Source organism: Sphingomonas sp. S-NIH.Pt15_0812 (assembly GCF_003951315.1).
Lineage (GTDB): Bacteria > Pseudomonadota > Alphaproteobacteria > Sphingomonadales > Sphingomonadaceae > Sphingomonas.
The window spans coordinates 113,903-171,573 of sequence record NZ_QLJH01000005.1; the positions used below are offsets into that span (position 1 = coordinate 113,903).

Below are 57,671 nucleotides of genomic sequence, written 5' to 3' on the forward strand. Positions count from 1 at the left end.
CGTATAATTTCTCCGCGCAGGGCCCGATCCTGCCGCTTGGCTCGAACCTTCTGGCGCTGACGCCCATCAGCCCGTTCCGCCCGCGCCGCTGGCGCGGTGCGATCCTGCCGGAAAAGGCACGCATCTCGATCCGCGCCATCCATACCGACAAGCGCCCCATCTCCGCCGTCGCCGACCAGCGCGAGATTCGCGATGTCGCCAGCGTCGATGTCTGCATCGACCGGGCCCGTGAACTGACGCTGCTGTTCGATCCCGAACATGCGCTGGACGACCGGATCACGATGGAGCAATTCATCGCCTGAGTCGTCGCTTAGCGCAGATCGTTGCGCCGCCAGATGACCAAGGTTTCGTCCACCGTGAAGAAGCGGTGCGGCAAACGCGCGATCGGGCGATAGCCCTGGTGGAGGATGCCGAGCAGGCGGGCTTCCATTTCGGCATTGCGATCCGGACGGGCCGGTGCGGTGACGGTGATGACGGTGCCCGGATGCCGGGCCATGGCGGCATCCAGCGCCACCCTCGGCGGCTCCCCCAGCGCCGCCGCTTCCCGGCGGGAGCTGATATGCGCGCTGAACGGGAAGCGGGTGACACGACGGGCGTCGGTCAGCTGATAATAGGCGACCGGCCCCTCGAACACGAACAGGCAGCGGGTTCGCACATCGGCCGGGATGGCGGCGCGCACCTGCGCGGCGATGGCGCGATCCATTGCTCCGCTACGTGGCATGAAGATCTGCGTATGCGCGAGCGGCCAGAGGAGCAACATCGTCCAGCCGCACAGCAAACTCAACTATTTTCTATCGATATATGAAACAACGGCACTGCTACCGCCAGTCTTCACACTGACCTTTCCCTACTTCCGACCCGCAAAATTGCTCCAAACAATAATACTAAACGTGATACCGGACCCCCTGATGGGTGTTCGCCCAAAAGCTAAATTTATGTGGTTTTCGATACCCCGTCAGATATTGGTGACCGGCACGGGGCGAGCGCATCCCCGCTCTAGCATATGAACGCGCTTACGTCGTATAGATATCATAGCCGGCGTATCAAAGCCCTCATCACCCTGAATACCCACCAACTTCGCATCGGCTCGATCAAAGATCATTACCCTGTTATTGTCGCAAATATAATCAATCTGATCGATACTCAATTCTGACATATCAAGTAAAAATGGGCCACGATTTGAATTTCTTACGCGAACGATATCTTGAACATAGGCTCCCGCCAGAGGGTCAACTATGACGACGTCTGCTGGGGAGTTTTGCAATATCTGATAAGCGTTGGCATAAGGCATCAAAAGTTCATGCGAACGCCACATGGCAAATGGGGCAGAAATACATACAGCAAATATTATGCTGGTGGTAAGCAATTTTCGCTTCAAAAAAACGCCAGATGCCTTCAGGTGTACGACACCACCGGCTGCTAGAAGGATAATGCACGGCATCAGGTGATGGAGGTAGCGATAGCCATAGCCAAAACCCTGCCACGGCATAAGCATAAGGCCAATACCAAGCGAAATGACAAAGGCAAAGGAGACCGGAATATTTCTTCGGCTCTTCTGTATGGCAGCCCTTACGCCAATCAAAACAAGAGGTAACGTCAAAATATTCTGCCATGCTAGGAATCGCGCCACACTAGTGATTGGCTCCAGATTATTCAGCCTAGATAAGTGCTCCACGATCACGTCAGACAGGGTTTTTGATAGATTACTACCCGGCGCCGGCCCTCCACCAAACAGGGGAAACAGAATAAACTGAGTCCATACTATGTCCCAAAACACGCAATAGCCAATTGCGGCTCCGGCATACAGTATCGCAAGCCCCTTACGATGCGTCAGTACCATCCATATGATGAACCCCGATAGAAACAATAAGTGAAAATGAAGTTGGTGCAACCCCGCTGCCACCAGTCCACATAGAATCGCAGCAGCATGACCGTTACGTCCCCCATGAAGGAAACATACAATCCAAACCGCATTCAGGGCAAAATGCGCAGTAGTGGCATAAGGCGTCATTGCATTCACAATGAGCTGAGTAGAGGTCGCTGCCAAAACAACAGCAACCAATGCCGCCGCTTGGTCGCTCGGCCACAAAAGCCGCGCTGCTTTCCATGTTGCAGCTATACCTATAAGCAACAGGATCGGCCCGGCCAACCAACGGTCGCCGACCAGGCCGGCAGCGGCTCGAAACACTGAATTCATCGGCAGGTAGTCGGAAACCCAATAACCATGCGCAATGAAGCGACCTGCACTCGAAGGTAGGCCAGCCTTGCCGAAACCGTGAAACTTTGTGGGGATTTGCATACCTAGCAGACCTTGCTGCATGTACCGTGCGGCAAAGTCGGCCATATCCTCGTCACGGGACATCGCGTAGCGATTCATCACGACCCAAGTGCCTATGTAGGCCAGCGCTACCGCTGCGATGGTGAGTGCGATGACCGCCCGCGGTTTTAGCTCCGTAGCCGCTACACCGGCCGCGACCGGCGTTCGAGCAGCAGCGAACATGGCTGCGCCTCCCACGAGCAAGAGGGGCAGGTCCTGGTGAAAAAAATAATAATCTTGGATTCCGGATAACCCACGAGAACTCAGCCACCACGATCCAACCGCCGCCAACGTCAATATCATCAGCGCAGATCGGCGCATGACAGCAGGCATTGTCAGGCCGGCTTGCGAGGTCGAGGATATAGATGGCATAGATTACGGCCTCCTAGACCACGCCCAGTGGCATTTTCATAGTTAAGAAACTGTGAAAATTGCTCTGCGATATCGCCTCGGCCTCGCTGAGTCGTGAGGCGGAAAATGCAACTCTGGTTAAATGGCTGGACCAACCACCCTATAAACTATCGACATCAGTGCGTCAGGCTGAGAAGGTCAACCCGCGCTTGCCCTCAACGACAACCGATGCTTGGCGGACCGCTGTAGCCATCGCTTCGGAATCTCCTGTGCCCCTGTGTCCCTGCCTGATCGATATACTATAACGGCCAGTTTGGTTGCCTGGACAATGGCGAGCCACTCTATCGAGCCGGCCAACGCAGCAGGAAATATCTGAGACGCAAGGGCGCCCGCTCATGCCACCCTCGCCTGTGTGTATGCGGGGGCAATAGCGAAGCCGATTCGCTAGGCTGCATCCGCAAGTCAGAACAGACCGCGAATGTCATAATGGGTTGATAAGGGCTGTCATAATGCGAAGGCGCAAGGCGCTTCGTCTTCGGCAAAAGGCCTATCTTTCCCGCTGGAAAGGTGGCTCCCTGAGTAGGATTCGAACCTACGGCCGCTCGATTAACAGTCGAGAGCTCTACCGCTGAGCTATCAGGGATCGTTGCCGTGCGGGCTCCTATAAAGGGCGAGAAAAAAGGCGCAAGCCTGTTTTTTGGCAAATTCGTTACGGAAGCGATTTTTTCGAAAACGCCACCGATCCGACCATCTCAGCCCTCGACGATATGCGGCACGAAGCGCGCGCTGTTGCCCGTGATCAGGCCGTCCTCGCGGATGCCGATCCCGGCAGGCGTGCCGTCGACCATCCAGCTGCCGATCACGGGAAAACATCCGGCCGCCGGCTCCGGCAACGGGTAGAGCGACTGATAGACGTAGCCCTCGTCGCCATATTCCCCTTCCCGCTCCGCCAGGATCGTGCCGCCCCGGCGGATCGAGACGTTCGCCCCCTCCCGCGACAGCAACGGCTTGGCGACCGCGTCGCCGGCCGGGATGGCGAAACTGGCCGGCAGCAGATTGGGATGACCCGGGAACAGCTCCCACAGGACGGGCAGGATCGCCTTGTTCGACCAGATCATCTTCCAGACCGGCTCCATCCACAATATGCCCTGGCTCAGGCTGTCGAGCAGCATCGGCGCGAACGCCTCCTGCGCCAGCCATTCCCAGGGATAGAGTTTCCAGCAGGCCGCGATCCGCCGGTCGTCCGCGTCGACGAAGCAGCGCCGGTCATGATCCCAGCAGATCGCGTCGATCAGCAGCGGCACCGTCTCGACGCCGCCCGCCCGCGCGGTGTCGCGCAGGTAGGCGGCGGTGACGCTGTCCTCACGCGCATCGTCCTCGACATGCGCGACATGCACGGTCGCGGGCAGATAGGGGGCGATGTCGGCCCATTTGGCCACCAGGGCCTCGTGGAGTCCGTTGCACCGTCCGGCATGGGGGAAGACCGTCTCCTTCCACGTCCATTGCACCACCGCCGCCTCCAGCAGGGCGGTCGGCGTGTCGCAGTTGAACTCGAACAGCTTGGGCGGCGTGCGGCCGTCATAGCCCAGGTCGAACCGCCCGATGTTGAGCGCCGGCGGCTCCGCCTCCCAGGCGGCGCGGATCGCGGCGTGGAAGGGACGTGGGATGGCGAAGCGGTCGAGCAGGACGTCGCTGTCGACCACCGCCTGCCCCGCCGCCAGGAACAGACGATAGAGTTCGGCGCTCGCCGTCTCGATCTCCGCGACCTGATCGGGCGTGAAGACATAGCAGGCGGATTCGTCCCAATAGGGCCGGCCATCGGCGCTGTGCCAGACCAGCCCCTCCGCCTCGACCCGCGCCTGCCAGTCGGGGCGGGGCGTGATGGTCCGCCGGATCATGCGTGGCCGCTCCCGAAGAAACGCCCCGATCCGCCAAAGCCACCCCGCGACACCGCGCCCGTCCGCGTGACCGCGCTGGCGACCGGCGCGCGGACGTAGCGCCCCGCGCCCGGCTGGTAGGAGCCGCCCCGCGCCCGCTCGCCCAGGAACGGCAACGTCGCGTTGCGGGCGAGATAATACCAGCCGAAGCCGCCACCGCCATGGCGGTTGTGCTGGCTGCACCGATCGTCGGACACCCGCCGGCCGGACCGGTCGGTGCAGATGGCGGTGTCGCGATCCGCCGTCCAGCGTTCCGGCTGGCGCTGGCATCCGCTGGCCAGCACGGCGGCCGCCACGCCGATGGTGATCCTCAGGTCGAACGTCATCGCATCTTCTCCCCCATAGGCGGTTGATAGGGCAAGGCGTCGGGACCATCCAGCGGCTGGAGCGCGGCGACGCTTTCGTCCATGGTCGGGCCATGCGCCAAGCCACGACCCTCCTCACGATCGACACGCCCGGACCGGGCCTTCACGAATGGACCGACCGCCTGGTCGACTGGGTAAGCGCCCAGCGATTCGAGGCCGGGCTGCTCACCCTCTTCTGCCGGCACACCTCCGCCTCGCTGCTGATCCAGGAAAATGCGGCGCCGGCCGCCCGGCGCGATGTCGAACGCTATTTCGCCCGCCTCGCGCCGGAGAGCGACGGCTATGAACATGGCGACGAGGGGCCGGACGACATGCCTGCCCATCTGCGCACCGCCCTGACCCAGACCCACCTGTCCATCCCCTTGATCGGCGGGCTGTTGATGCTCGGAACCTGGCAAGGCGTGTACCTGTTCGAACATCGCAGGCGGCCGCATCGCCGTTCGATCGCGGTGCATCTGATCGGCGACTGATCCACGGCAGCATGTCGAATCGTTCATCGATCGCGACGGACCGAGTTCGTTCATCGACCGTTCTGCCATCAACGGCTAAAGACAGGCGGTTCGCCGCACGGGCCGCGAACGGAGATGTGGAAAATGGCACTATCTTTGGGCCGCAAGGCCATGGTGGCGGCACTCGCCGCCACAACCCTGATGGTCGCAGGCTGCGCTACCGAGACGCGCTATCGCCCCGCGACCGGCCAGGGCTTCAATCGCCAGGGCTATAGCGAGCGGATGATCGAGCCGGGCCGTTTCCTGGTGAGCTTCGCGGGCAACAGCGTGACGTCGCGCGATACGGTCGAGCGCTATCTCTTCTATCGCGCCGCCGAACTGACGTTGCAGCAGGGCTTCGACTATTTCGTCATGGCCGATCGTGACACCAACTTGCAGAGCCGCACCTTCTCGACACCGGGCATTGGCGGCCCCTGGGGCTATGGCGGCTTCGGCGGCTATTGGGGTCCGTCGTGGCGCTATTGGGGCCGTGGTTTCGGCTGGCGCAGCTGGGACCCCTGGTTCGGCGGCGGCTTTGGCGGCGGTTTCGGCGGTCCGTGGGGCAACGACTTCGACGTCCGCACCATCGACCGGTACGAGGCGACGGCCGAGATCGTGATGCGCAAGGGACCGATCCCGCGCGACAATATCCGCGCCTTCGACGCGCGCAAGGTGGTCGAGTCGATCGGGCCGACCGTGCAGCTTCCGGAACAGCGCACGCGCTGATCCGTCTCCGTTCGCGGATATCAGGAAAGGGCCGTCGGGAGCGATCCCGGCGGCCCTTTTTTACTGTGTTGCCCTGCCCTACCAATTCCCCTGCGACGGCAGGGGAACGGTGGGGAGGACGACCGGCGGGCCTTACGCCGTCACCGCACCGTGGCAGTGCTTGTATTTCTGGCCCGAGCCGCAAGGACATGGCGCATTGCGGCTGACCCGGCCTTCCCAGTTCGCCGGGTCCTCGCCCAGGTCCGCCGATTCGGGGCGGATGATCTGGAGCGGCGGAAGCTGCGTCGTGACGAAGCCGCGCGTGCCGGCGTCCATGTCGTTGGTGTTGTCCTCACCCGTGAACGGATCGAAATGGGTGGTGAGGAAATCGGGCAGCTCGGGCAGTTCGGGCGCGGGCTGATAGGCGAAGTTCGCGTGGGCGATGGTGCGCGTCACATCTTCGCGGATATGGTCTAGCATCCGCTGGAACAGCGAGAACGCCTCCTGCTTATACTCGTTGATCGGAGTCTTCTGCGCATAGGCGCGCAGGTGGACGACTTGGCGCAGCGCGTCGAGCGTCGCCAGATGCTCCTTCCAGTGATGGTCCAGATGCTGGAGCAGGATCGACTTCTCGACCTGCTGCCAGGTGGCGGGTTCGAGCGACTGGGCCTTCTGCGCGACCATCGCGTCGGCCGCCTCCTGCACGCGGCTTTCGACCATCTCGGGGTCGATCGCCTCTTCCTGCAACCAATCGTCGATCGGCGGGTGGAAGTTCAACACCTCCGCCAGCTTCTCCTTCATGCCGGCCACGTCCCACTGCTCCGGATAGGAATTGGGCGGGCAGGCATCGCCGACGATCAGATTCACCGTCTCCGCGCGCATGTCGGCGACCATGTCGTCGACCGTCTCCGCGTCCATGATGTCGGCGCGCTGCTCGTAGATCACCTTGCGCTGGTCGTTCATCACGTCGTCATATTCGACGACCTGCTTGCGGATGTCGTAGTTGCGCGCCTCGACCTTCTTCTGCGCGGTCTCGATCGCCTTGGTCAGCCACTTGCTGCCGATCGCCTCGCCATCCTCCATGTTGGAGCGCATCATCCGGGCGAACAGCGTGTCGGGCCCGAAGATGCGCAGCAGGTCGTCGTCCAGCGACAGGTAGAAGCGCGACAGGCCCGGATCGCCCTGACGGCCCGAACGGCCGCGCAGCTGGTTGTCGATGCGCCGGCTCTCATGCCGCTCGGTGCCGAGCACGAACAGACCACCCGCCGCCAGCACCTCCGCCTTCTCCGCCGCGATCTCGGCGCGGACGCGCTCCGCCACCGCCTCGTAATCGGGCGTGCCGGCGTCGAGATCGCCATATTCGTCGCTCATGCGGAATTCGAGATTGCCGCCGAGCTGGATGTCGGTGCCGCGGCCCGCCATGTTGGTCGCGATCGTCACCGCCGACTTGCGACCGGCCTGGGCGACGATATGCGCCTCCATCTCGTGATAGCGTGCGTTCAGCACCTTGTGCGGCACGCCCTCCTGGCTGAGGAACTCGCTCAGCATCTCCGACTTCTCGATCGACACGGTGCCGACCAGCACGGGCTGGCCCTTGGCGGCGTGCTCGCCGATCTTCTTGGCGATCGCGCGGAACTTGTCGTGGGTGTCCTTGTAGAATTCGTCCTCCTCGTCCACGCGGCGCACCGGCACGTTGGTCGGGATGGAGACGACGTTGATCTTGTAGATGTCGTAGAATTCGGCCGCCTCGGTCGCCGCCGTGCCGGTCATGCCGCCGATCTTGGGATACATGCGGAAATAATTCTGGAAGGTGATCGAGGCCATGGTCTGGTTCTCGGGCTCGATATTGACGCCCTCCTTGGCCTCGACCGCCTGGTGCAGGCCGTCCGACCAGCGCCGGCCGTCCATCATGCGGCCGGTGAACTCGTCGATGATGATGACCTTGCCATCCTTGACGATATAGTCGGTGTCGCGCTTGAACATCATGTTGGCGCGCAGCGACTGGTTCAGGTGATGCACCACCTGGGTATTCTCGAAATCGTACAGATTCTCGCCCTGGAGCAGCCCGGCCTGCTCCAGCATCCGCTCGGCGCGCTCGGTGCCATCCTCGGTCAGGATGATCGACTTCTGCTTCTCGTCCTTCTCGTAATCGTCCGCGGTCAGCAGCTTCACCACCGCGTCGACCTGGATGTAGAGCTCCGACTTGTCGTCGGTCGGGCCGGAGATGATCAGCGGCGTGCGCGCCTCGTCGATCAGGATCGAGTCGACCTCGTCGATGATCGCGAAATTGAAGGGCCGCTGGACCATCTGCGACCGCTCATACTTCATGTTGTCGCGCAGATAGTCGAAGCCGAACTCGTTGTTCGTGCCATAGGTGATGTCCGCGTCATAGGCGGCGCGGCGCTGCTCGTCGGTCAGGTTGGGGACGATCGTGCCGACCGACAGGCCCAGGAAATTGTAGATGCGGCCCATCTGCGCGGCGTCGCGGCTGGCCAGATAGTCGTTGACGGTGACGACGTGCACGCCCTTGCCCGGCAGCGCGTTCAGATAGGTGGCGAGCGTCGCGACCAGCGTCTTGCCCTCGCCGGTCCGCATCTCGGCGATCTCGCCGCGATGGAGGACGATGCCGCCGATCATCTGCACGTCGAAATGGCGCATCCCCATGACGCGCCACGCCGCCTCGCGCACCGTGGCGAAGGCTTCCGGCAACAGCTGGTCGAGCGTCTCGCCATTCGCCAGCCGCTCGCGGAAGCGGACGGTCTGCTGCGCCAGTTCGGCATCGTCCATCGCCTTCACGGCGGTTTCGAAGCCGGCGATCTTGGCGATCATCGGGTTGAGCGACTTGACGTAGCGGTCGTTGGACGAACCGAAGATGGATTTGGCGAGGCCACCGAACATGAAGGGACTTCCTGGTACGGGAGGCCGCAGGCGGCCGATCGGCGCCGCGGCGGGATAGAGACGAAGACGGTTGTTGGGCGATCGGCCGCGCTATTCGCGCCGACGCGTCGTCCAGATCGGTTGGGCCGCCGGCAGGGCCAACGCCACGTACCGGGGCAGGATCGCCTGGGTGAGGCGGCCGGGCAGCACGAAGGCCGGCCGTGCGGCGACACCCGGCCGCCGGGCGGGCGCGACGGCCGCCACCGCGCTTGCCCCCGCGACCGCCTGCGCCATGTCGGGCGCGCGCACGCTGCCACCGATCCCGGTGAGCGCGGACAACAGGGCCGACAGGAGGAGGAGCAGGTTCATCGGTAAAACGACATAGGGTCGTGACCCTTAACAGTCCATCCCGTCGACGGCACGACGCATCTGGCGCGCGCAACCGTGCGTGATTATCACGCGCGGCATGACTCGCTCTCCGCTCGCCACGCCCTTCCCCGCCCTGCCCGCGATCACCGGGGTGACGCTCCACGTCGCCCGCGCGCGCTACAAGGCCTGGGACCGGTGCGACCTCACCTATGTAACGCTGGCCGAGGGCACGAGCGTCGCGGGCGTGCTGACGCAGAGCCGCTGCCCGTCGCCCGAGGTGGAATGGTGCCGCGCCGCGCTGACGCTGGGCCATGCCCGCGCGCTGGTGGTCAATGCCGGCAATTCCAACGCCTTCACTGGCCATCGCGGCCGCGCGGCGGTGGAGGCGGTCGCGGCGCGCGCGGCGGCGCATCTCGGCTGCAAGCCCTCCGACGTCTTCGTCGCCTCGACCGGCGTGATCGGCGTGCCGCTGCCGATCGACAAGGCGGAGGCCGGGCTGGACGCCGCCTTCGTCGCCGAACCGTGCGACTGGCTGGCGGCGGCGGAGACGATCGGCACGACCGACACCTATGCCAAGGGCGCGAGCGTCACCGCCATCGTCGACGGACGCAGCGTCACGCTCAACGGCATCATCAAGGGGTCGGGCATGATCGCGCCGGACATGGCGACGATGCTCGGCTTCATCTTCACCGACGCGGCGGTCGACGCGCCGTTCCTCCAGCGCGCGCTCAGCGCCGCCAACGCCCCCAGCTTCTCGTGCATCACAGTCGATGGTGACACCTCGACCAGCGACACGGTGCTGGCCTTCGCAACCGGCTCGGCGGGCAACCGGCCGCTGGTCGATGACGACAGCCTGGGGGCCGATGCCTTCCGCGCGGCGCTGGCCGATCTGTGCCGGCAATTGGCGCTGCTGGTGGTGCGCGACGGCGAGGGCGCGACCAAGCTGATCGAGATCCAGGTCGATGGCGCGGACAGCGACCGCTCGGCGCATCGCATCGCGATGAGCATCGCCAACTCGCCGCTGGTGAAGACGGCGATCGCGGGCGAGGACGCCAATTGGGGCCGTGTCGTCATGGCGGTCGGCAAGGCGGGCGAGCCGGCCGAGCGCGACCGGCTGGCGATCCGCTTCGGCGCGACGCAGGTGGCGCGCGACGGTCTCGCGGTCGAGGGCTATGACGAAGCACCGGTCGCCGCGCACCTCAAGGGCGATCATGTCGAGATCGGCGTCGAGCTCGGCCTGGGTGATGGCCGCGCCACGGTGTGGACCTGCGACCTGACGCATGGCTATATCTCCATCAACGCCGATTATCGGAGCTGAGGGCGGTGCTGACGCTCTGGGGCCGGCTGAACTCGCATAATGTGAAGAAGGTCGCCTGGTTCGCCGAGGAACTCGGCCTGCCCTATCAACGCCACGATGTCGGCGGCGCGTTCGGCATGGATGCGGCGTACCGGGCGCTCAACCCCAATGCGCTGATCCCGACGATCACCGACGCCGACGGCTTCACCCTGTGGGAGTCGAACGCGATCCTGCGCTATCTGGCGGCGAAACACGGCGGCGAGCGTTTCTGGCCGTCCGATCCGGCGGCACGGGCGCTGGCCGATCGCTGGATGGACTGGCAGTTCGGCTTCGCCGAGGCGCAACGCGATGCCTTCGTCAACCTGGTCCGCAAGCCGGAGGGCGAACGGGACATGACGGCTGTCGCCGCCGGGGCGGTCAAGGCGGGGGCGATGATGGCGACCCTGGACGAACAGCTGTCGCATACGCCCTGGCTGTCGGGTGATGCCTTCGGATTGGGTGACGTGCCGATGGGCGTCTATGCGCATAGCTGGTTCGCGCTGGCGATCGAGCGGCCGGACCGTCCCCATGTCGCGCGCTGGTACGCGGCCTTGCGCGAGCGGCCGGGCTATGCCGCCAACGTCATGATACCGCTGACCTGATCCGGAGCGGCCATCCCGGTCGGGATGGCCGCCGCCGCAATCCTCAGATCGACTGTTCGATCCAGCTCTTGATCCGGCCCTTGGGTTCCGCGCCGACCTTGGTCGCGGCCGGAACGCCGCCCTTGAACAGGATCATCGTCGGGATGCCGCGCACGCCATATTTACCGGGGGCGTCGGGATTGTCGTCAATGTTCAGCTTGGCGATCGTCACCCGCTCGCCCAGCTCGTCGGAAATCTCCTCCAGCGCCGGGCCGATCATCTTGCAGGGGCCGCACCACTCCGCCCAGAAGTCGACCAGCACGGGCGTGTCGGCGTTGAGCACGTCGTCGGTGAAGCTGGCGTCGGTGATCGTCTTGGTGGGCATGATGCTACTCCTTGTGCGTATCGATCTGGGGAAAATCGTGGATCGTCTCAACCCCCGACGACAGAGCTTTGCTCCGTCGCGGGAAAGCCGGGCTTGTGACCGGCGAGTTGCTCCGGCGTCAGGGTAACCAGCACCGGCCCCGCCGTGTAGAGCAGCGACGCCTCCACCGGCCGGCCGGGAAACACCACCGACAGCGCCGCGACATAGCCGGCCATCTGGCGGATATGATAATCGGGCGGCGCGTCGGGTACGCGACGGCCGGTCTTGAAGTCGACGACCCGGATCGTGTCACCGATCAGCAGCCGGTCGACCTTGCCCGACACGACGAACCCGCCGCCAATGGTCGCGGCGATCGGCGCTTCCGCCAGACTGTCCGGCCCGAACAGCGCGGCGAAGCGCGGATCCTCGATCACCGACAGCGCCGCCTCGGTGAGTTGCCGTCGCTCCGTCGCGTCCGCCACTGCCCCGGCGGTCGCCAGCCAGCGCTCGGCCGCGCCAGCCCGTCGAGCGGGGACCACCATCGGCAGCCGCTCGAACAAGGCGTGGAGCAGCCGGCCCCGCTCCGCCGCCGCGCGCATCGCCGCGGTCGGCGGCGGATCGGCGACCAGATCCTCGCCCATCGCCGAGGGTGCGAGGGGCCGGGAGGGCCGCGATTCCTTCGGGGCCGGCGTCCGGCTCCAACCGGGCAGCGGCGCGGTCGGCTCGGTCACCGGCATAGCCGCCGCGCCGCCGCGCGGGGCGAGCGCCGCCCCCTCCTCATACACTCGCTCGCCCTCGCCCGCCGGTACGCCCAGCGAGTCGAACCCGCGCGCGGCGGCGGCATACCAGCTGGCTTGCGGCGGCACGCCCTTGGCCTTGGGGCCGAGTGCGCCGGCGATCACCAGCCGTTCCTCCGCCCGTGTCGCGGCGACGTAGAAGAGCCGCCAATGCTCCTCCAGTTCGGCCGCCTCCGCCTCCGCCTTCACCATGTCCAGCGGCCCGCCCCGCTCGGTCGCGCGCGGCGGGAAGACCGGCAGCGGCGCGGCCCCCGGCTCGGGCGACCAGCGCAGCGTCGTGCGCGGGCTCTGCGTCGGATCGACCGTCGCATCCGCCAGGATCACCAGCGGCGCCTGCAGGCCCTTGGCGCCGTGCGCGGTCATCACCCGCACCGCATCCATCGGCGCGGACGGATCGCGGACGATCTCGACATCGCCGCGATCGAACCAGTCGAGGAAGCGCTGGAGCGACGGCGTCGTCATATGTTCGAAAGTGAGCGCCGCCGACAGCAATTCCTCGATCGGGTCGCGCGCCTCCGCCCCCAGCCGCGCCAGCAACTTGCGCCGCCCCCCGATCGGGCCGGACAGCAGCTCCTCCAGAAACTGATAGGGCGTGGTGAAGTCGGCGCGGTTGAGGATCAGGCGCAGCGGCGCGATCCGATCCTCGGACAGGGTTTGGGTCAGATGCCGCCACAGGCTGCCATGCGTGCGCGGCGCGGCATGCATCAGCTCGTCCTGGCTCCAGCCGATCAGCGGCGAGACCAGCAGGCTGGCGAGCGACAGGTCGTCGTCGGGCTGGAGCGCGAAGCGCACCGCCGCCAGCAGGTCCTGCACCGCCAGCGGCGCGTTGAGCCGGAGGCGATCGACGCCCGCCACCGGCACCCCCTCCGCGTACAGACGCGCGACCAGCAGCGAGGCGAGGTCGCCGCGTCGCTTGACCAGGATCATCACATCCTCGGGCCTGAGCGGCCGGCCCTTGGCGCCAAGCACCAGTCCCTCGTCCAGCCAGCGTCGCACCGCACGGGCCACATCGCCGGCCAGCTTGCGCACGGCATCGTCGACCCAGCTTTCCTCGTCCTCCTCCGATCCGCCCGCCACCACCGGCGGCCAGAGCGCGACATGGCCCGGCCCGGCCACCTCGCTGGCATGATCCTCCATCAGGCCGATCGCCCCCAGGGCTGGCTCGGGCACCACCGCGACCGCCGCATCGACGAAGCGCAATATGCCCCGGGTCGAGCGGAAACTGTGGGTCAGCGACAGCCGCTCGAACGGCAGTCCGCGCTCATGCTCGGGCCAGTCATCGTCCCCCAGCGCCTCCTGCGCGCGACCGCCGAACCGTCGCTCCGCCCAGGCGAAGTTGACCGGACTGGTCCCCTGGAAGCCGAAGATCGCCTGTTTCCAGTCGCCGACCGTGAACAGCGTGCGCGTGCGCGGCGCATAGATGCCCCGCCCGACGAAGAACTCGTCCGCCACCGCGCTGACGATCCGCCACTGGTTCAGATTGGTGTCCTGCGCCTCGTCGATCAGGACATGTTCGGTGACCTGGTCGAGCTTGTAGCGCACCCATTCACCCACGCCGGGCTGTTCGAGCAGGCTGACGGTGACGCGGATCAGGTCGTCGAAATCGACGCCGCCGACCTGCCGCTTGGCCCGGTCATAGGCGCGGGCATAGTCGCGCCCGACGCTCAGCCCCGCGCCGAGCAGATCCGCATAGGCGGCGCGGGTCGCCAGCGACAGCAGGGCGGCGCACTGGCCATGGAAGCGGCTGGCGGTTTCGGCATAGTCCGGCTCCTGCGGGGCCTGCCCCTTGGCGAAGGAGCGCGGCTCCCCATCGGCGCGCGCCCAGACCGCGTGGAGATCGGCGAGCGTGGCGGCGCGGTCCGCCGGATCGCGTGCGAGCCAGGCGGCGATCGCATCGGCGCGGGCCAGGCCGTTCTTGGTGCCCCAGGCGGCATTACAGGCGGCGAGCCGGCGGAGCGCGGTCTCATCGAAGCCGGCGCACTCGGCCGCCACCGCTTCACCGACATCGCCCTGCGGCAGGTCGAGCTGGCGGCGCAGATAGGGGCCGATACCGACCGGCAGGGCCTCCAGCGCGGCCAGCGACCGGGCGCAGGCGATCAGGAAGCCCTCCGCCCCGCCCTCGCCCAGGCGCAGGCTGAGCGCGCCGATCGTCTCGACCACCGCGCCCCGCCCCTCGCGCTCGGCATCGGTCAGCATCCGGGCCAGCGCCTCGCGCGCCAGCACCGCCTCCTCGCGGGCCTCCAGCGGGCGGAAGCCGGGCGCGAGCCCCGCCTCGACCGGGAAGGCGGCGAGCAGGCCCTGGCAGAAGCCGTGGATCGTCTGGATTCGCAGCCCGCCGCCCGGCGCGTCCAGCACCTTGGCGAAGAGCGTCCGCGCCCGCGCCCGCTGCTCGGGGTCGGCGCGCTCGCCCAGCGCATAGAGATCGTTGGCGAGATCGGTGTCCGCCATCCGCACCCAGGCGGCGAGCCGCTGGCTGATCCGATGCGCCATTTCCGCCGCGCCCGCCTTGGTGAAGGTCAGGCACAGGATCGCGGACGGGTCGACGCCCTTCAACAACAGGCGGAACACGCGGGCGGACAGCACCTGCGTCTTGCCCGTGCCGGCCGAGGCGGAGAGCCAGACATGCGCATGGGGGTCGCTGGCGGCGGCCTGTTCGCCCTTCAGCCGGGGCAGCGGACGGAGTTCAGCGGTCACGGCCATACCATTCGTCGCGGCGCATCAACTGGTCATATTCCGCATAGGGGGCATATTCGGGCACCAGTTTGGCGGTGAAGGGCGCGTCGCCCGTCAGCCATTCGCCCGCGACATCGGTGAAATTGGCGGCGGCGATCGCGACGAACTCGTCGGTCACGATCCTGTCGCGCTTGCCGGCGGGATCGCAGGGGCTTTCGATAAAGCCGAACGCATCGCGCTTCTTGGCCAGCGACCAATATTCGAACGCGGTCGCGCGGCCCTCCACTCCCTCGAACCCGCCGCGCTCGGCGATCAGGCCGAGCAGGCCGAGTTGCAGGCTGAACCCGTTGCGCACCGCCGCGGCACTGGGCGGCTTGCCGGTCTTATAGTCGATGATGCCGATGCCGTCGGCCAGTCGGTCGATCCGGTCGAAGCGGCCGGACAGGCGCACGCCGGCGATATCGATCGCGCCCTTGCCCTCCGCCGCCAGCACCCGGCGACCCTGCCCTGCCATCGCCTCCACCTCGGCGGCGATCCAGTCGATCGCCTCGCGCAGGCGGGGTTGCCACAGGGCGCGGAGCAGCGGATGCACCTCCGCCTCCTCCAGCATCGTCATCGCGCGCGGCCGCAGCGCGTGCGGCGCGCAGCGATCCTCTTTCCACCAGGCCTCCAGGATCGCATGGACGGCAGTGCCGCGCCACGCGGCGGTCGGGTCGGCGTCGACCGGGTCCAGCGGCATCAGCCGCAGCACGCGCCGCGCGTAGAAGGCATAGGGGTCGGCCTTCAATCGGTCGACCTCGGTGACGGAGATCGATTTGGGCCGCTGCGCGACCGGCGGCGAGGGGTGCGGCCGTTCGGCCGGCACCGGGATGCCGGCATCGTCCAGCGCGCGGGTCCAGCCCTCCAGCACGTGATCGCGCACGAACCGATCGCCCGCCATCGCCTGCAAGCGGAGCCACAGGCGAGAGGCGAGCGCGGGGGCGGAGGCGTCGCGCCGGGCGCGGGTGATCAACACCTGCGGCGCGCCCAGCCCCTGCGCGAAGTCGTGCGCGGCGACGCCGATCCGCCGCTCCAGCCCCGACAGGCCGAGCGCGGTGCGGATTCGCGGGGCAAGCCACGGATCGGGTGCAGGCCGGCCGGGCCAGACGCCCTCGTTCAACCCGCCCAGCACCATCAGGTCGGCGGTCTGCAGCCGCGCCTCGATCAGGCCGTAAATGGCCAGGCGCGGATGACCTAGGCCCGGCGGGATACGGACCGGCACCTCGTCCAGCAGGGTGCGGAGCAGCGCCGGCATCTCGGTCGGTTCGACCAGGGCGGGTCCGGCCCCCGCCTCGGCCTCCAGATCGGCGATGAAGTCCGCCGCGGCGCGGCCGGCGGGGCCCGACCAGAGCGCATCGCCGCACAGGGTCTGCGCCGCCTCGCGCAGGCAGGCGATGAAGCCGGCCAGCGGTTGCGCGCCGCTGTCGAAGGTATGGCCGACCGGCTCCAGCACCGGCCTGGCCTCCGCCCAGAATTCGGCGGCGGTGCCTTCGGGGGCCAGCCCGTCGAGCCCGGCCGGCGGGCGTGGTCCGCGCAGGGCCCGGTCGAGCGCACGCACTCCGTCCAGCCAGTGCAGCCGGTTGTCGGCGCGGACCAGCGGATGCTTGAGCAGCGCCAGCAGCGCGAGCGGGGCGAAACGCTGCGCCGCCGCCTCCGCCAGCGCGAGCAGCAACGTGCCCGGCGGTTGCAGCGACAGCGGCTGCCCGGCGCTGTCCGCCACATCGATCCCCCAGCGCCGGCAATGAACCGCGACGCGGCGGGCCAGGGCACGGTCGGGCGTGACCAGGGCGGCGGTACGGCCGGTTTCCTCCAGCGCCTGGCGCAAGGTCAGGGCGATCGCCTGCGCCTCGTCGGCCGGGGTCGGCAATTCAATGGCGCGCACGCCCGACAGGCGACGGTCGGCCGCGGCGAGATTGGTCCAGCGGCCGGTGAACTCGGCCGGGGCCAGCGCATTGGCGATCGCCCGGCCGCGCGCCGGATCGGAGTCCGGCCCCGAGACGGCCGCCGCGCCGCCGCGCCACGCCCGCACCTCGCCGCGCGCGACGCCCATCCGGTCGAGCATCTGCTTCAGGTGGAATTGCGGATGCGTCTCGATCGAGCGCGGCACATGGCCGGTGACGGGGTCGGCAGGATGCGGCCCCAGCGCCTCCCATTCCTCCTCCGCCATGTCGAGGTCGAGGCCGGCGAACACCACCTGCCCCTCCGCCATCTCCGACACGCAGCGCAGCAGCCGCGCCACGGCGGGGGCCGCATCGGTGATGCCGGCCGCGCAGACGAATCCGGGCGGCGGCGCCAACCGCCAGCGCGTCTCCAGCCGGCCGAGCAGCCGTGCGCGCCGATCCGCCGCGTCGATCCGGCCAAGCCGCGCCAGTTCGTCCGGCCAGCGATCGAGCACGATGCGGAACGTCGACAGCGCCCGGTGCCAATGTTCGGTCAGCTCCGGCCCCAAATCGAGTTCGGCGAGGCGCGTGGGCGGCACCTCCTCGACCAGCAACTGGTCGAGCGTATGGGCCAGGTCGCCGGCCAGCCGCACCGCCTCCGCCGCCGGCACCGGCTGGCCGGCGCGGGCCCGTTCCTCGCCGACCAGCCGGGCCAGGATCATCCGCCGGGCATAGGGAGCGACGGCGGGCGGCGGGGGATCGTCCTCGTCCGCCGTGTCCAGCGCCGCGCCGACCGCCTCGCCCAGATCGGGATCGCCCAGCGGCACCAGCCGGGGCAGCAACAGGCCACCGCCGCTGGCGCGCACGAACGCCTCGGTCACCGCGCGCACGGCCCGGTTGTTGGGCAGCAGGATCATGCCGCGCGCCAGTTGCGCCACGTCGCGGCCGCGCATCAGTCCGCCGACCAGCGCATCGGCAAAGGCCCGGTGCGCGGGGATGGTGTAGAGCCGGGGCCGCGCGGCCGCGGGCGCGTCAGCCATCGAGCAGGATCGCCTCGGTCCGCGGGATCGCGCGCGGGGTGCCGACATCGAACCACAGGCCCTGATGCACCTGTCCGAAGGCGCGGCCCGCCGCGATCGCCCGGTCCCAGAACAGATTGGTCGAGAACGGCCCCTCCGGCCAGTCCGCGATCAGCCGGGGATGGAAGATCTGCACGCCCGTATAGGCAAAGGGCGCGACCGTGCCCGGCCGCCGCCGCCGGGTGATCCGGCCATCGGGGGCCAGGTGGAAATCGCCCGATCCGTTGTGGTTGTGCGCGCGCGCCAGCGGCACCATCAGCAGCAGCGCGTCCATCGTCTCGCCATCCCAGCGCGAGGCGAGCAGTTTCAGCGCGTCGACCGGTCCGTCGATCCACAGATTGTCGCTGTTGATGACATAGAGCGGATCGTCGCCGAGCAGGTCGCGCGCCTGGACCAGCCCGCCCCCCGTCTCCATCAACCGCCCGCGCTCGTCGGAGATCGCGATTTCGATCCCCTTGATCCGGTGGGTGACATGCGCCTCCAGCGTGTCCGCCAGATAATGGACGTTGACCACCGCGCGCGCGACGCCGGCATCCTTCAACCGGTCGAAGACATGATCGATCAGCGGCTTGCCCGCCACCTCGATCAGGGGCTTGGGACGGACGGCGGTCAGCGGCCGCATCCGCTTGCCCAGGCCCGCCGCCATCACCATCGCGGTCTTCGGCACCGCGCCGCCGGGATCGAGGCGCAACCGCCACTGGGGCCGGCTCATGCCCCCACCTCCGTCGCGATCGCCAGCGGGTCGCCGCGCCGGTCGGCCGGGATGTTCGCGTCGAACCAGCGCTTCACCGGCGCCAGGACCGGCTGGGCCAAGTCGCGCTCCAGATAGGCCCAGACGCGCGGGCACAAGCCGGCATAGCGCGGCTTGCCGTCGCGCTTCCACAGCCGGGCGAAGATGCCGACGATCTTGGCGTTCCGCTGCGCGCCGAGGACATGATAGGCCGCCAGGAAATCCTCGCCCGCCCCCGTCTCTTCCCGGTAGCGGTCGAGCATCGCCGCCTCCACCGCCGGGGACACGTCGCGCCGTGCGTCCTGGAGCAGCGACACCAGGTCATAGGCGGGATGGCCCGCCAGCGCGTCCTGGAAGTCGAGCAGGCCCAGCCTGCGCGCGCTACCGACCAGCATCAGGTTCTCCGCATGATAATCGCGCAGCACGGTCACCGGCTCGGCCGCCAGCGCGTGGTCGAACACCGCCTCCCAGGCCGCGTGATAGCCCGCCACATCCAGGTCCAGCCCGACCGCCGGGCCATACCATTGCGTCAGCAGGCCGACCTCGCGGTGCAGCACGGCACGATCATAGGGTTCGAGCCCCTCGACCGGATGCCGGGCCAGATCGATCAGCAGGTCGACCGCGTCCGCATAGAGCGCCCACTCGACCGCGGGATCGGCATCCACCGTCTCCCGCAGCCGGACATCGCCGAGATCGGTGAGCAGCACCAGTCCCCGGACCGCGTCGACGGCCAGGATCGCGGGCGCCAGGAAGCCGCGCGCATCCAGCCATCGCGCCATCGCGACGAAGGGCGCGCTATCCTCATGCGGCGGCGGTGCGTCCATCAGCACCGCACTGCGCGCATCATCGGTGACGCGGAAATAGCGGCGGAACGAGGCATCGCCGGCCAGCGGCGTCACCACGGCGTCGCCCCAGCCATGGGTGGCGAGAAAGGCGGCGGCTCCCGCCGGCGGAATCATATCGGCCATCGCTGCTCCCATGCCTTCGGCACCTCGGCTGTCAAGCGCCGGCCGCCGGCCGGATCGATCGCGAGCGTCAGGGCCAGCGCGTCCGGCCAGGCGCGCGCACCGGCGCGTTCCGGCCATTCGACCAGCAACAGTCCGTCGCCCCGCTCATCCTCCAGCCCCAATTCCTCCACTTCTTCGGCATCATCCAGCCGATAGAGATCGACATGCAGCACCGGCAGCGTCACCTCCGGCGGCCGATAGGGCTGGACGATCGCGAAACTCGGGCTCGGTGCCTCGCCGGCGAGGCCCAGGGCCGCGAGCAGTCCGCGCGCGATGCTGGTCTTGCCCGCCCCCAGGTCCCCGCGCAGCGTGATGACGTCGCCTGCCCGCACCCATTGCGCCAATCGCGCGCCGAACGCCTCGGTCGCGGCGGCATCCGCCAGTCGCATTTCGGTCATCGCCTCGGCAACTCCACCGTCACCAACGTCCCCTCGCCCGGCTCCGACACCAGTGCGATCGTGCCGCCATGCGCCTCGACGAACTGCTTGGCGAGCGGCAGCCCGAGCCCCAACGCACGCTCGCCGCCGGGTTGCAGATGCGGCTCGGCGAAGCGGTCGAAAGCGTGTTCGGCATTTTCCGGGTCGAGCCCCGGCCCGTCATCGGACACGACGATCCGGGCCCGACCGGCGTTGCCATCGGCATGGAGCAGGATGCGCCCGCCATCGGGCAGCGCGCCCAGAGCGTGGCGCAGCAGATGCTCGACCACCTCGCGCAGCCGCTGCGCATCGCCCTGCACGCGGCCGACCGAGCGCGCGATCTCCACCGCCAGGTCGATCCGGTGGCGGCGGATCGCCGGCCGCAGCGCTTCCGCCGCCGCGCGGGCCACTTCGGCCAAGTCGACATCGCCCTTCTCGATCTCCGCGCCCTCGTCGCCCAGCGTCAGGTCGAGCACGTCGTCGACCAGCACGGTCAGCCGCTCGACCGAGTCCAGGATCGCCTCCAGATAATCCTCCGCCTGGCGCGGCAGCTTGCCGGCATAGCCGCCATGCAGCATCTCGGCGAAACCGCTGATCGAGGTCAGCGGCGTCTTCAGCTCATAGCTCATATTGGCGACGAACTGCGTCTTGACCCGGTGCGCCGCCTCCAGCGCGTCGGCGCGTTCGCGCAGCGCCTGTTCGGCCCGCCGCGAATCGGTGATGTCGAGCATGGTGAACAGCGCGTTGCCGTCGGGCAGCGGCACGCCCGCAAACTCGAAATGCCGGCCGTCCGCCAGCACGATGCTGCCGCCGCGCTGCTGGCGTTCGTTGGTCGCCGATCGGACGAGGTCGGGGATCACCACCGCGCGCTCGGGCGCCTTGAGGCGCGGCGCGATCCGCTCGGCAAAGGCATCGACGCGCGGGTGAGAGGACAGGAATTCCTCCTCCACCCCCCATAGCGCGCGGAACCGGTTGTTCCACAGCTGCAACCGGCCATCGGCCGCGAAGACGCCCAGCGCCTCCGACAGATTGTCGAAGGTCGCGGTGCGGACCCGCAGCAGCGTATCGCGCGACGAGGCGAGCTGGACCTGCTCGGTCCGATCCTCGAAGATCAGCAACAGGCCGCCATCGGGCAGCGGCTGGCCGACGACGCGCAGATGCGTGCCGCCGCGCAGATGCCAATGTTCCTCGACCGCCTCGTCGGTCAGCATGAACCATTCGCGCCGCTCCGCCTTCCAGCCAGGGAAGTCCCGCACCTCGGGCAGGCGGCCGACATCGCGCATCCGCTCCAGCACCCGGTCGAATTCGGGCCGGTCGGCCAGCCATTCGGCGCGCATCGCGAACATGCGGCGGAACGGCTGGTTGCAGAAGACCAGCGCATGGTCGGGGCCGAACTGCGCCACCGCCGCCGACAATCGATCGAGCATCCCACGCTGCGCCTCGGCGAAGCGTTTCGCGCCGCTGCGCGCCTGTTCCAATTCCTCGATATCGACGGCGAAGCCGGCGACGCCGCCGGTTGGCAACGGCACGTCGAACACCCGCAGCGTCCGGCGGTCGCCCGCGATGGTGGCGGGCAGCACCTGTTCGCTCGGCCGGCCAGAGGCGCGCGCGGACTTGGCCCCGGCGACCGGGCCGGCACTGCCCATCTCCTCGATCAGTTCGAGCTGGCGCGCGACGACATCGGCGGCGTCGCGGCCCTCGACCGCCTCGACATAGGCGGAATTGACCATGGTCAGCCGCATCTCGCCATCGCGATACCACATCGGCATCGGCGACGCCTCGATCAGGCCGGTCAGGGCCGCATAGGCCGCGCCGAGCCGCGCCGCCTCCGCGCCCAGCCGGTCGATCTCGCTGAGCGACTCGGTGGCGTCGAACGCCCAGACGATGACGCCGCCGGTCGCGCCCAGTTCCTCCGGCGCGCGATCGCCGCGCATCGTGATCACCCGTTGCGACCCGCGCGGCCGGATCGCCCGCTGGAACCCGCGCCCGGCGCGCTGGGCCGCCTGCACGTCCGCCTCCAGCCCGGCGACCTCCGCCTCGGACAGTCCGCCATGCTCGGCCAGCTCGGCGATGGTCACGGCGGGTTGCGCCAGGCCGAACCAGTCGGCCATGCGGCGCGGCATCTCGATCCGCCCGTCCGCGCCGATCAGCATCACCGTGGTCGGGCTGACGCGCAGCATCGCCTGGAGCCGCACATTCTCGGCCAACGCCGCCGCCGCCTCGCGCCGCGCCTTCAGCCCCGCGACCATCAGCAGGACGGCCGCGAGCAGCGCCGTGAAGAGCAGCGCGCCCATCGTCGCCGCCATTCCGTAGGTTAGCATCATCGTGGTGGCAGCATGACCGTCATCCCATGCGTCTTAGGCAAGGCGCGGCGTGGGGGGAAGCCATCGTAGCGAAACGCCACCGTCTTGCCGCAGGCTGAACGGGCGCATAGCATCCGCCATCATCATCAAGGATCATCGCCCTTGCGCTCCTTTCGCCATGCCGCCTCCATCCTGACCTTGGCGCTGCTCGCCACCCCTGTCGCCGCCCCCGCCGCCGCGCCCAAGACCGACGACAAGGCCGCCGCCGCCGACAAGAAGGACGGCGACGAGACCAAGCTGCCGCCATTGCCCGCCGACAAGAGCATCACGCAGAGCGTCCGCATCGGCGGCCGCACCATCAGCTACCGCGCGACGGTCGGCACCCTGCCGGTCCGCGACGAGAAGGGCGAGACGATCGGGCAGGTCGTCTATACCGCCTATACGGTGCCGGGCAGCGACGTGCGCCGACCGGTGACCTTCGCGTTCAACGGCGGACCAGGCGCGGCATCGGTCTATCTCAACATGGGCGCGGTGGGCCCCAAGCATGTGCAGTTCGGCGCGCAGGGCGACGCGCCGTCCGACGCGCCGATCGCCACCGACAATCCCAATAGCTGGCTCGACTTCACCGATCTGGTCTTCATCGATCCGATCGGCACCGGCTTCAGCCGAAGCCTGGTCGACGAGGAGAAGACCAAGAAGGCGTTCTACGCCAACGATCCCGACATTAAATATCTGTCCAAGATCGTCTATGACTGGCTGGTGCAGTCGGGGCGGCTGCGATCGCCCAAATATGTGATGGGCGAAAGCTATGGCGGCTATCGCGCGCCGCGCATCGCCTATGAACTCCAATCGCAGATCGGCGTCGGGGTCAACGGCCTGATCCTGGTATCCCCCTATCTCGATCCGGCGGTCGGCAACGGATCGACCGCGTTATCGCCCCTGCCCTGGATGATCGACCTGCCCTCGATGGCCGCCGCCAATCTGGAGCGGCAGGGCAAGCTGACGCCGCAGGCAATGGCGGAGGTCGAAGCCTATACGCGCGGGCCCTTCGCCACCGACCTGCTGCTCGGCCGGTCCAACCCGGAGGCGCTGAACCGGCTGGTCGAGCGGGTCACGCAACTGACCGGGCTGGACCCGACGCTGGTGCGGCGCATGGGCGGGCGGATCGACACGGGCACCTACCTGCGCGAGATCCACCGCGCGCAAGGGACGATCGGCAGCGTCTACGACTCGAACGTCACCGCCTTCGACCCCTTCCCCTGGGCGAAGGAGCAGCAGTCCAACGATCCCATCCTCGACTCGCTGATCGCGCCGACGACCAGCGCGATGGTCGATTTCGTCACGCGCGAAGTCGGCTGGAAGACCGATGCGCGCTATCACGCGCTGTCCTATGCGGTGAACCAGGCCTGGGATCGCGGCAAGCCCGACGATACCCCCGTCACCGACCTACGCAAGGCGATCGCCAACGATCCCAAGATGAAGGTGATGATCGTCCATGGCTGGGACGACCTGTCCTGTCCCTTCTTCGCCTCACGCCTGATCGTCGACCAGATGCCCGCCTTCGGCCAGACGGACCGGGTGAAGCTGGACATCTATCCGGGCGGGCACATGTTCTACAGCCGAACGGATTCCGGCGCGGCGTTCAAGCGGGATGCGGAGGCGCTATACCGGGGGTGACGGGCTTCTCCGCCCCGTGACCGCTCCCCGGCCTCTGCCGGGGAGCACGCCTTGGCTAGACCCGCCCGGCGACCAGCTGGTCGACCACGCCCGGATCGGCGAGCGTCGAGGTATCGCCCAGGTTCGACACGTCGCCCTCGGCGATCTTGCGCAGGATGCGGCGCATGATCTTGCCCGAGCGGGTCTTGGGCAGGCCCGGCGCGAATTGCAGCGCATCGGGGCTGGCGATCGGACCGATCTCGTTCCGCACCCAGGTCCGGAGCTCGGCCCGCAGGTCCTCGGACGGCGCCTCGCCGGCGTTCAGCGTGACATAGGCATAGATGCCCTGCCCCTTAACCTCATGCGGCATCCCCACCACTGCCGCCTCGGCCACCTTGACATGGGCGACCAGCGCGCTTTCGACCTCGGCGGTGCCCATGCGGTGGCCGGACACGTTGATGACATCGTCCACCCGGCCGGTGATCCAGTAATAGCCGTCCGCATCGCGGCGGCAGCCGTCGCCGGTGAAATATTTGCCCGGATAGGTGCTGAAATAGGTCTGGAAAAAACGCTCGTGATCGTTCCATACGGTGCGCATCTGGCCCGGCCAGCTGTCCGCTATCACCAGATTGCCCTCGGTCGCGCCGTCCAGCACCTGCCCCTCCGCATCGACCAGTTGCGGCAGCACGCCGGGCAAGGGCCTGGTGGCGGAGCCCGGCTTCAGGTCGGTGGCGCCCGGCAGCGGCGCGATCAGGATGCCGCCCGTCTCCGTCTGCCACCAGGTATCGACGATCGGGCAGCGCCGCTCGCCGACGACGCGGTGATACCAGTCCCACGCCTCCGGATTGATCGGCTCGCCGACCGAGCCCAGCAGCCGCAGCGACCGGCGCGAGGATGTCGCCACCCAGCCGTCGCCCTCGCGCATCAGCGCACGGATCGCGGTGGGGGCGGTGTAGAAGATGTTGACGCCCAGCCGGTCGATCGTCTCCCAGAAGCGGCCATGGTCGGGATAGTTGGGCACGCCGTCGAACATCACCGTCGTCGCGCCGTTGGCGAGCGGGCCATAGACGACATAGCTGTGCCCGGTGACCCAGCCGACATCGGCCGTGCACCAGAAGATCTCGCCCTCGCGGTAATCGAACACGTCGCGGAACGTCGACGCCGCCCAGAGCAGATAGCCGCCGGTCGTGTGCAGCACGCCCTTGGGCTTGCCGGTCGAGCCGGAAGTGTAGAGGATGAACAGCGGGTCCTCGGCGTTCATCGGCTCGGCCGGGCAATCGGCATCGACGCCCTCGGCCGCCTCATGCCACCACAGGTCGCGGCCCGCGATCATCGCGATGTCCGCACCGGTCCGCCGCACCACCAGAACGCGGTCGACGCCGGGGCAATGCGCCAGCGCCTTGTCGACATTGGCCTTGAGCGGGATGCGCTTGCCGCCGCGACAGCCCTCGTCGGCGGTGATCACCAGCCGGGAGTCGCAATCCTGGATGCGGTTGGCCAGGCTATCGGGCGAGAAGCCGCCGAACACGATCGAATGGATCGCCCCGATCCGCGTGCAGGCGAGCATCGCCACCGCCGCCTCGACGATCATCGGCAGGTAGAGCGTGACCCGGTCGCCCTTGCCCACGCCATTGGCCTTCAGCACGTTGGCGAAGCGGCACATCTCGCCATGAAGCTCGCGATAGGTGACGCGGCGCGTCTCACCCGGCTCGTCGCCCTCCCAGATGATCGCGACCTGATCGCCGCGCTCCGCCAGATGCCGGTCCAGGCAATTGGCGGAGACGTTGAGTTCGCCGTCCGCGAACCAGCGGATGCGGAAATCGGCCTCGTCGAAGGACGTGTCCTTCACCTGATGGAACGGCGTGATCCAGTCCAGCGTGCGGTGCGCCTCGTCCCGCCAATAGCCCTCCGGATCGCGTGCCGCCTCGGCATAAAGCCGCTCATAGCCGGCATGGTCGATCCGCGCGTCCTTCGCCGCGTCGCCGACAGGGTATAGGGGATCCATCAATCATCTCTCCGGGGCCGTTGCCTCTGCACCGCGTTTATCGCGGCGGCGGGCGGATGAGTAGCCGGACCCGGAAATTTAAGGGACGTTAGGGATTTCTCATCGTCCGGGCCGATAGCGCAGCCCGATCCACAAGGTACGCGGAGTCGCGCGCTCGACCAGGTTCGCGCCGCTGATCCCCACCTCGACCCGCGCATCGGTGACATTCTCCGCCCGCAGCTCGACCGCCAGCGCCATCGTCACCGGCAGGGCGAGATAGGCGTCGAGAGTCGTCGCGGGGGCCAGGCTCCGGCTGTTCTGGTCATCCTCGTACTGGCGCGACAGATGGCGCAAGGTCAGCGCCGCCGACGCCCCGCCCCGGCGATAATCGACCGTGCCGGAAAGCTGATCACGCGGCGTCTGTGCCGGGCGCAACCCGTCCAGCGCCGCGCCGGCGCCGCTTGCCCGGACGCGGGCGTCGACATGGCTCCACGACGCGCCGAGTCCGAACGCGCCCGGCTGCCAACGCGCATCCAGCTCCAACCCGCGCGACCGGACGGCGTCGAGGTTGCGCCGCACCCGGTACACGCCATTCGCCGCAACGAAGCCCACCAGCGGGAAAGTGCCCGGCCCCGCGCCCGCCGTGACATTGGCGATCGCATCGTCCAGCCGATTGTCGAAGACCGTCGCCGCCAACCGCAGCGACCGGTCCGGCGCGATCGTCACGCCCGCCTCCACGCCGCGCAGCGTCTCGGGAGAGAGGAGCGGGTTGGCGGCGGTCGCGTCCGGGCCGACCCGGAACGGCCGGTACAGTTCGTTGAGCGTCGGCAACCGCCAGCCCCGATAGGCCGCCGCACGCACGGTCACGCCCTCGACCGCGCGCCAGGCCAGGCCGGCCCGCCCGGTCGCCTGATGCCCGGTGCGATCGGCGAATCGCAGGTTCGTCAGCGCCGGTCCCACGGCCAGCGGGCGCTCGCTCAGCCGGCCGTCACCGATCCGCCACCAGTCGATCCGGCCGCCCAGCGACAGGGTCAGCCGGCCAAGCTCGGCGCTGCCATCGGCGAACAGGCCGATGGTGCGATTGTCGCCACCCGCGACGCGCCGCCGGGTCGGTTGCCCCGCGACATAGGTATAATTCTCCTGTGTCCGCCCCGACACGTCGCGCCAGTCGGCGCCCAGCCGAAGCGCCAGCCCCTGCCCGACCGGCGGCGCCAGTTCGACCCGCGCCCCGAGCCCGGTGGCGGGCGTGTTATACTGGTCGAGCGTGCGGGTGGCCGTGGTGCGGGCGGCATCGACACTGGCGAAGCTGGAGGCGAAGCCGCGTGTCTGCAGATAGGTCAGCGCCGACCAGCCCCAGCGGCCGCGGCCGACCAGGCGCAGGCTGGCATCCGCCCCCTCCGACCGGTTGCCGGTGAAGGGCGTGCCCCGCTCCCGCCGATCGGTGAAGGCGGAGACATTGGCCTGAAGCTCGGTATCGGAGGCCAGCGCGATCACGCCGCGCACCGCGCCCGATCCTTGCGCATAGGGTGCGGAACGATCGATCGGACCACGCCGCTCCGCCACGATCGGCACGAAGCCGTCGCCGCGCGCATAGGCCCCGGACAGGGTCAGATAGCCCCCCGGCCGAACCAGCGCCGCCGAGCCTTGCGCATCGACCGAGTCGCGGCTGCCATAGGCCAGGCGTCCGGTCATCGGGCCATCGGGCGTGGCACTGTCGAGCTCGACCGTGCCGGCCAGCGCGCCGGGCCCCTGATAGCCGCTGCCGCCGCCCCGCGTCACCCGGACGCGGCCGAGCCGGTCGGTGGCATAGGCCGGGAAGGCGACCCAGCCGCCGAACGGATCGCTCTGCGGCACGCCGTCGAGGATCAGCAGCGCCCGGCTCGCCGCATTGCCACCCAGGCCGCGCAGCGTGATGCCCTGGCTGGTCGGGTTGGCGCTGCGGCTGTCGGCGCGGCGGAACTGCTGCAAGCCGGCGACCTCGGCCAGCACGCTCTCCAGCCGGCCGGCGGCGTTGGCGGCGATGCGGTCGCGATCGATCTCGACCACGTCGAAGGCGCGGTCGCCCGGCGGATCGGACAGGCCGCGACCGGTGACCAGGATCGTTTCGCCCTCCCCCTCCGCGAGCGGCGCTTCCTGCGCGAACGCCGGAGTCGCGACCAGCAGCGCGGACAGGCGGACGGCGCGGCGGATCATGCCTCCTGCCCCGCCGCCTGGTCGGCATAGCGCCGGGCGATGAAGGCGCAGGCGATCAGCTGAATCTGGTGGAACAGCATCACCGGCAGCAGCACGACGCCGACCTGCGCCGCCGGGAACAGCACGCCCGCCATCGGCACGCCCGACGCCAGGCTCTTCTTGGAGCCGCAGAATTGCAGGACGATCGCATCCTCGCGCGAGAGCCCCATCGCGCGGCCCAGCACCAACGTCACGCCCAGCACGACCGCGAGCAATGCGGTGCAGAGCACTGCGATCACGCCCAGATCGGCCGGCGAGACGCGCGTCCACAGCCCTTCCACCACCGCCGCGCCGAACGCGCTGTACACGACGAGCAGGATCGAGCCGCGATCGACGATCGTTAGCCACTGCTTGCGCCGCGCGACGAAGCCACCGATCCAGGGCCGCAGCAGATGGCCGGCGACGAACGGCACCAGCAATTGTAGCACGATCGCCTCGACCGCGCCGGTCGAGATGCCGTGCCCGGCTCCCGCCCCCGGCATCAGCAACGCGACCAGGGCCGGGGTCAGGACGATGCCGAGCAGGTTGGAGAAGGATGCGCTGCACACCGCCGCCGCGACATTGCCGCGCGCGATCGCGGTGAAGGCGATCGACGACTGCACGGTCGAGGGCAGCAAGGTGAGGAACAACAGTCCCGCCGCGATCGCGCTGTCGATGCCGGGCAGCGCGCGCAGGCCCAAGCCCAATATGGGGAACAGGCCGAAGCTGACCGCCAGCACCGTCAGATGCAGCCGCCAGTTGCGTGCCCCCTCCCAAATCGCGTCGCGCGACAGCTTGGCGCCGTGGAGGAAGAACAGGAGGACGATCCCGATATCCGCCGCCCAGGCGACCATGGTCGCCATCCCGCCCCGCGCCGGCAGCAGCGTGGCGAGCAACACGGTGCCGAGCAGCATCAGGATGAACGGCTCGAACAGGGCAAGGAAACGACGGATCACGGGCCAGTCCTGACAGCAAGGGACGCGACGATGCGCGCCAGGGAGGGCGGTGGCGGGGTCCGGCTCAAGCTCGGGTCCGCCATCCTGGCGTCATGGCGGTATGATCGCCGCATCGCAACACGGCACGTGCAATCATTGCCGCGCGAAAGGTCGACTTGGGTGGCGAAAGGCGTGGATCAGCCGTCCGGCGACAGTCGCCAGCCGCCGGCGTCGCGGGTCGCGCGCATCCCACTGATCGCGGCGAGGCGCTGCACGCTGGTCGCCGCATCCGCATCGACCTTGAACGTCCCGCTGAACCGGCGCCGCCCGTCGCCAGGCGCCAGCCGCACCGGCTGTCCGATCGCGCGCGACAGGTCGCCCGCCACCTCGGCCAGCGCGACATCGCCATAGCTCAACTGCCCGGTCCGCCAGCCGCCGATCGTCGTCCGGTCGACCCGCCGCACCGCACCGCGATCGTCGACGATGCGGATCGCCTGGCCCGCCTTCAGGATCACGGCATCGTCATCCGGCTCGGTCCCGCCATCGGGATCGAAGGAGACCACGCCCTCGCGCACCGCCACCTCGATCACATTGTCATGGCGGCGGACGTTGAAGGCGGTGCCGATATCCTCGACGCTCGCCGCGCCGATCTGGAGGCGGAAGGGACGCGCCGGATCATGGACCACGTCGAAATACGCCTCGCCCTCGCCGAACGACAGCGAGCGCGTGGCGCGATCGACCTTCAGCATGGTGCCACCGTTCATCGCCACACGCGTGCCGTCCGCCAGTCGCACCGATCGCGTCTGGCCTAGCGCCGTGGCGATCGTCAGCGGCGTGGCGGGCATATCAGGTCCGGACGGCCAGCTCGCGATGCCGATCACCCCGACCAGCGCCGCCGCCATCGCCGATCCCAGCCACCAGCGGCGGCTCGTGCTGACGGGTGGATTGTCGTTGGCGGCATCGGGTACGGCCGCCGCCACCGGCTCCGCGGCGAGCCCGGCTGTCGCCGCTTCCAGGTGGAGCGACACCTCGTCGAACAGGGCGGCATTGGCCGGGTCGGCCTCCAGCCAGTCGAGATGCCCCTCCCAGTCGTCGAAATCGGGCTCGTGCACCCGACGCGCCCAGTCGAGCGCCTCTGCCATCCGCTCCGAAGCCGTCCCGCTCATGCCCTACCCTCGGTCGACATGGCGGCTGTCCCATCGTCATGTTGCCACGCGGCGATGGCGCGATAGGCCTTCTGCAGATGCTTCTCCACCGCGCTGAGCGAGATGCCGAACTCGGCGGCGATGTCGCGCTGCGCCATGCCTTCGACACGGTGGCGGCGGAAGATGCGGTCGGTCCGCTCTCCCAGAGCCGCGAGCACCCGGTCGACCTGGTCCAGCCGCTCGCGCGCGATCAGATCGGCGAGCGCGGACGGGGCCGCCACGTCTTCCGCGCCGTCACGGTGGTAATCGTCGTCGCGCGTCAACCGCCGCCGCGTCGCTCGGGCGCGGTCCAGCATCAGGTTGTGCGCCATGCGCATCATATAGGATTCGGGCCGCTCGACCCCCTGCCCGCTGGTCGCCGCCAGCTTGAGCCACAAATCCTGGAGCAGATCCTCCGCCTCCTCGCTCGCGCCCCGTGCGCGAAGATAGCGGAGCAGCACGGGGCGCTGAGCCAGGAAGCTTTCGGCCAGGGGATGCGCCATCGTCACCCGGTCGTCTTGGACCGGAAAGGATCGAAACGGAACATGGGTGCGGACACCAAGACGCCGCGCGGGCGAACGCCGGGACGGACGGCACGTCCGCAAATGGGGATCGATCCCGCCTGGTCTGCGCGCCCGAAGCGCGACGATGATCCCCATAGAAAACACGCTATTGCCCTGGCGGCGATGCCGATGCGTCGGATCGCTACTGGCATGACGCCGCCGCTTCGCCCGAACCGCACCCGATTTTCATCCATCTCGCCGGCTCGACCGATTATTTCAGCAGCTTGGGGGCTTCGCGCTCGATCATCTCCTTCACCTTGCCGGCAAACAGGCCCAGAAAGGCCGGCAGGTCGACTACCGCATGGACCTTGTCGGCGAAGACGGTGGCAGTGGAGGCGATGCTCTGGCCCATCGCGGTGACGGTGAAGTGCATCGTGTCGCCCTCCCAGCGATGCTGGACGACGCCGCCACCGGGAATCTTCTCGGTGATGCGCGAGATGCCGCCGTCCAGTCGCTGGCGCACGCCGTCCTTGCCCAGAGAATGGGGGATATCGATCGCAATCGGGGTGCCCATGGTCAGTCCTTCGCAAAGATCATCGAGTCGTCGGCGAATGCCTTGAACTCCAGCGCATTTCCACTGGGATCGTGGAAGAACATCGTCGATTGCTCGCCCGCCTCCCCGGCGAAGCGCGTATAGGGTTCGATGACGAAGCTTGTGTCCGCCGCGACCAGCCGGTCGGCGAGCGCCCGCCAGTCGGCCGGGGCCAGCACCACGCCGAAATGCGGCACCGGCACCTGATGGCCGTCGACCGCATTCTCCACCGCCACCGCGCGGGCGGCGGGGTCGAGATGCGCGACGATCTGGTGGCCGTAGAGATCGAAATCGATCCAGTGATCGCTGGACCGCCCCTCGGCGCAACCCAATGTTCCACCATAGAAAGCGCGCGCGGCGGCGAGGTCATGGACGGGAAAGGCGAGATGAAAGGGGCGAATCGTCATGATCCAACAGGTAATGTGCGTTGGGCTTTTCGCCACCCCGGACTTGCTGGCGCCACGAAGCGGCGGCAAGGGCGAGCGGAGATGGCCCCGATCAGGACAATGATGTGACCTTGCGCCCTTCCGCCCTGCTCCGCTCTCCGGGCCTGGGCTGCATCCTGCTCGGCGCACTCGCCGCCTGCGGCTTCGCACCGCTGGACTGGTGGCCGCTGTCGATCGCCTGTCTCGCCGCCTGGATGGCGATCGTCCACCGCGCGCCGGGCCTGCGCAGCGCGATGGCGCGGGGCTGGTTGTTCGGGCTGGGCCATTTCACCGTCAACAACAACTGGTTCCAGCACGCCTTCGACTTCCAGGACAAGATGCCGCCGGTGCTGGGCTATGTCGCCGCCGTCGCGCTGGCGCTGTACCTGGCGGTCTATCCGATGGCGGCGGCCGGCATCGCCTGGCGCGCGCGCGGGCGGGCGGGACCGGACTTCCCTTACGTGCTGGTCTTCGCCGCCGCCTGGATCGCGACGGAGTGGCTGCGCGCGGTGCTGTTCACCGGCTATGCCTGGAACCCGCTGGGCGTGCTCTGGGTGCCGGACCAGGCCATCGCCCATATCGCGTCGTGGATCGGCACCTATGCGCTGTCCGGCCTGACCATCGCCTTTGCCGGCATGGTGCTGCTGCTGTGGCGGCGGCGCTGGTGGACGGCTTCGCTCGCTTTGGCCGTGCCGCTGCTGCTGCAACCCTTCGGCTATCGGACCCGTCCCGCACCAACTGCGCCCGCTGCGCCGCGCGTGCGCGTCGTCCAGCCCAATATCGGCAACGAGGCGCGAGTGAACGCCGCCGAGCGTTCGCTGGAGACGCTGATCCGCCTGTCCGGCCGGCCCGGCCCCGCGCCCCGCCTGGTCGTCTGGCCGGAGGGGCTGGTGACCGACCTGCTGGAAAGCGGCTATCCCGATTACGTCTATGGCGACCGTCGCCCCTATGGCCTGCGCGCCCGGATCGCCGACACGCTCGGATCGCGCGACCTGCTGCTGACCAACGCGCCCCGCCTCACCTTCGACGATCGCGACCGGATCCTTGCCGCGGGCAACTCCGTGCTCGCGATCGGCCCGGACGCGGACATCCACGGCATCTATGACAAGGCGCATCTGGTGCCCTATGGCGAATATCTGCCCATGCCCTGGCTGCTCAAGCCGCTGGGCCTCGCCCGGCTGGTGCCCGGCGACATGGACTTCACCCCCGGCCCCGGCCCGCGCGCGATCGACTGGCCCGGTTTCGGTCCGGTCGGCATCCAGGTCTGCTACGAGATCATCTTCTCGGGCGAGGTGATCGACGAGGCGCATCGGCCGCGACTGATCTTCAACCCGTCGAACGACGCCTGGTTCGGCCGCTGGGGCCCGCCCCAGCATCTGGCGCAGGCGCGGATGCGCGCGATCGAGGAGGGGCTGCCGATCGTCCGCGCCACCCCCACCGGGATCAGTGCGATCATCGCCGCCGACGGAACGTTGCTCGCCACCGTACCGCACGAGACGGCGGGCGCGATCGAACTGCCGGTGCCGCCGGCCCTGCCGCCCACGCTCTTCTCGCGCGTCGGCAACGCAATGGCGGCGATCATCGCGGCGCTGTTCTTCGCCGCCGCGATTGCCATCCGCCGCCGCCGACGCTAGGAGCGTCATATAAAGCTATCTTTATATCGTTATGAGGCCTTGATGCGCTCTTCCTATATCTTCACGTCGGAGTCGGTGTCCGAGGGTCACCCGGACAAGGTCGCGGACCAGATCAGCGACACGATCGTCGACCTCTTCCTCTCCAAGGATGCCGAGGCGCGCATCGCCTGCGAGACGATGACCACCACCAATCTGGTCGTGCTGGCCGGCGAGATCCGCTGCAAGGGCGTGTACGAGAATGGCGAATGGGCCCCCGGCGCGCTCGAGGAGATCGAGGCGGCGGTGCGCGACCGGGTGAAGCAGATCGGCTATGAGCAGTCGGGCTTCCACTGGGAGACGTTCACCTTCGAGAACAACCTGCACGGCCAGTCGGCGGAAATCGCGATGGGCGTGGACGAGGGCTCGAACAAGGACGAGGGCGCGGGCGACCAGGGCATCATGTTCGGTTACGCGACCGACGAGACGCCGGGCCTGATGCCGGCCACCCTCTATTACAGCCACAAGATCCTGGAGACGATGGCGGCCGACCGCCATTCGGGCAAGGCCCCCTTCCTGGAGCCGGACGCCAAGAGCCAGGTGACGCTGCAGTACGAGAACGGCGTGCCGGTCCGCGCGACGGCGCTGGTCGTCTCCACCCAGCACAAGGCCGGCTATTGCCTCCAAGGCGACAATGCCGATCCGACCAAATATGACCTGCTGAAGGATTATGTCACCGGCGTGCTGACCAGCGTGCTGCCCGACGGCTTCGTCACCGACGCGACCAAGGTCTATATCAACCCGACCGGCGCGTTCGAGATCGGCGGGCCGGACGGCGACGCCGGCCTGACCGGCCGCAAGATCATCGTCGACACCTATGGCGGCGCGGCTCCGCATGGCGGCGGCGCGTTCAGCGGCAAGGACCCGACCAAGGTCGATCGGTCCGCCGCCTATGTCGCGCGCTACCTGGCCAAGAACGTCGTGGCCGCGGGTCTTGCCAAGCGCTGCACCATCCAGCTCAGCTACGCGATCGGCATCGCCGAGCCGCTGTCGGTCTATGTCGACACGCACGGCACCGGCACGGTCGACGAGGCGAAGCTGGAGCAGGTGCTGCCGCAGCTCGTCCGCCTGACGCCCAAGGGCATCCGCCAGCATCTGAAGCTGAACGCACCGATCTACGTGAAGTCGGCCGCCTATGGTCACTTCGGCCGCGAGGCGGAGAATGGCCTGTTCACCTGGGAAGCGACCGACCTGGTCGACCAGCTGAAGGCCGCCGTCGCCGCCTGATCGATCGGCCGCCTGCGGCCATTGTGCCCGGACGCCGGGACGACTAGCCTCCCCCATAACGATATGGGGGAGGTTTTTCATGGCGATGATCCGGCGGGCCGGCTGGACGGCAGCGGCAGTGACGGCCCTGTGCCTGGCGACGTCCATGACGCAGGCCCGCGACCTGCCGGTGCCGCCCGGCAAGGGCTGGCAACATGCCGAGACCGGGCTGATCCTGCCGTCGACGCTGGACGGCATGGCCCGCACACGCCTGGCGGATTCGACGACGCTGGAACGCGACGTCACGATCAGCTTCGCCGATCCGACTCGCGCCACCATCGCTACCCTCTTCCTCTATCGCCCCGCCATCGCCAGCGTCCCGCTCTGGTTCGACCGGGCGGAGGCGGCGATCGGCGCCAACGACATATTGGGCGACACCGCACCCAACAGCGCCGATCCGGTCGCCTTCGCTCCACCGGGTAGCCGTAGCGGCTCGGCCTTGCGACGAGTCTATCATGCCAGCAAGGGGGCCTATCCCGCGACCGGGCTCGCCATGCTGCCGATGGGGCCATGGCTGGTGGCGGTACGGCTCAGCCGCAAGGATGGCGACCTCGCGGCGCTGGACGCCGGGATGACGCGGCTGATCTCGGCGATCCGCTGGCCCGCCGCCTTTCCCGACGCGCCCGCCGCTCTGCCGATCCGCGCCTGTGACGCGCCGGTGGCCTGGAAGAAGGCGAAGCTGCGCAAGTCCGACATGAACGAGGCGATCGGCGCATCATTCCTGGGATTGTTGAGCCAATCCGCCACCCGGCCAGCGGATCCCGGCCCGACCCGCTGGTGCCGCGACGACAGCAGCACGGTCGACTATGCCGTCTACCGCGCCGCCGGACAGACCGGCTATGTCGTGGCGCTGGGCGATGCGGGTCGCAGCGTCAGCGTCTCGCCCGCCTTCGCCACGATCCTGAAGCCCGAGGTCAAGGACCGGTTCACGGTGATGCTGGACGATGTCGACAGCAGCGCCAGCAGCTATGGCACGTTCGATGGCCTGCCCCGGCCCGACCAGGTGGTCGACCGCGTGCTCCACGCCCAGCCCGACAGCCGCAATCAGGGAAAGCAGATCACGATCGGGGTGCCGAAGGGGTAAGCCGCCGTTCGACGGCCGCCTCCACCCGATCCAGCACGGCGCGGCTCAGCCGTTCGGCCGCCAGGCCGATCACCGCCCCGGCCAGCACGTCGCTGACATAATGTTTGCCCCGGCTGGGTTGCAGCGCCGCCACGCCCGCCGCCGCCAGCCGCGCGGGGATCGCCGCACGGCCATGGCCGGCCGCGATCGCCTCCGCCACCGCGACCGCACCGGCGGTATGCCCCGACGGAAACGAGTTGAGCGAGGGGTCGTCCGCACCGTCCCCCTTGCCGGCATGATAGCCATGCTTCAACGCGCGCGCCGGCCGGGTGCGGTCGATGCTGCTTTTCAGCACCGTCTTCACCGCCGTCGCCAACAGATGGCTGGCGAGCATCCGCGATCCGGTCCGCGCGATTGGCCTGCGCCTTGACAGCAATCCGACCAATATCGTGCCGGCCGACAGCGCGATCAGCGGCGGCTGGTCAGCCAGTTCCGTCAACTTCCCCGCCGCCCGCAGGACCGGCCCGTCGTCGCGCCGCGCCGCCTCATGGGTCACGTCCCGATCGGCCTTTGCCGCCGTCTTCGCCGCTGTCTTACCCTTGCCCATGTCAGCCTCGTTCTGGTTCATGGACTCGAACGGACCGTCTGCCGCTTTGCTCCGGCGTCGACCGGCGTTAAGGCCGCGCGCCATGACCGAACCCACCACCATCCGCCGCCTCTATGGCCGGCGACAGGGCCACAAGCTGCGCCAGGGCCAGTCCGCGCTCGTCGAGGACCTGCTGCCCCGGCTTTCCATCGCCGATGACGGCCCGCTCGACGCCCGGACGCTGTTCGGCGACGATCGTCCGCTGGAACTGGAGATCGGCTTCGGCGGCGGCGAGCATCTCGCCGGCCAGGCGACCATGCGTCCCGATCACGGCTTTATCGGCTGCGAGCCGTTCCTGAACGGCGTGGTCGGCGCGCTCAACCATATCCGCGACGGCGCGCTCGACAATGTCCGGCTACACATGGGGGATGCGCTGGAGGTGATCGAGCGGCTGCCCGACGCTTCGCTGGAGCGCGTCTACCTCCTCCACCCCGATCCCTGGCGCAAGGCGCGCCATGCCAAGCGGCGCATGGTCAATCACGGCCCGCTCGACCTGATCGCCGCCAAGCTGAAGCCGGGCGCGGAGTTCCGGCTGGGGACGGACGACCCGACCTATTGCCGCTGGTCGATGATGGTCATGAACCAGCGCCACGACTTCACCTGGCTGGCCCAGACGCCGCAGGATTTCCTGACCCGCCCCGACGACTGGCCGGAGACCCGCTACGAACGCAAGGCGCGGCGGCAGGGGCATGAGGTCTGGTATTTCAGGTATACTCGGGTGTGACGAGCAGCCCGGCGGGATGGGCGTTCACGATCCGAGCATCCCGCCGGGCAGCCGAGGCTTCACCACCTCGCGCAGCACGAAGCCCGACTCCATCCGAGTCACGCCGGGCAAGTGCGACAGTTCCTCACGATGCACTTCGGCGAAATGCGACAGGTCGCGGGTGCGCACGGTCACCAGATAATCGTCCATCCCGCTCATCAGATCGCAGCGCACGACCGAGGGGCTGGCGCTCACCGCCGCCTCGAAGGCCTCCAGCACTTCCTTGCGCTGGCTTTCCAGCGTCATCTTGATGTGGACGATCGTGGGATAGCCCAAAGCGGCATGATCGAGCTGGGCGGCATAGCCCGCGATCACACCTCGATCCTCCAGCACCCGCAAACGGCGCGCGATCGCGGTCGCGGACCGACCGATCGCTTCGGCCAGCGCGAAGGAGGTGGCACGGCCATTCTCGATCAGCAGCGACAGCAACTTGCGGTCGACCTGATCCAGCGATTGGGATTCGAGCGTCATCGCCGCCTATGATAGTGGAAACCAGCATCCACCGGCAAGCTCGCGGACAAGTTCGCCGGGAAATGGCGCGGGCAGCTGCGCTATGGTGCGTCAAACATCCATGGAGAGTTGCGACATGCGCGTCGGTGTTCCGAAGGAAATCAAGAATCACGAATATCGTGTCGGCCTGACCCCCGGCGCGGTGCGCGAATATGTCGCGCACGGCCATGAGGTGCTGGTGGAAACCGGCGCGGGCGCGGGCATCGCCGCCGACGATGCCGCCTATGTCGCGGCCGGCGCGCGCATCGCCGATACCGCGGCCGAGGTGTTCGCCACGGCCGACATGGTGGTGAAGGTCAAGGAGCCGCAGCCGGGTGAATGGACCCAACTGCGCCCCGACCAGATCCTGTTCACCTATCTCCACCTCGCGCCCGATCCCGAACAGGCCAAGGGGCTGATGGCGTCGGGGGTGACTGCCGTCGCCTATGAGACCGTCACCGATGCGCGCGGCCACCTGCCGCTGCTGGCACCGATGAGCGAAGTGGCCGGTCGCCTGTCGATCGAGGCGGCGGGCGCGGCGCTCAAGGCCTATAATGGTGGACGCGGCGTGCTGCTGGGCGGCGTGCCCGGCGTACAGCCGGCGCGGATCGTGGTGCTGGGCGGCGGCGTCGTCGGCACCCATGCCGCGCGCATGGCCGTCGGCCTGGGCGCGGAAGTGACGATCATCGACCGCTCGATCCCCCGCCTGCGCGAGCTGGACGAGCTGTTCCATGGCCGTGTGCGCACCCGCGTTTCGACGCTGGAATCGATCGAGCAGGAGATCGGCGAGGCCGATGCGGTGATCGGCGCGGTGCTGATCCCCGGAGCGTCCGCGCCCAAGCTGGTGACCCGCCCGATGCTGAAGCTGATGAAGCCGCGCGCCGTGCTGGTCGACGTGGCGATCGACCAGGGCGGCTGTTTCGAGACGTCGCACGCCACCACCCATGCCGACCCGACCTATGAGATCGACGGCGTGATCCATTATTGCGTCGCCAACATGCCGGGCGCGGTGCCGCTGACCTCCAGCCATGCGCTGAACAACGCCACTCTGCCCTATGGCCTGGCGCTGGCCGACCGCGGCGTGGCCGCGATCGATGCCGATCCGGCGCTGAAGGAAGGCCTGAATGTCCAGGGCGGCCGCATCGTCAATCGCGTCGTCGCCGAAGCGCTCGGCTTCGACTGATCTGCTTCGAAGGCTGATCGAGGGGGCGGCATCCCAGAATGTCGCCCTTCCTTGCGGCAAAGTGCGCTAACGATAACCAGTTGCATTAGCTTATTAATGTCTCTAGCGATCCCTGCAAAGGGAGCTATTGATAATGAACCTTGTTCTCGGCCTGCTGGCCTCTGCCGCCATGACCGCTTCGGCTGCGGAAGAGCCGCAACGTGGAACGGCCGCCACCGCCAATGACGAGATCGTCGTCACCGGCGCGCAGACGGCGGGCAGCGACGACTATACGATCGACGGCCAGACCACCGCGACACGTCTGCCGCTCAGCCTGCGCGAGACGCCGCAATCGGTCAGCGTCGTCACGCGGGCGCAGATCCAGGACTTCCAACTCAACGACGTCAATGCGCTGCTCGCCTCGGTGCCGGGCGTGACCGTGCAATTCTCCGATACCGACCGCGTCTATTATTCGGCGCGGGGCTTCGACATCCAGACTTTCCAGATCGACGGCATTGGCGTGCCCTTCGCCTTTGGCATCCAGACCGGTTCGATCGACACCGCCATCTACGACCATATTGAGGTGCTGCGCGGCGCGCCGGGGCTCTTGTCCTCCACCGGCAATCCGGCGGCGGTGGTCAACTTCATCCGCAAGCGCCCGACCCGCGATCTGCAAGCCTCGGCCAGCGCGCAATATGGTTCCTATGACGCGCTGCGGCTGGAAAGCGACGTCAGCGTCCCGCTGACCCAGAACGGTAGCATCCGGGCGCGCGCGGTCGGCGTCTATTCCGATGCCGACAGCTATCTGGCGCGCAACCATCTGCGCCGCTGGACCGGCTATGGCATCGTCGAGGCGGATCTGGGTCCGGACACGGTGATCAGCGCCGGTTACGGCCATCAGGATCACAAGAGCCGGGGCGCGCTCTGGGGTGCCTTGCCGCTGCTCTACAGCGACGGCAGCCGCATCGCCTATCGCCGGTCGGACAGCACCGCGCCCGACTGGTCGAGCTGGGGCGTCGTCGACCGCCAGATCTTCGGCGACCTGACGCACAAGCTGGGTAACGGCTGGATCGCCCGCTTGAGCGCGATCCGCCGCGCGACCGACGAGGACAACCAACTCTTCTACGTCTATGGCAATCCGGACCGGACCACGGGGCAAGGGCTGCTCGATTATCCGGGGGCGTTCCGCGCGCCGACCCGGAACCTGACGCTGGAGGGCTATGTCACCGGCCCGGTCACGCTGTTCGGACGACAGCATGACGTGATGCTCGGCCTTAATCGCAGCGCGCAGAACTATCGCCAATATTCCAGCTATGGCGCGATCAACCAGCCGGTCAGCCTGCCCGACCTGATCGCCGGGCGCGCCGTCCGACCCGACTTCCCCAGCACCTATGACCTGAGCCTGGACCGGCATACCCGTCGCGAGACCGCCTATGGCCTGGTGAGGCTGAGCCTCGCCGATCCGCTCAAGCTGATGATCGGCGGCAACCTGACCCATGCGACCAGCGCGGGCACGTCCTATGGAACGGCGGTCAATTTCGACAACACCCGCTTCCTGCCCTTTGTCGGCGCGACGCTGGACGTGACGTCGAGCCTCAGCCTCTATGCCAGCTATGCGACCATCTTCAATCCGCAGACCGAGGTCGACCGGCTGAACCGGGTGTTGTCGCCGATCCGGGGCGACAATCTGGAGGCGGGCGTCAAGGGCGCATGGTTCGGTGGCCGGCTGAACGCCAGCGCGGCCCTGTTCCAGACACAGCAGAAGAACACCGCCGCCTATGCCGGCTTCGCCGCCGGTCGCAACTTCTACACCGGGCAGGATGCCAAGTCGCAGGGCGTGGAGCTGGACCTGGGCGGACAGCTCGCGCCGGGCCTGCAGGTGACGGGCGGCTATACGCTGATGCGCGTCGACGGGCAGGACGGGCAGCCGGTCCGCACCTTCGTGCCGCGCAACACCGGCCGGCTGAACGTCAGCTACTCGCCGCCGGCCTTCGACCGGATCAAGCTGGGCGCGGCGCTGCAATATCAGAGCCGCATCTATTATGACGCGACCACCGCCACCGGCGTCGCCGCGCGCATCACCCAGGGCGACTATGCGCTGCTCGACCTGCTCGCCAGCTATCGCCTGACCGATCGGGTCGCGGTCAGCGCCAATCTGCGCAACGTCACCAACAGCCGGTACCTGACCGGCCTGACCTATGACCAGGCCTTTTACGGCGCGCCGCGCACCGTGCTGGGCACCGTCACCTTCCGCTACTGACCAATGCGCCAGCCGGCGTTCCGCAAGGATCGGCCGGCTGGCGTCGGTGCCGATCCGGTCCTAGAAACCGGGCGGCAGGGGAACCGGGACCGGATCGGCGCTTTTTTCCCTTGGTACCAAGACGGGGGATGAGAATGCGATACTGGATCATGGGCATGATGGCGACGACGGCGGTGCTGGCGATGCCGGTCGAGGCGCAGCAACCCCGGGCCCGCACCGCGACCGCCATCTCCGCCGGTGATCGCCAGCAGGGCGCCGCCGCCAATCCGCAGCTGACCGAGGAATTCGGCGGCGCCTATACCGGGCCGCAAGCCGCCTATGTCGAGCGGGTCGGTCGGCGGGTCGCCGTCGAGTCCGGCCTGTCCAATGCCGGCCGCGATTTCACGGTGACGACGCTGGATTCACCGATCGAGAACGCCTTCGCCATTCCCGGCGGCTATATCTACATCACCCGGCAGTTGCTCGGCCTGATGAACTCGGAGGCGGAACTGGCCTCGGTGCTGGGGCATGAGGTCGGGCATGTCGCCGCGCGTCATGCCGCCGGCCGCAACACCCGCTCGACGATCGGCGCTTTGCTGGCGGCGGGCGCGGGGATCGCCACGGGCAGCGACATCGCCAGCCGCGTCGTCGGCACCGGCGCGCAACTCTATACGCTGCGCTACGGCCGCAACCAGGAATATGAGGCAGATGCGCTGGGCGTGCGCTACATGACCGCCGCCGGCTATGATCCCTATGCCGCCGCCGACATATTGAGCGCGCTCGATGCGTCCTCCGGCCTGTCGGCGCAGGCCGCCGGGACCGCCGGCCGCTCGGTGCCGACCTGGGCCTCGACCCATCCCAATGGCGCGGATCGGGTGCGCCGCGCGGCTCAACTCGCCGCAGCGACCGGAAAGCCGGAAACCGCGCCCGCGCAGGACACGCGCTTCCTGCGGATGCTCGATGGCCTGCCCTATGGCAAGGACAGCGACCGTCAGGTGATCCGGGTCGTCACGGTCGGCCCGCGGGACAGCGTCACTTCGCTTTCGGCGCGCATGGCGGTCCCGCAGCTGAAGCGCGAGCGCTTCCTGACGCTCAACGGCCTGTCGGCCGAGCAGCCGCTGAAACCCGGCACGCTGGTGAAGCTGGTGGTCGCGCGCTGACCGGCCCGACGCGTCGTCCCCGGCCTTCTACGACCATTATTCCGCCCGCCGGCGCTGGTCCCGCCGGAATAGGTCGGATAGGATGACGTAAATAGATATTTTCCGGGGAGGATTTCCGATGCGTACCGCCTTTGCCCTGGCCGCGCTTGCCATGACCACCGCGATCCCCGTCCTGGCGCAGGAGGCGACGCCGCCCCAGGTCCGCATCGACACCGGCACGCTGCGTGGCGGCAGCGCGGCCGGGGTGGTGTCGTTCAAGGGCATCCCCTTCGCCGCGCCGCCGGTCGGGCCGCTGCGCTGGCGTGCGCCACAGCCGGCGGCCTCCTGGTCGGGGGAGCGCGACGCCACCCGCTACGGCCATGACTGCATGCAGCTCCCCTTCCCCAGCGACGCCGCGCCGCTCGGCACGCCGCCGGCGGAGGACTGCCTCTACGCCAATGTCTGGAAACCGACCGGTGCGAAGGCCAAGCTGCCGGTGATGGTCTGGATCTATGGCGGCGGCTTCGTCAATGGCGGCTCGTCGCCGCCGACCTATTTGGGGGCGGACCTGGCCCGACAGGGCATCATGGTGGTCAGCTTCAATTATCGCCTGGGCCGGTTCGGCGCCTTTGCCCATCCAGCACTGACACGCGCCAAGGCCGATGGCCCCTATCTGGGCAATTACGGCTATCTCGACCAGATCGCCGCGCTACGCTGGGTCCGGCGCAACATCGCCGCTTTTGGTGGCGATCCGGACAATGTGACGATCATCGGCGAGAGTGCGGGCGGCATGTCGGTCCACAATTTGCTCACCTCGCCACTGCTGATGAGGGAGCCCAAGGGCGCGGCCCTGTTCCACAAGGCGGTGATCCAGTCGGGCGGCCCCGGCACCACCCCCGGCCCCAGCCTGGCGGAAGCCGAGGCGATCGGCGTCGCCTTCGCCACGGCCAAGGGGATCGCCGCCGACGACCCGCAGGCGCTGGCGAAGCTGCGCGCGCTGCCGGCGGAGGCGGTGGTCGATGGCCTCAACCTGGCCGCCATGGCCCCGCCACCGGGCCAGCCGCGCACCTATAGCGGTCCGATCGTCGACGGACTGATCACCACCGTTCCCAGCACCGCCTATGCCAGCGGCCGCTTCCGGCAGGTGCCCATCATGCTGGGCGCGACCAGTGCCGATATCGGCGGACCGAACGGCTATATGATCGCAGGCGCGCGCAGCACGGCGGCGCAACTGGCGGCGCGGGGCGTGCCGACCTATTATTACCGCTTCTCCTATGTCGCGTCGTCGGTACGCACGCCGGAGACGCAGGGCGCCGGGCACGCCACCGACATCCCCTTCTTCTTCGATACCGCCGCGATCAAATATGGTGCGGCGACCAGCGCGACGGACCGGGCGGCGGGCAGGACCGCCAGCGCCTATCTAGTCCAGTTCGTCCGCACCGGAAACCCTGCCACCCCCGCCCTGCCCGCCTGGTCGGCCTATAGCGCCACGCAGCCGCAGATGCTGGACCTCGACGCGCAGGGCGGTGCGCATTTGGTCCGGGACACCGCCCCATAACGGGAATGAAGCCGGTAACATCCTTGCGTCCAATTGAACCATTTTGACTATCTTGTTCACCTAACTCCCTATAATACATGTGGTTTGAGGAAAAAGCTGGGCGGGGGCACCGGCGGTCCGAGGGCGCTGATGCGATTGGGGATGAAGCTCGGCTGGCTTGTGCTGCTCTGGCTGTCGGCCGTGCCTCTCTCGGCGCAAGGACAATCGATCGATCTTCGCACCCGCCTGTGCGGCACGATCCTGGCCGATGCGGCCGCCCCCATGACGGTACGCCGAGCGACCTATCGTTGCGGCACAGCTGCGCCGACCGCTGCCGCGCAAGGTTGGCTCTGGCTGCGTCTCGACGCCACCCGATTGCAGGGACTCCAGCCCGGCTGGCGCGTCGCCTTCGACCAGACCCGCTTCCGCAAGGTCGCGCTTCTGGTCGATACGGTCGAGGGATCGCGCCGGACCGTGCTGGATCATCAGGCGCTGGACGGCCATTGGGCACCGGGCGGTCGCTTGTTCTTCACGATCAACCAGCCCGGCACGGCCGTGCGCGGCCTGTATCTCGGCTTTGCGGGGATCGATGATCTCTCGCTGATCCGCCGGCTCGACGCGCAACCGGCGGACGGGCCGGGCTCCACCGACGCGCCCTGGCTATGGATCATGGGCCTGTTCACCGGCACCGTGCTCTCGGCGCTCTGCTATAATCTGGTGATCGGCCCCGTCCGGCAGCGGGTGCAGCGGCAATGGACCTATCGTCGCTGGTACGTGCTCTGGGCCAGCCTGTCGCTGATCTATGGCCTGATCTGGTCGAACGTCGCCGGCTTCCTGGCGCCCGGCCTGGTCGGGCCGATGGCGGTGCGGGTCGACTATGTCCTGGTCGGACTGCTGATCGCGGTCGGCAACGGCTTCTTCTTCGCCCTGGTCGATGAGGAGCGGTTGCCCGCCTGGATGCCGCGCGGGGGGCGGCTGCTCGGATATGCCGGCATCGTGGCGGGCCTGGTCGCCTCGATCGGCGCCCCCGTCCCGCCGGTGCCGAGCGATCGGGCGCTGAACGTCCTGGCGGGGATCGCCACCTTATGGGTCGGTCTGGCCGGCATGGTCGCGGTGTGGCGGGGCAGCCGGGCGGCGCGTTTCTACCTGCTCGGCTGGGGACCGGTGATCGCGATGCTGCTCGCCCGGCTCGGCCGCAATCTGGGATTGGTGCCGAGCAGCGATTCAATCGACATGGCGACCTTTTCCGCCTTCGCCTTCGAGGCGCTGGTCCTGTCGCTCGCCATTGCCGACCGGTTCGAGCGGTTGCGCCACGAACGCGATCAGGCGCGCACCGCCCGCGATGTCGAGCGGGCGGAGGCGCGGGCCATCCGTCTGTCGGCGCAGACCGACTTCCTGACCGGGCTGGGCAATCGCCAGCGGTTCCAGCACGATGTCACCCGCCTGATCGCCAGCAGCCATGGCTTCACCCTGTATCTGGTGGATATGGATTATCTGAAGCAGGTCAACGACCGGCTGGGCCATGCCGGCGGCGACGCATTGCTGCGCCAGGTCGGCCGGATGCTGGCCGATGTGGCGGAGGAGCAGGGCGGCTTTGCGGCACGGATCGGCGGCGACGAGTTCGCACTGCTGCTGCGGGACGACATGATGACCGGTCCCGCCCTCGACCAGGTGCAGGGCGGCACCTGGCACTTCGCCGAGGAACGCGGCGTCATCTCGCTCAGCATCGGCTCGGCGCGCTTCCCGGAGGATGCGGACACGCCCGACCTGCTCTACCAGAATGCCGATCTTGCGCTGTACAAGGCCAAGCGCCTGGGGCGCGGCCGGCATCAATCCTACCATCCGCTGCTGCGCGTCGACCGTCGCGCCCAGGCGGCGCTGGCGAACGATGCCGAAGCGGCGTTGCAGAACGGCGAGTTCCGCCTGTTCCTGCAACCGATCGTCGACCTCGCCTCCCGCCGGGTCGAGGGCCATGAAGCGCTGCTGCGCTGGCAGCATCCGATCTATGGCCTGATGGCGCCGAGCCAGTTCGAAACGGTCCTGACCAACAGCACGGTCGCACCGCGCATTCAGGCCTGGGTGCTGGAAAGCGCGCTGGCGCATCTGCGCGATGCGAATGGCAGCATCGGCCGGCTGGGCGTCAACTTCACCTCGCTGCAACTCGCCGAACCCGGCGCGGCGCGGCGGGTGCTCGACCGACTGGCGCATCATGGCGTGGCACCGGGCCTACTCTGCGTCGAGGTGACCGAGAGCGTGATGCTGGATCGCGGCGCGGAGGCGGTGGTCCAGACGCTGCACGAGCTGAGCGCGGCCGGCATCAAGCTGGCGCTCGACGATTTCGGCACCGGCTTCGCCTCGCTGATCCATCTGCGTCGCCTGCCGATCGACACGATCAAGATCGACCGATCCTTTACCGCCGGCGTCGTGGAGGACGATCAGGGCGCTGCCGCGATAATCCATGCGATTGTCAGCCTGGGCGACGACCTGGGCAAGGCGGTGGTGGCGGAGGGGGTCGAGACCGAGGCGCAGGCGGTGGCCCTGCGCGCGCTGGGGTGCCGGCTGGGTCAGGGCTATCTCTATGGAATGCCCCGCGCCGCCGCCGCTGCCTGATCCCGCTGCGCGTCTACGACCAAACAAAGGATTGCAGTCCGAAATGCTCGCTTGAAGCGGTTGTTTTTGGCGACCATTCTTCGACCGAACGGAGACTATGCCCCATGGAAATCGCCCGCCGCGACCTGATCCTGTCCGCCGCCGCGCTGTCACTGACCTCGACCGGCTGGGCGGCCGGGCGCGGTGACCGGCCGCTCGGCTATGCCATTGTCGGCCTGGGCACCTACGGCCTGAACGTCATCATCCCGCAATTCGCCAATTGCGCGCATAGCCGCCTGGCCGCCGTGGTCAGCGGCGATCCGGCCAAGGCGCAACGGGTCGCGGCGGAGCATAAACTGCCGGCGCGCTCCATCTATTCCTATGAAACGTTCGACAGCATCCGCAACAATCCGGACGTGGACATCGTCTATGTCTGCCTGCCCAATTCGATGCACGCGGAATATACGATCCGCGCGGCGAAGGCCGGCAAGCATGTGATGTGCGAGAAGCCGATGGCGATCTCCGTCGCCGAATGCGAGGCGATGATCGCCGCGTGCAAACAGGCCAATCGCAAGCTGATGATCGGCTATCGCTGCCATTTCGAGCCGTTCAACCTGGAGGCGATGCGGTTGGCCAAAACGGGTGCGGCGGGCAAGATCCGCTATGTCCGCACCGAGCACGGCTTCGTCCAGCGCTCGCCCGAGGCGTGGCGGTTGAAACGGGCGCTGGCGGGCGGCGGTTCGCTGATGGACATGGGCGTCTACAGCCTCCAGGCGGCGCGCTACATGACCGGCGAGGAGCCGATCGCCGTCACCGCGCGCGAGTCCACCGATCGCCGCGATCCCCGCTTCACCGAGGTGGAGGACATGATCGAATGGACGCTGGAATTCCCGTCGGGCGCGATCGCCGGCTGCCAGTCGATGTATAGCGCCAACCAGAACCACATTCTGCTGATGGGCGATACCGGCCGGATCGAGCTGGAGCCCGCCACCCGCTATGACGGCAACCATATGTGGACCGGCAAGGACGGCCGCGAACGCGAGATCACCCCGCCCCCCGGCCCCGCGAAGACGCAGTTCGCGGGGCAGCTCGACCATCTGGTGCAATGCATCCGCTCCGGGCGGGAACCGATCGTCTCGGGCGAGGAGGGCCTGCGCGACATGCGGATCGTCGAGGCGATCTATCGTTCCGCGCGCGAGGGTCGCACGATCCGGCTGGACGGCCGGGCATGAGGCTGTTGCTGCTCCCGCTGCTGCTCGCCGCCCCGGCGGCGGCGCAGGCCGCCGACCCGACCGGCTTCGCCACCAGCGCCGAGGTGAAGGCGCAGGTGCAGGCGATGGACAAGGCGATGAAGCCCGGTCAGGGTTTCGCCTGGCAGCCGCTGGTCCGCGACGGTGATCGCTCGGCGGCGATCGAGATCTGGAAGAAGCCGGGCAAGCCGGCCGTCCATCCCGATCAGGCCGAATATGCGATCGTCCTTTCGGGAGCCGGCACGCTGATCTCCGGCGGTACGCTGGACGTGTCCCGCGTGGTCAAGCCCGACCTGACCGAGGGCGACCGGATCGTCGGCGGCACGACGCGGCGACTGGCGCCGGGCGACGTGATCCTGGTGCCGGCCGGCGTGCCGCACTGGTTCGGCATCACCGGCGACCGGCTGGTGCTGCTCGGCACGAAATGGCCGTCCGCGGCGAAATAGGTGGATCGTCCCTCCCCATCGGGGAGATCGGATAGGGACTATCCCTGCCACCCCGCCCGGAGCGGCACGCGCAGCACGCGGTCGTTGGCGGTCAGGAACAGCGCCCGCCCGCTTTCGCCAAAGGCGGCATTGGCGATCGGCGCGCCGGTCGCGATCAGGCCGAGCGGCTCGGCCTTGGGCGTCAGCAGCATCATGCCGCCCGGCACCGAGCAGACCAGCGTGCCGTCGCGCGCGACCTTCATGCCATCGGGCAGGCCGGGCGCGCCGCCCGTCTGCATCGGCTTCGCATCCAGCCAGACCTGCCCCTCGCCGGGACGACCGCCGGCGTCGAGATCATAGCGCATGATCCGTGGCGCGGTGTCGTCCGACACGGAGACATAGAGCCGACGTTCGTCCGGTGAGAGGGCGATGCCGTTGGGCCGGGTCAGCGTGCCGTCGATCAGTTCGATCGTCCCGTCCGGCGACCGACGATAGACGCCGTTCACCGCCGTCTCCCGCAGGGGCGAATGGTCGGCATCCGCCAGTCCATAGGGCGGATCGGTGAAATAGATCGCGCCGTCCTTCGCGACATGCAGGTCGTTGGGGCTGTTGAACCGCTTGCCCTGATACCGGTCGATCAGGGTCTCGCGCCGCTGGGTCTTCAGGTCCAGCCGGTCGATCGACCGGCCACCGCTATTGGCGATCAGCAGCCGGCCCTGATGGTCGAGCGCCAAGCCGTTTGCCCCCGGCTCGCGCACCAGTTTCGGATCGGTGTCGCCCGCCCCCGAGGGTGAGAGGAAGGGCGCGACGCGTCCCGTCTTTCGGTCCCAGCGCCGTACCAGATTGGCGGGCGGATCGCTGAACAACAGGTAATCGCCGCCCGGCACCCAGAGCGGTCCCTCCGCCCAGCGGATGTCGCGCGCGATCACCTCGATGCGCGCGTCCGGCGCGATCATCCGGTCGAGCTTGGGCGACAGGCGGTGAAGCGTGGCGACGGGCTCCGCCGCCGCGCCGACCCGACCGGCCGTGCCGGCCAGCGCCAGTCCGCCGGCCAGCAGGCGGCGGCGATCGATGATGGCTGCGCTCACAGACCGACCGAATAGAGCGCGTGGTGACTGAGAATGAACAAGGTCCGCCGATCCTCTCCGCCGATCACCAGTTGCAGCGGCCGCTCGGGCACGTCGATCCGCCGGGTGAGCGTACCATCGGGAGCATAGACGAACACCTGGCCGTTCGCGACATAGAGATTGCCGGCCTCGTCCCGCGCCACGCTCTCGCCGCCGCGATCCGCCACGACCTTCAGGTCGGTCAGCGTCCCCTGCGGTCCGACCACACCGCTATAGGTCAAGTTCTCCGACCCGTTGGTCAGCACCACCCGGCCGTCCGCGCCCGGCCCGACCAGGCCATAGCTGTCGAGCGTGTCCGACCAGCGCCAGCCGCGATGATCGTCCGGCCCCTGGTTCCACACGCGGAACGCGGGCAGCACCAGCGATCCGTCCGGCGAGACATAATCCTGCGGCCGCGCCTCCCCCATCTTGCGGGTGAAGAAATCGGAGATGGGCGGGAATTCATAGGTCTTGGGATCGATGCGATCGGCGAATTCGCCATTGGCCCAGACATTGACCGGCATCAGCGTGCGTGCGTTCCGCCGCGCCACGCTCGGGGTCGGCGCGATCGGGCGAACGTCGTCGGGAGCCTTGGGATCGATGCTGTAGACGCTGCCGTCGCGCCCGGCGGACGACTGGACCATCAGCCGGCCCGAGCGGTCGACCGCCAGATTGACCGCATCGAGCGGCGCATCGGCGACGATCGACAGCCCCTCCGCCTTCGACCAGCCGTGGATGCGCTGGAACTCGCGGTCGATGAAATAGAGCTTGCCCCGGGCATCGGTCGCGCCGCCCGCGATCGAGTAGAAGCCGTCCGCCAGCTTCGTCACCCCCGCCGTCACCGGCACCGCCGATGCGGTGGCGGCGGTCGCGGGTGCGGCCGGCACATCGAGCTTCGCGAACTCGCGCTCGCGCACCTCCTGCTGGCGCGTCATGTCCTTGATCGCATTCTCGAACGGGAACTTGCTGGCGCGGGTGAACGTGCCGCAGCCCTTGGTGTCGCAGCTGGCGAAGCCGCTCTCCGCGTTCACATGCACGTTGCGGAAACGGATATCGCCCGAGTTGTAGAGCTTCACCGCCGCGTCCATCGGCTTGATCGTGCGGGTAACGCGATAGCCATGATAGTTGGCGAACAGGATGTTGCGCGAATTGCGCATCTCGGTCGAGACGGCATTGACGCCGTCGCGGACCTCCTGCTCGGTCTGCGGGGCCAGGAATTCCCAATTTTCGACATGGTCGAGCACGATCTCCGCCCGGTAATGATGCTCGGCCGACAATTCATAGACATGGCCGGGCGTCTTGGTGTCCGACACGTAGAAGCCGGCGGAGGCCAGCGTGTTGGGCGACCAGAGCGCGGCGAAGGTGCCGCCGCCGCCGTCCGTCACCCAGATGCTGGGATGCTGCCCGTCGAAGCGCGCGCGCGGATCGCCGAAGCCGATCGGGCTGCCCTTGGTCAGCACGGTGCCGCCGCCGCCCTGGATCTTCACGTCGTTGACCATCGACGCCTCGCCCGCCTTCCACAGCAGTGCAGTCGCGCGCGGGTTCACGCCGCCGGTCCACAGGCCCAGGCCATGGACGATGGCGTTGCCGCCCTTGGCGCTTTGCAGCAGCGCCTTGGGACCGCCGACGCCGCTATAGGCGGGCGTCTCGTCGGGCAGGTAGAGATGCGTCAGGCTGGGGTGGAGCGCGATCAGCACGCTGTCCGGCCGCAGCCGCAGCGTGTCGGTGACGCGGTAGCGGCCGATCGGCAGATAGACGACCCGGTGCGTGTCGATCGCCCGTTGCAAAGCGGCGGTGTCGTCGGTCGCGTCGTCGCCCTTCACGCCGAGGTCATGCGCATTGGCCCATTGCGACACCGGCGGCAGCGCGCGGATCGCGGGCGTCGGCCGCGCCGGCAGGCGCGCGACCGGCGCCATCGTCACATCGGTCGCGAATTCCCCGATCGTGCCGAGGCCGGGCAGCTTCAGTCCATAGGAGAAGTCGCTGACGCGGTAGCGCGGCCCCTGCCCCGCCACCGTCCGACCGCTGTCGCGGAAGCGCGCGAAGACCGGCATGTTGACCGCGATCGCATTGTCGAAACCGATTTGCGTGAAGGCGCTCTTCTCCTCCGAGACGACGACACCCGCCTTGGAGACATTCTCGAACCGCACGTCCTTGCCCCAGAGCGAGTCCGAATAGCCGCGATCGATCTCGATCCCGACCGGCGTGTCGCGGATCGCGACATTGACCAGGGTCAGGTCGACCTCATGCTCGCGGATCGCGGCGTCGCGCTGGCCCTGGAACTCGCTGTCGATCAGCGTGAACTGCCAGGCGGGCGAGGTCTTCTCGGTCATGATGCCGTAGCGGCCACCGTAGAAGCGCAGGTCCTCGAACTCGTTGCCGGCCTGATAGACGCCGGCCAGCCCCGATCCGACATGGAAGTCGGCATGGCGGATATAGCCATGCTGCGCGACGCGGAAGCGAACCGCGACCGCGCCGGCATTTCCCTCGCCGATGCGGAAATCGACATTGGCGAGCGCCGAATAGAAGGTGCTGGACGTGGCGTCGAAGACGGTGGGATCGAACGGCACGCTGGTCGGCGGCGGCACGGCGGGCTTGCCGCTGCGATACTGGTCCTCGCCGGTGAAGCTCAGCATCGCCGCCACGCCGGAGCCGAAGCCCTGGCTGTTGTCGGCCAGGATGATCTCGGGCCGGGTCTTGCCGACCCCGAACACGCGCACCGCTGTGCGGATGAAGATGGTGCGGCTGATCCGGTAGCGGCCGGAGGGCAGGAAGACGATGCCGCCCTTCCCTCCCACGGCGGCCGCGTCGATCGCCTGCTGGATCGCTGCGCTGTCGTCCGCCTTGCCGTCGCCGACGCCGCGTACGGTGACCGCGCGCGGCTCGGCCGGGGCCGTGGTATAGACGGAGGTGGAGGCGGCAAGAGCCGGCGACGTCGCCAGCACCATCGCCGAACCGAGCAGCCACATCGCCTTCATCACCCGTCTCCCAACATCTTATGGTTTCTACCTAACCACCGAGATGGAGGCGTTCATGCGCGACCAAAGTCGTAGCTCAGCGATTGCATCCGGAACGGAAGGTCCGCCGCTGTTGCGGCGGTGCCACTATTGATCAATCTAATTTACATGAATCATTATCCGAGTTGAATGTGACCGTCCGACGACGATACCATCCCCGCCATAACAAAAAGGGGACCCATGATGCGATCTCGCTACCTTCTCGGCGCCGCCGCGCTTGCAACCAGCGTCGCCATCGCTACGCCCGTTCTGGCGCAGGATGCCACCGCTGCACCGACCGTCGATCAGCCGGCTGATGCACAGGCGAGTTCGACACCGCCCGCCAGTGACGAGATCGTCGTGACCGCCTCGCGCATTGCGCAGTCGCCGATCGCTGCGCAGCCGACCCAGGCGATCACCGCGGAGACGATCGCAAAGCGCGGCTATACCAATCTGGGCATGGCGCTCCTCGAACTGCCGGTCTTCAGCGTGCCCGGCAACAGCCCGGTTGGCGGCCAGGGCTTCGGCAGTGCGGGCCAGACCTTCGTCAACATGTATAATCTCGGTGCACAGCGGACGCTGACCCTGGTCAACGGCAACCGCTTCGTATCGAGCGCCAGTTCCTCGCTATTCGGTCCGGTCGCGGGAAGTCCGGTCGATTTCTCGACGCTTCCAGTCAACTTGGTCGAGCGCGTCGAGACCGTGTCCGTCGGCGGCGCCCCGATCTATGGCTCGGATGCGATCGCGGGCACGGTCAACGTCATCCTCAAGCGCAATTATCAGGGCCTGTCCTTCGCTGGGCAGTCCGGTATCTCCGAGCGCGGCCGCGGCGGGACCTATAATGTGTCGGGCCTGGTCGGCCAGAACTTCGCCGAGGAGCGGGGCAACATCACGCTCAGCCTGCAATATGACAAGCAGAACGGCATCCCGACGTCCGAAATCTTCTATCAAAGCGGCGATGCGCCGTTCTTCACGCGTGCGCAGCCTGGCAAGCCGTTCCAGCAGCAACTCTACTACGGTGGTCAGCGTTACGCCGTGTTCACCAACACCGGCATGCCGATGGTGGATGACGGGATACCGATCCTGTCCGGCCGGCCGTCCTCCGCGATCACCGATGCGAAAGGTCGCGCACTCTTTTTCGGGGCGAACGGGTTGCTGACGCCCTTCAACAATGGCGAAATCACCGGACAGAGCCTGATCCAGGCGGGCGGTGACGGCTTCCGCATCCGCGACTTCGGGAACTTTCTGGTCGACAGCAGCCGCTTCTCGGGAACGGCGCTGTTCCATTATGATTTCAGCAATAGCCTGCGCTTCTCGGGTGAGGCCTGGTACGGACGAAGCGTCGCGACCAACCTGCGCGATCAGCCCTATTACAACACCGCGCTGTTTGGCGGCGCCGGCAGCAACAACGGCAATCTGGTGCTCAGCACCGACAATCCCTTTCTCAGCGCGGCCGACCGGGCGACGATCGTCAGCAGCCTCGCCGCCAACGGCCAGCCCACCGACACCTTCTACCTGACTCGTGCCAATACGGACCTGGCGACCGGGCGCTTCCGTTCCGCGACCGACCTTTATCGCATCGTCGGCGGGTTGGACGGCGATATCCATCTCGGCGACCGGTTGCTGACCTGGGAGATCAAGGGCAATTACGGCCGCTCGAACACCAAGACCACCGCGCGTGAACTGGTGACGAAGAACTTCTTCAACGCCATCAATGCCGTGCGCGACGCCAGCGGCAACATCGCCTGCGCCCCCGGCTATACCGACGCCACGATCCCGACGATCAGCGCTACCTGCGCGCCGCTTAACATCTTCGGCGTCAACCAGGCCAGCCAGGCGGCGATGAATTACGTCACCGCGGTCGCGACGCCGAAGCAACAGAATGTCCAGGCCGACCTGATCGCCGACGTCAAAGGCGATCTGATCAAGCTGCCGGCCGGCTTCGTCAAGTTCGTCCTCGGTTTCGAGCATCGCAACGAATCGACGAAATTCGATCCGGGCCTGTTCTACTATGGCGAGCCCAATGGCGACGGAACGCGGACGCAATATGGTAACAGCATCCCGATCGACCCGGTCGCCGGTTCCTATCACACCAACGAGTTCTTCACCGAACTGAACGTGCCGCTGGTGTCGGGCGACATGCACGTCCCGCTGATCCACAGCCTGGAACTCCAAGGCGCGGCCCGGTATGTCAGGAACAGCATGACCGGGGGCTTCTGGGCCTATACCGGCGGCGGCAAATATGCGCCGTTCAAGGGCCTGACCCTGCGCGGCAACTATACGCGATCGCTGCGCGCCCCCGCCATCACCGAATTGTTCGCACCGATCGGGCAGGTCTTCTCGGCCGCCAACGATCCATGCGATAGCCGGTATATCACGGGCGGACCGAACCCGAGCAAGCGCGCCGCCAACTGCGCGGCCGCCGGATTGCCCGCCAACTTCACATCCAACGTGGTCGACTACACGGCTGCCGGACGTTCGGGTGGCAATCCCAACCTGCAGAACGAGATCGGCAATAGCTGGACGGCGGGCGGCGTCTTGGAGCCGAAGTTCATCCCCGGCGTGCGCCTGTCCGGCGACTATGTCCATATCGATGTGAAGAACGAAGTCGCCTCGCTCGGGCTGGTCGATGTGATGAACGCCTGCTACGACTCCGCTGATTATCCGAACACCCCGTTCTGCGGCAGCTTCGCCCGCAACGCCGCTGGCCAGGTGGCATCGTTCACCACCGGATACTACAATATCGGTATCGAGCGCTTCCGAGGCATTCAGGGCAGCTTCGCCTACATCCTTCCCTTCACGCGGCTGGGGGCGAGCGAGTCGGCCGGCACCTTGTCGGTCGGCGTCAATTACCTGCACACGATCGAGCATTACTACCGGGTCGGCAGCGGCGACATCCAATACAAGGTGGGCACGACGCAGGAGCCGAAGGATAATTTCACCGCGAACGTCAATTACGACAATGGTGGCTTCAACCTGATGTGGCAGTCCATCTATAATGGCCCGACCCGCATCAACGTCAACGTACCGGACAGCAATTACGAGTATCCGCGCATCGGCGCCTATTGGATGTTCAACACGTCAGCCGGCTACGATCTGAGCGATCGATTCAACATCCGGTTGATCGTCAACAACGTGCTCGACAAGAAGGTGCCTTTACCCTTCTTGGTCAGCGCCAATCGCTATTATGACGCTTTCTTGGGCCGCAGCTTCCGCGTGAGCGTCGGCTTCAAGCTCTGACCGGAAAAGGACGGCCTCGGACAGGTTCGGGGCCGTCTCCGTCACCATGGTCGGAACGGCGCGCTTCAGCGCGCCGTTTTCGGGTCAGAGGCTGAGCGCCTGCGCGGCGATGGCGACCTGGGTCCGGTTGCGGACGTTGAGCTTGCGCATCAGCGCAGTCATGTGCGCCTTCACCGTCGCCTCGGCGATGCCGAGGTCGAAGGCGATCTGCTTGTTGAGCAGGCCCGAATGGACACCGCGCATGACCTTCATCTGGGTGGGGGTCAGCTGCGCCAGCGGCGACTCGATCGCGTCGGGCTGGCGGCTGGTGTGGACGGTCGCTTCCATCGTCATCCTCCTCTGGCGGCCGGGCCGCCGGGGTTCGCCGGCCACCTGACGGGCCGGTCGAAATATCATGATCCCACCGGTGCTGGTCGCAATCCGGTTGGACAGATTTCCTGTATGATCCCCGTCACCCCTTGCAATCAAGGCTTTTTTCTTGCCGACCCGTAAAAACCTGTCCTACAGCTAGTCACCGGGACAGGCGAATGCGCCGCCCGTAAAGCGAGGGAGGATGCGATGCGGCCAGCACGGACCGGACAGATGGCAGCGGCGGAGACGCGGGCGTGAGCGGCGCGTTGACCGGCGGCGACGTCCGACTGATCGGCGCGGCGCTGGCGGGCATCCTGCTGGCGGTGCTGATGATCGTGCGCGGTCGCCTCCATCCCTTTATCGGCCTGCTCTGCGGTGCGTTCACCGTCGGCCTGCTCGCTGGCCTGCCGCTGCCCGACATCGCCAAGGCGGTGCAGAAGGGCGTCGGCGACATCATCGGCGGCACCGGCCTGGTCGTGGCGCTCGGCCTGTCGCTGGGGGCGATGCTGCACCTCTCGGGCGCCGCCGCCGCGCTGGCCCGTGCGGCGCTGGGGCTGACCGGCGTGCGCGCCGCGCCCTGGGCGACGCTCGGCATCGCCATCGTCGTCGGCCTGCCGCTGTTCTTCGAGACGGGCCTCGTCCTGCTGCTGCCGATCGTGGTCGCGGCCGCGGAGGCGATGGCGGGGCCGGACGATGCCGATCGCGACTCCGCGCGCCTGCGCCTGATCATGCCGGCGCTGGCCGGCCTCGGCGTCGTCCACGCGCTGGTGCCGCCGCATCCGGGGCCGCTGCTGGCGGTCGAGGCGCTGGGCGCCAATCTCGGCCGCACCATGCTCTATGGCATCGTCATCGCAATCCCGACCGCGATCCTCGCCGGGCCGCTGCTGGCCAAGGTGACGACGCGCGGCGTCCGCCTCGCCCCGCCAGTCCTCGGCGATCATCAATTGGCGATCGCCACCCCCGCCTTGCCGCTGTCGCTGCTGATCGTGCTGTTGCCGGTGCTGCTGATCGCAACCGGCGAGCTGGGCCAATTGCTCCCCGGCCTGTCGGGCAGCACGGCGCTGGTCGCGGCGAGCAACCCCGTCGTGGCGCTGCTCGTCACCAACCTCCTCGCCTTGCCCCTGCTGTTCGGGCGGCGGCTGCGCGAGGCGGCGATCCAGGACGCGGTGTGGCAGGAGACGATGGGCGCGGCGGGCGCGATCCTGCTGGCGATCGGCGCGGGCGGCGCGTTGAAGCAGGTCCTGGTCAGCGCCGGCCTGTCCGACCTGCTGGCCCGCGTCGTGTTGATGTATGCCATCTCGCCCTTGCTGCTCGGCTGGTTGGTCGCGGTCGGCATCCGTCTGGCGGCCGGGTCGGCGACGGTGGCGACGATCACCGCGGTCGGCGTGATGCCGGGCGTGGTGGCCAGTTCGGGCGTCTCGCCGGAGCTGGTCGTGCTGGCGATCGGCGCAGGCTCGGTCTTCTTCAGCCATGTCAACGACCCCGGCTTCTGGCTGGTCAAAAGTTATGTCGGCACCAGTACGGCGGACACGTTCCGCACCTGGTCGCTGCTGGAGACGACCATCTCCGTCGTCGGGCTCGTGCTGGTCGTGGCGCTCAGCTATGTCGTTTGAACGACCCGATTTCGGACAGGGGG

The 57,671-nt window shown here is 67.9% G+C and carries 44 protein-coding genes and 1 tRNA gene (1 of these 45 cut by a window edge); 19 read left to right on the forward strand and 26 right to left on the reverse strand.

From position 1 onward, the window contains the following. Positions 1 to 302, forward strand: the end of a protein-coding gene (locus tag BRX43_RS05190; protein WP_125993796.1) for an NAD kinase. Its footprint begins 478 nt before the window's first position; 302 of the gene's 780 nt are visible here — the last part of the coding sequence; its start codon lies beyond the left edge, outside the window; it ends in the stop codon at positions 300 to 302. A gap of 8 nt (positions 303 to 310) precedes the next feature. On the opposite strand, the gene BRX43_RS05195 is transcribed toward BRX43_RS05190, so the two are convergent. From BRX43_RS05195 to BRX43_RS05215, 5 genes are all read right to left on the reverse strand, one after another. Beyond that, positions 311 to 784 (reverse strand): hypothetical protein, encoded by a 474-nt coding sequence (locus tag BRX43_RS05195; RefSeq protein ID WP_125993797.1) that lies wholly within the window; start codon positions 782 to 784, stop codon positions 311 to 313. A 171-nt stretch (positions 785 to 955) separates the two neighbouring features. Further along, complete coding sequence (locus BRX43_RS05200; protein WP_206433110.1) at positions 956 to 2,638, reverse strand: hypothetical protein; 1,683 nt, start codon at positions 2,636 to 2,638, stop codon at positions 956 to 958. 598 nt (positions 2,639 to 3,236) lie between these two features. Beyond that, a tRNA-Asn gene (locus BRX43_RS05205) sits at positions 3,237 to 3,311 on the reverse strand. A 109-nt stretch (positions 3,312 to 3,420) separates the two neighbouring features. Beyond that, complete coding sequence (locus tag BRX43_RS05210; RefSeq protein WP_125993799.1) at positions 3,421 to 4,566, reverse strand: glutathionylspermidine synthase family protein; 1,146 nt, start codon at positions 4,564 to 4,566, stop codon at positions 3,421 to 3,423. Beyond that, on the reverse strand, positions 4,563 to 4,931 hold the full coding sequence (locus BRX43_RS05215) for a hypothetical protein (RefSeq protein ID WP_125993800.1): 369 nt from the start codon (positions 4,929 to 4,931) through the stop codon (positions 4,563 to 4,565). Before BRX43_RS05215 ends, BRX43_RS05210 begins: the two co-directional genes overlap by 4 nt. Positions 4,932 to 5,023: 92 nt before the next feature. Here BRX43_RS05215 and BRX43_RS05220 point away from each other — a divergent pair, with 92 nt between their 5' ends. Together BRX43_RS05220 and BRX43_RS05225 are read left to right on the forward strand one after the other, a co-directional pair. After that, positions 5,024 to 5,440 (forward strand): secondary thiamine-phosphate synthase enzyme YjbQ, encoded by a 417-nt coding sequence (locus BRX43_RS05220; protein WP_125993801.1) that lies wholly within the window; start codon positions 5,024 to 5,026, stop codon positions 5,438 to 5,440. Positions 5,441 to 5,563: 123 nt separating this feature from the next. Then, the gene (locus BRX43_RS05225) at positions 5,564 to 6,184 is read left to right on the forward strand and encodes a hypothetical protein (protein ID WP_125993802.1); all 621 of its coding nucleotides are present in this window, start codon (positions 5,564 to 5,566) and stop codon (positions 6,182 to 6,184) included. Positions 6,185 to 6,316: 132 nt separating this feature from the next. On the opposite strand, the gene secA is transcribed toward BRX43_RS05225, so the two are convergent. Together secA and BRX43_RS05235 are read right to left on the reverse strand one after the other, a co-directional pair. Beyond that, on the reverse strand, positions 6,317 to 9,061 hold the full coding sequence (secA, locus tag BRX43_RS05230; protein WP_125993803.1) for a preprotein translocase subunit SecA: 2,745 nt from the start codon (positions 9,059 to 9,061) through the stop codon (positions 6,317 to 6,319). Between the two features lie 90 nt (positions 9,062 to 9,151). Further along, on the reverse strand, positions 9,152 to 9,409 hold the full coding sequence (locus tag BRX43_RS05235; RefSeq protein WP_125993804.1) for a hypothetical protein: 258 nt from the start codon (positions 9,407 to 9,409) through the stop codon (positions 9,152 to 9,154). 97 nt (positions 9,410 to 9,506) lie between these two features. Here BRX43_RS05235 and argJ point away from each other — a divergent pair, with 97 nt between their 5' ends. Then, positions 9,507 to 10,727, forward strand: a complete 1,221-nt coding sequence (argJ, locus tag BRX43_RS05240; RefSeq protein ID WP_125993805.1) for a bifunctional glutamate N-acetyltransferase/amino-acid acetyltransferase ArgJ — start codon at positions 9,507 to 9,509, stop codon at positions 10,725 to 10,727. A gap of 5 nt (positions 10,728 to 10,732) precedes the next feature. Beyond that, the gene (locus tag BRX43_RS05245) at positions 10,733 to 11,347 is read left to right on the forward strand and encodes a glutathione S-transferase family protein (RefSeq protein ID WP_125993806.1); all 615 of its coding nucleotides are present in this window, start codon (positions 10,733 to 10,735) and stop codon (positions 11,345 to 11,347) included. Between the two features lie 43 nt (positions 11,348 to 11,390). Here the strand turns inward: BRX43_RS05245 and trxA are convergent, their stop codons facing one another. Genes trxA through BRX43_RS05280 form a run of 7 tightly spaced genes read right to left on the reverse strand, consistent with a single transcriptional unit; the run spans position 11,391 to position 22,632 of the window. Then, positions 11,391 to 11,711: a thioredoxin TrxA gene (gene trxA / locus BRX43_RS05250; protein WP_125993807.1), complete on the reverse strand. Its 321-nt coding sequence runs from the start codon at positions 11,709 to 11,711 to the stop codon at positions 11,391 to 11,393. A gap of 47 nt (positions 11,712 to 11,758) precedes the next feature. Continuing rightward, on the reverse strand, positions 11,759 to 15,187 hold the full coding sequence (gene addA, locus BRX43_RS05255; RefSeq protein ID WP_125993808.1) for a double-strand break repair helicase AddA: 3,429 nt from the start codon (positions 15,185 to 15,187) through the stop codon (positions 11,759 to 11,761). After that, positions 15,171 to 18,119: a double-strand break repair protein AddB gene (gene addB, locus BRX43_RS05260; RefSeq protein ID WP_125993809.1), complete on the reverse strand. Its 2,949-nt coding sequence runs from the start codon at positions 18,117 to 18,119 to the stop codon at positions 15,171 to 15,173. Before addB ends, addA begins: the two co-directional genes overlap by 17 nt. Further along, the gene (locus BRX43_RS05265) at positions 18,112 to 18,870 is read right to left on the reverse strand and encodes a nucleotidyltransferase family protein (protein WP_125993810.1); all 759 of its coding nucleotides are present in this window, start codon (positions 18,868 to 18,870) and stop codon (positions 18,112 to 18,114) included. Before BRX43_RS05265 ends, addB begins: the two co-directional genes overlap by 8 nt. Further along, the gene (locus tag BRX43_RS05270) at positions 18,867 to 19,847 is read right to left on the reverse strand and encodes a phosphotransferase (protein ID WP_206433115.1); all 981 of its coding nucleotides are present in this window, start codon (positions 19,845 to 19,847) and stop codon (positions 18,867 to 18,869) included. Before BRX43_RS05270 ends, BRX43_RS05265 begins: the two co-directional genes overlap by 4 nt. Continuing rightward, a complete protein-coding gene (gene tsaE, locus BRX43_RS05275; protein ID WP_125993874.1) occupies positions 19,844 to 20,284 on the reverse strand; it encodes a tRNA (adenosine(37)-N6)-threonylcarbamoyltransferase complex ATPase subunit type 1 TsaE in 441 nt (146 codons plus the stop codon). The genes BRX43_RS05270 and tsaE overlap by 4 nt, the downstream gene beginning before the upstream one ends. A gap of 5 nt (positions 20,285 to 20,289) precedes the next feature. After that, a complete protein-coding gene (locus BRX43_RS05280) occupies positions 20,290 to 22,632 on the reverse strand; it encodes a PAS domain-containing sensor histidine kinase (RefSeq protein WP_125993875.1) in 2,343 nt (780 codons plus the stop codon). A gap of 144 nt (positions 22,633 to 22,776) precedes the next feature. Between BRX43_RS05280 and BRX43_RS05285 the strand changes: the two genes are divergently transcribed. Continuing rightward, a complete protein-coding gene (locus BRX43_RS05285) occupies positions 22,777 to 24,291 on the forward strand; it encodes a peptidase S10 (protein WP_125993812.1) in 1,515 nt (504 codons plus the stop codon). A gap of 55 nt (positions 24,292 to 24,346) precedes the next feature. Here the strand turns inward: BRX43_RS05285 and acs are convergent, their stop codons facing one another. The 7 genes from acs to BRX43_RS05320 all read right to left on the reverse strand — a co-directional run bounded on the left by acs (position 24,347) and on the right by BRX43_RS05320 (position 32,086). Next, a complete protein-coding gene (gene acs / locus BRX43_RS05290; protein WP_125993813.1) occupies positions 24,347 to 26,278 on the reverse strand; it encodes an acetate--CoA ligase in 1,932 nt (643 codons plus the stop codon). A 96-nt stretch (positions 26,279 to 26,374) separates the two neighbouring features. Next, positions 26,375 to 28,447: a TonB-dependent receptor gene (locus tag BRX43_RS05295; RefSeq protein WP_125993814.1), complete on the reverse strand. Its 2,073-nt coding sequence runs from the start codon at positions 28,445 to 28,447 to the stop codon at positions 26,375 to 26,377. Next, on the reverse strand, positions 28,444 to 29,421 hold the full coding sequence (locus tag BRX43_RS05300) for a bile acid:sodium symporter family protein (RefSeq protein ID WP_125993815.1): 978 nt from the start codon (positions 29,419 to 29,421) through the stop codon (positions 28,444 to 28,446). The genes BRX43_RS05295 and BRX43_RS05300 overlap by 4 nt, the downstream gene beginning before the upstream one ends. 176 nt (positions 29,422 to 29,597) lie before the next feature. Continuing rightward, a complete protein-coding gene (locus BRX43_RS05305; protein ID WP_125993816.1) occupies positions 29,598 to 30,566 on the reverse strand; it encodes a FecR domain-containing protein in 969 nt (322 codons plus the stop codon). After that, entirely contained in the window at positions 30,563 to 31,087 is a 525-nt protein-coding gene (locus BRX43_RS05310; RefSeq protein ID WP_125993817.1) for an RNA polymerase sigma factor, read from the reverse strand. Before BRX43_RS05310 ends, BRX43_RS05305 begins: the two co-directional genes overlap by 4 nt. 271 nt (positions 31,088 to 31,358) lie before the next feature. Further along, on the reverse strand, positions 31,359 to 31,661 hold the full coding sequence (locus BRX43_RS05315) for a polyhydroxyalkanoic acid system family protein (protein ID WP_125993818.1): 303 nt from the start codon (positions 31,659 to 31,661) through the stop codon (positions 31,359 to 31,361). Positions 31,662 to 31,663: 2 nt separating this feature from the next. Further along, positions 31,664 to 32,086 (reverse strand): VOC family protein, encoded by a 423-nt coding sequence (locus tag BRX43_RS05320; protein WP_125993819.1) that lies wholly within the window; start codon positions 32,084 to 32,086, stop codon positions 31,664 to 31,666. Between the two features lie 104 nt (positions 32,087 to 32,190). Between BRX43_RS05320 and lnt the strand changes: the two genes are divergently transcribed. The 3 genes from lnt to BRX43_RS05335 all read left to right on the forward strand — a co-directional run bounded on the left by lnt (position 32,191) and on the right by BRX43_RS05335 (position 36,124). Further along, on the forward strand, positions 32,191 to 33,738 hold the full coding sequence (gene lnt, locus BRX43_RS05325; RefSeq protein WP_241214785.1) for an apolipoprotein N-acyltransferase: 1,548 nt from the start codon (positions 32,191 to 32,193) through the stop codon (positions 33,736 to 33,738). Positions 33,739 to 33,780: 42 nt separating this feature from the next. Then, positions 33,781 to 35,001, forward strand: coding sequence for a methionine adenosyltransferase (metK, locus tag BRX43_RS05330; protein WP_125993820.1), 1,221 nt, complete (start codon positions 33,781 to 33,783; stop codon positions 34,999 to 35,001). A gap of 79 nt (positions 35,002 to 35,080) precedes the next feature. Further along, on the forward strand, positions 35,081 to 36,124 hold the full coding sequence (locus tag BRX43_RS05335; protein WP_125993821.1) for a hypothetical protein: 1,044 nt from the start codon (positions 35,081 to 35,083) through the stop codon (positions 36,122 to 36,124). Here the strand turns inward: BRX43_RS05335 and BRX43_RS05340 are convergent. Next, positions 36,099 to 36,731: a phosphatase PAP2 family protein gene (locus BRX43_RS05340; RefSeq protein ID WP_164523530.1), complete on the reverse strand. Its 633-nt coding sequence runs from the start codon at positions 36,729 to 36,731 to the stop codon at positions 36,099 to 36,101. The two genes, BRX43_RS05335 and BRX43_RS05340, sit on opposite strands and share 26 nt — an antisense overlap. A 61-nt stretch (positions 36,732 to 36,792) precedes the next feature. Between BRX43_RS05340 and trmB the strand changes: the two genes are divergently transcribed. Next, positions 36,793 to 37,473, forward strand: a complete 681-nt coding sequence (gene trmB, locus BRX43_RS05345; RefSeq protein WP_125993823.1) for a tRNA (guanosine(46)-N7)-methyltransferase TrmB — start codon at positions 36,793 to 36,795, stop codon at positions 37,471 to 37,473. Between the two features lie 24 nt (positions 37,474 to 37,497). On the opposite strand, the gene BRX43_RS05350 is transcribed toward trmB, so the two are convergent. Beyond that, positions 37,498 to 37,983, reverse strand: a complete 486-nt coding sequence (locus BRX43_RS05350) for an Lrp/AsnC family transcriptional regulator (RefSeq protein WP_125993824.1) — start codon at positions 37,981 to 37,983, stop codon at positions 37,498 to 37,500. Between the two features lie 115 nt (positions 37,984 to 38,098). Here BRX43_RS05350 and ald point away from each other — a divergent pair, with 115 nt between their 5' ends. The 7 genes from ald (at position 38,099) to BRX43_RS05385 (ending at position 48,363) form a co-directional block, all read left to right on the forward strand. Continuing rightward, on the forward strand, positions 38,099 to 39,184 hold the full coding sequence (gene ald / locus BRX43_RS05355; RefSeq protein WP_125993825.1) for an alanine dehydrogenase: 1,086 nt from the start codon (positions 38,099 to 38,101) through the stop codon (positions 39,182 to 39,184). Positions 39,185 to 39,317: 133 nt separating this feature from the next. Further along, positions 39,318 to 41,423: a TonB-dependent siderophore receptor gene (locus BRX43_RS05360; RefSeq protein WP_125993826.1), complete on the forward strand. Its 2,106-nt coding sequence runs from the start codon at positions 39,318 to 39,320 to the stop codon at positions 41,421 to 41,423. Positions 41,424 to 41,557: 134 nt separating this feature from the next. Next, a complete protein-coding gene (locus BRX43_RS05365) occupies positions 41,558 to 42,562 on the forward strand; it encodes a M48 family metalloprotease (RefSeq protein WP_125993827.1) in 1,005 nt (334 codons plus the stop codon). 118 nt (positions 42,563 to 42,680) lie between these two features. Next, complete coding sequence (locus BRX43_RS05370; RefSeq protein WP_125993828.1) at positions 42,681 to 44,099, forward strand: carboxylesterase family protein; 1,419 nt, start codon at positions 42,681 to 42,683, stop codon at positions 44,097 to 44,099. A 141-nt stretch (positions 44,100 to 44,240) separates the two neighbouring features. Continuing rightward, positions 44,241 to 46,688, forward strand: coding sequence for an EAL domain-containing protein (locus tag BRX43_RS05375; RefSeq protein WP_164523531.1), 2,448 nt, complete (start codon positions 44,241 to 44,243; stop codon positions 46,686 to 46,688). Positions 46,689 to 46,792: 104 nt separating this feature from the next. Beyond that, a complete protein-coding gene (locus BRX43_RS05380) occupies positions 46,793 to 47,899 on the forward strand; it encodes a Gfo/Idh/MocA family oxidoreductase (protein WP_125993830.1) in 1,107 nt (368 codons plus the stop codon). Next, entirely contained in the window at positions 47,896 to 48,363 is a 468-nt protein-coding gene (locus BRX43_RS05385; protein ID WP_125993831.1) for a cupin domain-containing protein, read from the forward strand. The genes BRX43_RS05380 and BRX43_RS05385 overlap by 4 nt, the downstream gene beginning before the upstream one ends. A 38-nt stretch (positions 48,364 to 48,401) precedes the next feature. Here the strand turns inward: BRX43_RS05385 and BRX43_RS05390 are convergent, their stop codons facing one another. Together BRX43_RS05390 and BRX43_RS05395 are read right to left on the reverse strand one after the other, a co-directional pair. After that, positions 48,402 to 49,430, reverse strand: coding sequence for an SMP-30/gluconolactonase/LRE family protein (locus tag BRX43_RS05390; RefSeq protein ID WP_241214786.1), 1,029 nt, complete (start codon positions 49,428 to 49,430; stop codon positions 48,402 to 48,404). After that, positions 49,427 to 52,426, reverse strand: a complete 3,000-nt coding sequence (locus tag BRX43_RS05395; RefSeq protein WP_125993832.1) for a glycosyl hydrolase family 28-related protein — start codon at positions 52,424 to 52,426, stop codon at positions 49,427 to 49,429. Before BRX43_RS05395 ends, BRX43_RS05390 begins: the two co-directional genes overlap by 4 nt. A 222-nt stretch (positions 52,427 to 52,648) precedes the next feature. On the opposite strand from BRX43_RS05395, the gene BRX43_RS05400 reads away from it, so the two are divergent. Continuing rightward, positions 52,649 to 55,684: a TonB-dependent receptor gene (locus BRX43_RS05400; RefSeq protein ID WP_241214787.1), complete on the forward strand. Its 3,036-nt coding sequence runs from the start codon at positions 52,649 to 52,651 to the stop codon at positions 55,682 to 55,684. An 84-nt stretch (positions 55,685 to 55,768) separates the two neighbouring features. Here the strand turns inward: BRX43_RS05400 and BRX43_RS05405 are convergent, their stop codons facing one another. Further along, positions 55,769 to 56,011: a LuxR C-terminal-related transcriptional regulator gene (locus tag BRX43_RS05405; RefSeq protein ID WP_125993834.1), complete on the reverse strand. Its 243-nt coding sequence runs from the start codon at positions 56,009 to 56,011 to the stop codon at positions 55,769 to 55,771. A 290-nt stretch (positions 56,012 to 56,301) separates the two neighbouring features. Between BRX43_RS05405 and BRX43_RS05410 the strand changes: the two genes are divergently transcribed. Then, positions 56,302 to 57,648: a gluconate:H+ symporter gene (locus BRX43_RS05410; RefSeq protein ID WP_125993878.1), complete on the forward strand. Its 1,347-nt coding sequence runs from the start codon at positions 56,302 to 56,304 to the stop codon at positions 57,646 to 57,648. Positions 57,649 to 57,671: the final 23 nt, after the last annotated feature.

Excerpts from the sequence above, each read along its gene's own strand:
- BRX43_RS05200 (WP_206433110.1), bottom strand. The coding sequence starts at position 2,638 with ATGCGCCGATCTGCGCTGATGATATTGACGTTGGCGGCGGTTGGATCG.
- BRX43_RS05210 (WP_125993799.1), bottom strand. The coding sequence starts at position 4,566 with ATGATCCGGCGGACCATCACGCCCCGCCCCGACTGGCAGGCGCGGGTC.
- BRX43_RS05215 (WP_125993800.1), bottom strand. The coding sequence starts at position 4,931 with ATGACGTTCGACCTGAGGATCACCATCGGCGTGGCGGCCGCCGTGCTG.
- BRX43_RS05220 (WP_125993801.1), top strand. The coding sequence starts at position 5,024 with ATGCGCCAAGCCACGACCCTCCTCACGATCGACACGCCCGGACCGGGC.
- BRX43_RS05225 (WP_125993802.1), top strand. The coding sequence starts at position 5,564 with ATGGCACTATCTTTGGGCCGCAAGGCCATGGTGGCGGCACTCGCCGCC.
- secA (WP_125993803.1), bottom strand. The coding sequence starts at position 9,061 with ATGTTCGGTGGCCTCGCCAAATCCATCTTCGGTTCGTCCAACGACCGC.
- BRX43_RS05235 (WP_125993804.1), bottom strand. The coding sequence starts at position 9,409 with ATGAACCTGCTCCTCCTCCTGTCGGCCCTGTTGTCCGCGCTCACCGGG.
- argJ (WP_125993805.1), top strand. The coding sequence starts at position 9,507 with ATGACTCGCTCTCCGCTCGCCACGCCCTTCCCCGCCCTGCCCGCGATC.
- trxA (WP_125993807.1), bottom strand. The coding sequence starts at position 11,711 with ATGCCCACCAAGACGATCACCGACGCCAGCTTCACCGACGACGTGCTC.
- addA (WP_125993808.1), bottom strand. The coding sequence starts at position 15,187 with ATGGCCGTGACCGCTGAACTCCGTCCGCTGCCCCGGCTGAAGGGCGAA.
- addB (WP_125993809.1), bottom strand. The coding sequence starts at position 18,119 with ATGGCTGACGCGCCCGCGGCCGCGCGGCCCCGGCTCTACACCATCCCC.
- BRX43_RS05265 (WP_125993810.1), bottom strand. The coding sequence starts at position 18,870 with ATGAGCCGGCCCCAGTGGCGGTTGCGCCTCGATCCCGGCGGCGCGGTG.
- BRX43_RS05270 (WP_206433115.1), bottom strand. The coding sequence starts at position 19,847 with ATGATTCCGCCGGCGGGAGCCGCCGCCTTTCTCGCCACCCATGGCTGG.
- tsaE (WP_125993874.1), bottom strand. The coding sequence starts at position 20,284 with ATGCGACTGGCGGATGCCGCCGCGACCGAGGCGTTCGGCGCGCGATTG.
- BRX43_RS05280 (WP_125993875.1), bottom strand. The coding sequence starts at position 22,632 with ATGCTAACCTACGGAATGGCGGCGACGATGGGCGCGCTGCTCTTCACG.
- BRX43_RS05295 (WP_125993814.1), bottom strand. The coding sequence starts at position 28,447 with ATGATCCGCCGCGCCGTCCGCCTGTCCGCGCTGCTGGTCGCGACTCCG.
- BRX43_RS05305 (WP_125993816.1), bottom strand. The coding sequence starts at position 30,566 with ATGAGCGGGACGGCTTCGGAGCGGATGGCAGAGGCGCTCGACTGGGCG.
- BRX43_RS05310 (WP_125993817.1), bottom strand. The coding sequence starts at position 31,087 with ATGGCGCATCCCCTGGCCGAAAGCTTCCTGGCTCAGCGCCCCGTGCTG.
- BRX43_RS05315 (WP_125993818.1), bottom strand. The coding sequence starts at position 31,661 with ATGGGCACCCCGATTGCGATCGATATCCCCCATTCTCTGGGCAAGGAC.
- BRX43_RS05320 (WP_125993819.1), bottom strand. The coding sequence starts at position 32,086 with ATGACGATTCGCCCCTTTCATCTCGCCTTTCCCGTCCATGACCTCGCC.
- metK (WP_125993820.1), top strand. The coding sequence starts at position 33,781 with ATGCGCTCTTCCTATATCTTCACGTCGGAGTCGGTGTCCGAGGGTCAC.
- BRX43_RS05335 (WP_125993821.1), top strand. The coding sequence starts at position 35,081 with ATGGCGATGATCCGGCGGGCCGGCTGGACGGCAGCGGCAGTGACGGCC.
- BRX43_RS05340 (WP_164523530.1), bottom strand. The coding sequence starts at position 36,731 with ATGAACCAGAACGAGGCTGACATGGGCAAGGGTAAGACAGCGGCGAAG.
- trmB (WP_125993823.1), top strand. The coding sequence starts at position 36,793 with ATGACCGAACCCACCACCATCCGCCGCCTCTATGGCCGGCGACAGGGC.
- BRX43_RS05350 (WP_125993824.1), bottom strand. The coding sequence starts at position 37,983 with ATGACGCTCGAATCCCAATCGCTGGATCAGGTCGACCGCAAGTTGCTG.
- ald (WP_125993825.1), top strand. The coding sequence starts at position 38,099 with ATGCGCGTCGGTGTTCCGAAGGAAATCAAGAATCACGAATATCGTGTC.
- BRX43_RS05360 (WP_125993826.1), top strand. The coding sequence starts at position 39,318 with ATGAACCTTGTTCTCGGCCTGCTGGCCTCTGCCGCCATGACCGCTTCG.
- BRX43_RS05365 (WP_125993827.1), top strand. The coding sequence starts at position 41,558 with ATGCGATACTGGATCATGGGCATGATGGCGACGACGGCGGTGCTGGCG.
- BRX43_RS05370 (WP_125993828.1), top strand. The coding sequence starts at position 42,681 with ATGCGTACCGCCTTTGCCCTGGCCGCGCTTGCCATGACCACCGCGATC.
- BRX43_RS05375 (WP_164523531.1), top strand. The coding sequence starts at position 44,241 with ATGAAGCTCGGCTGGCTTGTGCTGCTCTGGCTGTCGGCCGTGCCTCTC.
- BRX43_RS05380 (WP_125993830.1), top strand. The coding sequence starts at position 46,793 with ATGGAAATCGCCCGCCGCGACCTGATCCTGTCCGCCGCCGCGCTGTCA.
- BRX43_RS05385 (WP_125993831.1), top strand. The coding sequence starts at position 47,896 with ATGAGGCTGTTGCTGCTCCCGCTGCTGCTCGCCGCCCCGGCGGCGGCG.
- BRX43_RS05395 (WP_125993832.1), bottom strand. The coding sequence starts at position 52,426 with ATGAAGGCGATGTGGCTGCTCGGTTCGGCGATGGTGCTGGCGACGTCG.
- BRX43_RS05400 (WP_241214787.1), top strand. The coding sequence starts at position 52,649 with ATGCGATCTCGCTACCTTCTCGGCGCCGCCGCGCTTGCAACCAGCGTC.
- BRX43_RS05405 (WP_125993834.1), bottom strand. The coding sequence starts at position 56,011 with ATGGAAGCGACCGTCCACACCAGCCGCCAGCCCGACGCGATCGAGTCG.